We start from the raw sequence: 56328 nt of genomic DNA on the forward strand, positions 1-56328 counted from the left end.
CCCGCCGCCGCGACGCCGGCGACGGGGCGGCGCGTGGAGTGCAGGTACGGGGCCACCCCGAGCCCGTCCGCGACGGCGTGGCCGAGGCCCGTCGCCGTCTCCGCGTACCCGAGGACCACCGCGCGGCCGGCCTCCGTCTCGCCCAGCAGGTCCCGCACGCGCTCGCCGAGCTCGAAGCCCGCCCCGTACACGACGGACGGCCGCTGGGGCACGTGCTTGCCCAGGACGTTCGACACGAGCAGATGGGCCCGCTTCGGGTTGCGGCGCAGGGCGAGGCCCAGCAGCTCCCGGAGTTCCCCGTCGCCGACGAGCTCGACCCCGAGCCGCTCCGCGACCCAGTTACCCGACCACTCCACGTCCACTGCCTCTTCCCTCGATGCCGATACGTGCTCGTCAATGATCTCGCTCAGTCCGACAGCCCCGCGGCCAGGAGCTCCACGAAACCGATGTCCTCCCGCGCCACCCCGAAGACCTCGGCCCTCTGCAGGGTGCGCTCGGCCCAGGCGCGGTGCGGTTTCACTTCGTTCATCTTGTTCGTATACGCCGATCGCAGCACTCCGCCGCCGCCCCGCTCGGGCCGCAGGATGTCCTGTGCGTCGCTGTACTCCTCGTGGCTGACCACCGACAGCGCGTGCACGGGCTGCACGTGGGAGGGGTGGATGCACGTCTTGCCGAGCAGGCCGTTGGCGCGGTCGAGCTCGATCTCCCGCAGCAGTCCGTCGAGGTCGTGCTCGATGAGGGCGGTGCGCAGCTCCTCGGCCCGTCCCATGAAGGGGCTGCGGCGCAGCTGGGGCTTGAACATGCGCTCCTGGAGCCGGAAGTACTCCCACACGGGCCCGGTGATGGTGAACCCGGTGCCGTCCGCGCGGCCCAGCACATTGACGACGTCGCCGATGACGGCGCCGATGATCTGGACGTCGTACGCGGTCATGTCCGGGGCGCGCCGCAGACCGTACGCCGAGCAGAAGTCGGTGACGCCGAGGCGTAGCGCGAGTACCCGCCGGCGGTACTTGTCGACGGTGCGGGCGATTCCCTGGAGGGTTTCGGCCCTGCTCTCCAGATGGAGGAGTTCGGGAGATTCGAGGACGGGCATCGCGAACAGCCGGTGGCCGCTCTCCGCTTCGGCTGCGGTGAGGGCCTCCAGGAACAGCTCGCCCCGCTCCTCCGTGAATTTCGGAAGTACAAATCCAGACAACAACTGGACCGAGCTGCCGAGGCGCCTCACGAGGTCGCGGATCTGCTCGGGTTCGCGGACCCTGATGAAGAGCAGCGGCACCTCGGCGGCCCGCGCCCGAAGGTCCTGGAACTGCCGGACAAGATTCGCCTCGGCGCCGACCACCTCGGCGTCGCCGATCGAATCCTCCAGGCAGAACACCATGGAGACGACACCGCGCCCGGCCAGTTTGATCACGTCGTCGGCCAGCCGGGGCCGGGTCGCCGGGCTGTAGAGAGTGGCTCCCAGAGCCACCGACAGCATGCGGGCGGAGGAGCGCGCGTCGAATTCGCACGGCTCCTTGAAGAACAGTCCCTCACGGGCAACGGGTGAGATGTGCCCGAAATGACGCATGTGATTCCCCCGTACTGCCTGACAGGTGGGACAACGTATGGCCGGTAATAGTACGTACGGACAGGTGTCGGCGGTTCCCCGTCCGCATGAACTTCGGGTTACCCGGTCCTTTCTCACACCCGTCGCGGCGCGCCTGCGTGCCGCGTTCGAACAGCCCCTGGCCTACTGGTTCGGACCCCCGCGTTGTCCGGGCGGCCCCCCAGCAGGCAGGATGACCGGCATGACGCACGCGATGCTGAAGGGCTCGAACGTCCCTCTCGATGCCACGGCCGTACGGGCCGTGCTGCGCTGGACGCCGGGCGCCGGGGTCCCGGATGTGGACGCCTCCGCCCTGCTGCTCGGCGCCTCCGGCCGGGTGCGTTCCGACGAGGACTTCGTCTTCTACAACCAGCCCCGGCATCCCTCGGGCCTGGTGCGCCGACTGCCCAAGCGAAGCGTCGCCGACGGGCTCACGGACACGATCGAGGCGGACCTCTCCGCGCTCGACCCCTCCGTGGACCAGGTGGTCATCGCCGCGTCCTGCGACGAGGAGGCCTTCGAGCGGGTTCGTGACCTGCGCATATCGCTGTACGACGCGGCGTCCGCGGACGGCGATCCGCTCGCGGTCTTCGACGTGAGGGCGGAGACCGGCGAGGAGACCGCCATCATCTGCGGCGAGCTGTACCGGCGCGGCGACGGCTGGAAGTTCCGCGCGGTGGCCCAGGGCTACCCGACGGGCCTGATCGGGCTGGCCACCGCCTTCGGGATCTCGGTCGACGAGGCGGAGGCGGCCGCCGGGCCGGAATTCCCGGCCGCACCCGTCCCTCCCGCACCGGAGCCGCCCGCGCGGCCCGCTCCCTCCGCGCCCGCACCCGACTCCCAGGCGACGGTCCAGCACCAGCAGCCCGCGTACGGCTACCCGCAGCCCGCCGCGGCGCCCGGGCCCACGTACGGCTACCCACAGCCGTCCGCGGACCCGCAGCAGCCCGCCTACGGCTACCCGCAGCCCGCGGCGGCAGCCGGGCCCGCGTACGGCTATCCGCAGCCCGCGGCAGGGGCCGCGCACGCCGCCGACCCGAATTTCGTCCTTCCGCCGCAGGGCCCGCAGTTCCTCAGGTCCTGAGCCGGTCCGGGGTCCGGCGCCGACCCACCGGTTCCCCTCCACGGCGGGCACTCAGGCCCGCGTCTTGTAGCCGCGCCCCCACTGCATACCGAAGCCGTACATCCGGTCCAGTTCCGACTGGAAGCCGTACACGAACTTCACCTCGCGCCGCACGATCAGCTCGCCCTTGACGTTCTCCACCGTGAACACGGCGCAGGAGCGGGCCTGCGGGGCCCGTTCGTCGAGCTCGATCTCGATCCGCGGGCCGTTGCCCGGGTAGAGCGTCACCTTCGCGTGCGTGCGGTCGAAGGCCGGGGTCTGGTCGTAGATGTAGACGAAGAACAGCAGTCGCTTGATCTCGTCGCGCTTGTCGAGGTTCACATAGACCGTCTCGCCCGACGGTGCCCCGAAACGGTCGTCCCCGCTGAGCCTGATGTACGGCGCCGTGTTCAGATCGCCGATGAGATTGCCCAGCGGCTGCACCACGCCCTTGGTGCCGTCCGCGAGCTCGTACATGCAGCCCAGGTCCAGGTCGACGTTGACCATGCCCTGGGTGTGGGCCTGGACCACATCGGGCTTGAAGAGCTTCAGCGGGCGCAGCAGCCGGCCGCTCTCCCGCGACCTGCCCCCGATGTCCGACGTACGCATCCGCCAGGACAGGTTGACGCGCAGGTTGCCCGACAGCGCCCCCTGCTTGTTCAGCGAGACCGTCGCATTGCGTTTGGAGAGCACGATGGAGTTCGTCGCGGAGTTACCCGATTCGAACTGCGCCGCCCCCCGCAGGCCGTCCCAGAAGGCCATCCCAACCCCCACCTGTAGTCGCTGTCGCCCCGGCCCGCGCACCCGCCCCGTACGTCACTGCGGGGCGGCCGTCGGGTCGGGTCCGGGTGTTCCCGGAGAACCGCCGCCGTGGGCCGCCCCGCAGAGAGAGCGTTCCTCATTCCCTACCGGGTCACACCCCGGAGGAGACTTCCGACTTGGAATCGGAGCCGCCGCCGTCGGCGGCGAGCGCCTTGTTCCGGCGCAGCGAGGACCAGAAGGACCAGCCGATCAGCACGACTCCGACGAGACCGGTGATGAGCTCGTTGATCTCGAACCGGATGGTGATGAGGAGGATGACGGACAGTGCGCCGATCGCGTAGTGCGCGCCGTGCTCCAGGTAGACGTAGTCGTCCAGCGTGCCCTGGCGGACCAGGTAGACGGTGAGCGAACGGACGTACATGGCGCCGATGCCGAGGCCGAGGGCCATCAGCACGATCTCGTTGGTGATGGCGAAGGCGCCGATGACGCCGTCGAACGAGAAGGACGCGTCGAGGACTTCGAGGTAGAGGAACATGAAGAACGCGGCCTTGCCCGCGAGGACGACCCCGGAGACCGGCTTGCCGGCCTTCCTGGCCTCTTCCTCGGCCTCGTGTTCGCGCTCCTCCTCCTCCTCGAGCTTGTTCTCGAAGAATCCGGAGAGCCCGCCCACGACGAGGTAGGTGATCAGACCGGCGATGCCGGAGAGCATGACGGTCTCCGCCTTGTCCGCGTGACCGCCACCGTGCTGGTGTGCCTGGGGCGCGAACCACATGGCCGAGATCAGCAGGATGATCAGCGCGACACAGACCGACAGCATGTCGACCTTGCCGAGCTTGGCGAGCGGGCGCTCGAGCCAGCCGAGCCACTTGATGTCACGGTCCTCGAAGATGAAGTCGAGGAAGATCATCAACAGGAACATGCCACCGAAGGCGGCGATGGACGGATGCGCGTCCGTCACCAGTTCCTTGTAGCGGTCCGGGTCGTTGAACGAGAGGTCGATGGCCTCGATGGGACCGAGCTGGGCGCTGATGGCCACGATCACGACGGGGAAGACCAGTCGCATACCGAAGACGGCGATGAGCACACCGATGGTGAGGAAGATCTTCTGCCAGAACTCACTCATCTTCTTGAGGATTCCGGCGTTGATCACCGCGTTGTCGAAGGACAGCGAGATCTCCAGGATCGACAGGATCGCGACGATACCGAAGGCCTGCCACCCCCCGTAGAACACCGCTGCGACCAGGCCGGCCGCGGTGACCGCGAACGACCAGCCGAAGGTTTTCAGAATCACTGGCACCCCATCGTGTGTGTACGGACCTCCCCCGGTGAGTGAGGGGCTCCCCCGCGCCGTGCGCGGCTTTACGAAACGTTGACCCCGAAGTCTAGAGCGATGCCCCGCAGCCCCGACGCGTACCCCTGCCCGACTGCACGGAATTTCCACTCCCCGCCGTAGCGGTACAGCTCCCCGAAGATCATCGCCGTCTCCGTCGAAGCGTCCTCGCTCAGGTCGTAACGTGCCAACTCCTGGCCGTCCGCCTGGTTCACCACGCGAATGAAGGCATTGCTGACCTGCCCGAAAGTCTGCCCACGGTTGTCGGCTTCATGGATCGAGACCGGGAAAAGGATCTTGTCGCAGTGTGCCGGCACCTCCGCGAGATTCACGATGACCGACTCGTCGTCGCCATCGCCCTCACCCGTGAGGTTGTCACCGGTGTGCTCGACGGAGCCGTCGGGGCTGGTGAGGTTGTTGTAGAACACGAACCATTCGTCACCGAGCACCCGGCCCGACTGGCACAGCAGTGCGCTGGCGTCGAGGTCGAAGTCGGCTCCCGTCGTGGATCGTGCGTCCCAGCCGAGCCCGATCAGCACCTGGGTCAGATCGGGTGCGGCCTTGGAGAGGGAGACATTGCCTCCCTTGGCGAGCGTGACGCCCATGGTGTGTCCTCCCCGAGTCGATGGACGGTCATGCGAGCGCACGGCGCCTGCGGGGCGCGGGACGCTCTGTCGAGCGCGTCCGGCGCCGCACAACGTGCGGCGCCGGACGTGGTGGAGCTGAGACGGCTCAGACGTTGACGCCGAAGTCCTGCGCGATGCCGCGCAGACCCGATGCATACCCCTGGCCGATGGCGCGGAACTTCCACTCCGCGCCGTTGCGGTAGAGCTCACCGAAGACCATGGCGGTCTCGGTCGAGGCGTCCTCGCTGAGGTCGTAGCGTGCGAGCTCGGTGTTGTCCGCCTGGTTCACCACGCGGATGTACGCGTTGCGCACCTGGCCGAAGCTCTGCTGACGGCTCTCGGCCTCGTAGATCGAGACCGGGAAGACGATCTTGTCCACGTCGGCCGGGACGCCGGCGAGGTTGACCTTGATGACCTCGTCGTCGCCCTCGCCCTCGCCGGTGAGGTTGTCGCCGGTGTGCTCGACCGAGCCGTCGGGGCTCTTGAGGTTGTTGAAGAAGACGAAATTCCCGTCGCCGCCGACCTTGCCCTCGGTGTTCGTCAGCAGAGCGCTGGCGTCGAGGTCGAAGTCACCGCCGGTGGTCGTACGGGCATCCCAGCCCAGACCGACGATGACCGCGGTCAGGTTCGGCGCGGCCTTGGTCAGCGAGACGTTGCCGCCCTTGCTGAGGCTGACTCCCACGAGTCCTCCAAATGTTTTGAGAGGGCCGGCAGACACCAGCGCCCCCGTCGTGCGTTGGCATCGGATCAACGATTGGATCCTAGTGACCGGTTCCCGGCCAAAACAGACTTCTGACCGGGTGCCGCCAGGAGATCCCGGAATCAGATCGAGTCGAGGGCCTTGATGTAGTCGTTCAGGTCACGCGCGTCCGGCAGGGCGTTGACGACGGTCCAGCGGACCACGCCCGCCTTGTCGATGACGAAGGTGCCGCGCACCGCGCAGCCCTTGTCCTCGTCGAAGACGCCGTACGCCCGCGACGTCTCGCCGTGCGGCCAGAAGTCCGAGAGCAGCGGGTACTCGAGGCCTTCCTGCTCGGCGAAGACGCGCAGGGTGTGGATCGAGTCGTTGGAGACGGCGAGAAGCTGGGTGTCGTCGTTCTCGAACTTGGGCAGCTCGTCACGGAGCGCGCAGAGCTCGCCCGTGCAGACACCGGTGAAGGCGAACGGGTAGAAGAGCAGCACCACGTTCTTCTCACCGCGGAAGTCGGACAGCTTCACCGTCCGCCCGTGGTTGTCCTTCAGTTCGAAATCCGGAGCCGGCGTGTCGACCTCGATCGCCATGAAACGTGTCCCTTCGCAGCGTTCACCACTTCCCCGGGCTGGTCCGTCCGGGTGACTCCCACCCTACGCAGAGCTCTCCGCCGGTACGTACGAAGGCCCCCGGCGGCGCGGTGCCGTCGGGGGCCTCTGTGATGAAAGGGGTTCAGCGCTTGGCCGGGGCCCCCTTGGGGGTGACCAGACGGCTGCCCGTCCAGTCCTTGCCCGCGCTGATGCTCTTGGTCTGGGCGAGACCAGCTGTCTGGGCAGCCTCGTTGATGTCGCTCGGTTCGACGTATCCGTCGCGGCCGGTCTTGGGCGTCAGCAGCCAGACCGCCCCACCGTCCTCGAGCAGACCAATGGCATCCACCAGCGCGTCCGTAAGGTCGCCGTCCTCGTCGCGGAACCAGAGCAGGACGACGTCAGCGACGTCGTCGTACTCCTCGTCGACGAGTTCCTGGCCGATTGTGGCCTCAATGCCCTCACGGAGCTCCAGCTCGACGTCGTCGTCGTAGCCGATCTCCTGGACCACTTGTCCGGGCTCGAACCCCAGGCGTGCTGCCGGGTTGGTCCGCTCCTCCGCGTGGTCCGCGGTCGCGCTCACGGGTTGCCTCCTGATCATGTTTCGGAAAATGCTTCGGCCACGCGCGTACGCGGGGCGTTGGCCGTAGTCCACACGGGCTCGGCGAATCGCGCAAGTACCCGGCGTCCGAGACCGCCTAAACGGTGACGTTCCCTGCCACGTCACCACAACTTCGGGCATGTCTCCTGCGGGGCCCGGCACGCTGTCCCGAACCCTTTACGTCCTTCTTCAGCTTATGCCGTTTCGGTCCGCCATTCGGAGTCGAACAACCTTTGGGAACGCATGGCCGGGTTGGGCGTATGGTTGCGGTTTGGGACGGAGCACCCTTGTTACGCCGGTATCCGCGCCCGGACCCGGTGCTCGGGAACCTTTGTGTTACCCCACAGTAGAGAATGACGTTCCGGCCCTCGCGGTACACGATGGAGTCGGCGTACAGCAGCCGCCCCGGGGGTACGTTCTCCCGCAACCAGGCCCCGAAGAGCATCACCGAACAGCGAAGGAACAGCGTGGCTTCCGGATCCGATCGCAACCCGATCATCATTGGCGGCCTTCCGAGCCAGGTCCCTGACTTCGACCCGGAAGAGACCCAGGAATGGCTCGACTCCCTCGACGCCGCCGTCGACGAGCGAGGCCGTGAGCGGGCTCGCTACCTGATGCTCCGCCTCATCGAGCGCGCGCGAGAGAAGCGTGTCGCCGTGCCGGAGATGCGCAGCACGGACTACGTGAACACGATCGCCACGAAGGACGAGCCGTTCTTCCCCGGCGACGAGGAGATCGAGCGCAAGGTCCTCAACGCGACCCGGTGGAACGCCGCGGTGATGGTCTCCCGCGCGCAGCGCCCCGGGATCGGGGTCGGCGGCCACATCGCCACCTTCGCGTCCTCCGCCTCGCTGTACGACGTGGGCTTCAACCACTTCTTCCGCGGCAAGGACCAGGGCGACGGCGGCGACCAGATCTTCTTCCAGGGGCACGCGTCCCCCGGGATCTACGCCCGTGCCTTCCTGCTCGACCGGCTGAGCGAGGCGCAGCTCGACGCCTTCCGCCAGGAGAAGTCGAAGGCGCCGAACGGCCTGTCCAGCTACCCGCACCCGCGGCTGATGCCGGACTTCTGGGAGTTCCCGACCGTCTCGATGGGCCTCGGTCCGCTCGGGGCGATCTACCAGGCGCGGATGAACCGCTACATGGAGGCGCGCGGCATCGCCGACACCTCCAAGTCGCACGTCTGGGCCTACCTGGGCGACGGCGAGATGGACGAGCCGGAGTCGCTCGGCCAGCTCTCCATCGCCGCCCGTGAGGGTCTGGACAACCTCACCTTCGTGGTCAACTGCAACCTGCAGCGCCTTGACGGCCCGGTCCGCGGCAACGGGAAGATCATCCAGGAGCTGGAGTCGCAGTTCCGCGGCGCCGGCTGGAACGTCATCAAGCTGGTCTGGGACCGCACCTGGGACCCGCTGCTCGCGCAGGACCGCACGGGCATCCTGGTCAACAAGCTGAACACCACCCCGGACGGCCAGTTCCAGACGTACGCCACCGAGACGGGCGCTTACATCCGGGACCACTTCTTCGGTGACGACCCGCGGCTGCGCGACATGGTCAAGGACATGTCCGACCACCAGATCCTGCACCTGGGGCGCGGCGGACACGACCACCGGAAGGTCTACGCGGCGTACTCGGCGGCCAAGGCGCACAAGGGCCAGCCGACGGTGATCCTGGCGCAGACGGTCAAGGGCTGGACCCTCGGACCGAACTTCGAGGGCCGCAACGCGACCCACCAGATGAAGAAGCTCACGGTCGAGGACCTCAAGCGCTTCCGCGACCGGCTGCACATCCCGATCACGGACAAGCAACTGGACGAGGGCTACCCGCCGTACTACCACCCGGGCCGCGACTCGGAGGAGATCCAGTACATGCACGACCGCCGGCAGGGTCTGGGCGGTTACGTCCCGACGCGGGTGGTGCGTGCCGAGCCGCTGCGGCTACCGGACGACAAGGCCTACGCGACTGCGAAGAAGGGTTCAGGTCAGCAGTCGATCGCCACCACCATGGCGTTCGTCCGCGTCCTAAAGGATCTCATGCGGGACAAGGAGATCGGCAAGCGTTTCGTGCTGATCGCCCCCGACGAGTACCGCACCTTCGGCATGGACGCGTTCTTCCCGAGTGCGAAGATCTATAACCCGCTGGGTCAGCAGTACGAGGCGGTGGACCGCGATCTCCTGCTCGCGTACAAGGAGTCGCCGACCGGCCAGATGCTGCACGACGGCATCTCCGAGGCCGGCTGCACGGCCTCGCTGATCGCCGCGGGCTCGGCGTACGCCACGCACGGCGAGCCGCTGATCCCGGTGTACGTCTTCTACTCGATGTTCGGTTTCCAGCGCACCGGTGACCAGTTCTGGCAGATGGCCGACCAGCTCGCGCGCGGCTTCGTGCTGGGTGCGACCGCCGGACGTACGACGCTGACCGGTGAAGGACTCCAGCACGCGGACGGCCACTCGCAGCTGCTGGCGTCGACGAACCCGGGCTGCGTCGCGTACGACCCGGCGTTCGGGTACGAGATCGCGCACATCGTCAAGGACGGTCTGCGCAGGATGTACGGCGGGACGCCCGAGGAGAACGAGGACGTCTTCTACTACCTCACCGTCTACAACGAGCCGATCCAGCACCCGGCCGAGCCCGCCGATGTCGATGTCGACGGCATCCTCAAGGGCGTGTACCGCTACAGCGGCGGCGAGAAGGGCCGGATCCCGGCCCAGATCATGGCCTCCGGTGTGGCGGTGCCGTGGGCGGTGGAGGCGCAGCGGATCCTCGCCGACGAGTGGGACGTGAAGGCGGACGTCTGGTCGGCGACGTCCTGGAACGAGCTGCGCCGTGAGGCCGTGGACGTGGAGCGGTACAACCTGCTCCACCCGGAGGAGGAGCAGCGCGTCCCGTACGTGACGCGGAAGCTCTCCGGCTCCGAGGGACCGTTCGTGGCCGTCTCGGACTGGATGCGTTCGGTGCCGGACCAGATCGCGCGCTGGGTGCCCGGTGCGTACCAGTCGCTGGGTGCGGACGGCTTCGGCTTCGCCGACACGCGCGGGGCGGCCCGTCGCTTCTTCCACATCGACGCGCAGTCGATCGTGCTCGCCGTGCTCACGGAGCTGGCGAAGGAGGGCCGCGTCGACCGTTCGGCGCTGAAGACGGCGGTGGACCGCTACGACCTCCTGGACGTGGCGGCGGCCGACCCGGGTCCGGCCGGCGGCGACGCGTAACGGCACCGACGGCACGGACCGCAGGGCGGGGACGCGGCACATCGGTCGCGTGCGGTGCCCGGGTACGCAGGGCGGCGGGACCTCCGGGTTCCGCCGCCCTGCGGCGTTCCGCCGTCGGTCAGCCGTCCTCGGCCCGCGGGGTCCTCACGGTCAGTTCTCCCAGATCTTGAAGGCCCTCACGGTGTACGGCGACCGGGGCACCCAGGTGCCGCCGCCCGGGTACGTCTCGAACTCCCCGGTCTCCCCGCACTCGGCCGACTGGTAGGTGGTGACGGGGCGCCCGGTGCGGTTGACGAGGGACTGTGCCCGGCCGTCGGCGGGCAGCGGGACGCAGCTCTCGATGTCGACGTCGGACAGCTCGTGGGTCCGCCCTGCCCCCTCGAAGTCGGGTTTCGTCCAGAGGCAGAGCTGGCCCGCCCCGCAGGGCGCGAGCCCCGCGGGGGCGCTGTGCGTGCGCCCCTGTCCGGCGGGCGTGTGGTGCGCGGCGGGCGTGGTGCCGGCCAGTGCCGTGGCCGGGACGAGCGCGGTGGCCGCCAGGGTGGCGGCGAGAACGGTCATACGCATGGTGGATCAACCCCCGTGGTCGAGTGAATCGATGTCCGCACTCTGACCTGCGCGGGAGCACATCGGGAAGGGGCCGGGCGACGGACCACCCTGATAGGCGACAGCCCCGCCGGAACCGTCCGGCGGGGCTGTCGTATGCGCTGTGTTGACGTCTCGGCGTCAGGGGTCCGGGGGGATCAGATGTGGGCCGCGCCCGCTCCCGCCTCAGCGTTCGCACCGCGTTTGGTGAGTGTGGCGACGAGCGCCGCGACCACGGCGACGATGCCCGCGACCATGAACGCGGAGCTCATACCCGACACGAACGTGTCATGGGCGACGCCCGTGATCTTCGCCGCGATCTCCGGCGGGGTGCCGGGGGCGACGGGGGGCATCCCGACCTTGATGGCCGAGGACGCCTGCTCCAGCTCGGTGGCGCTCACCGGCGGGAGGCCGGCGTCCTTCCAGTTGCCCCCGAGCTTCGCGTCGACCTGGGCTGCCATGACGGCGCCGAGGACGGCCGTACCGAGGCTGCCGCCGACCTGCATCGCGGCCTGCTGGAGCCCGCCCGCGACACCGGAGAGCTCCATCGGGGCGTTGCCGACGATGACCTCGGTCGCGCCGACCATCACCGGGGCGAGGCCGAGACCGAGCAGACCGAACCAGATGGACATGGTCAGCGTGCCCGTGCCGATGCTCAGCTGCGACATGCCGAACATGGCGACCGCGGTGAACACCATGCCACCGACCAGCGGGACGCGCGGGCCCAGCTTGGTGATGGCGAAGCCCGCGAGCGGCGATCCGACGATCATCATCCCGGTCAGCGGCAGCAGGTGCAGACCGCTGTCGACCGGGCTCATGCCGTGCACGTTCTGCAGGTAGAAGGTCACGAAGAACAGCCCGCCCATGAAGGCGAAGGCCATCATCACCATCAGCACCACACCCGCCGAGAGGGGTACGGAGCGGAACATGGCCAGCGGGATCAGCGGTTCCCTGACCTTCGTCTGGGTGAACGCGAACGCGGCGAACAGGACGACGGCGCCGACGAGGAAGGCGATCGTCCACGGGTCGCCCCAGCCCCACTCGGAGCCCTTGATCAGCGACCAGATCAGGCAGAACATCGCGAGCGACAGCAGCACGATGCCGCCGATGTCGAAGGACTTCGGCGCGTTCTCGGCGCGGTGGTCCTTGAGGACCACCAGGCCGAAGGCGAGCGCGAGCACACCGACCGGCACGTTGATGAAGAAGACGGACTGCCAGCTGACGTGCTCCACGAGCACACCGCCGAGGATGGGGCCGCCCGCGGTCGAGGCGCCGATCACCATGCCCCAGATGCCGATCGCCATGTTCAGCTTCTCGGCGGGGAAGGTGGCGCGGAGCAGGCCGAGCGCCGCCGGCATCAGCAGGGCGCCGAAGAGGCCCTGGAGGACCCGGAAGACGATCACCAGGGTCACACCCTGGGAGAAGCCGATCGCCGCCGAGGCGACGGCGAACCCCGCGATGCCTATCAGGAAGGTCTGGCGGTGGCCGAAGCGGTCACCGAGCTTGCCCGCGGTGATCAGGGAGACCGCGAGCGCGAGCATGTAGCCGTTGGTGATCCACTGGACGTCGGCGAGCGAGGCGCCGAGGTCCTGCTGGATGGCGGGGTTGGCTATCGCGACGATCGTGCCGTCGAGGGCCACCATCATCACGCCGATGGCGACGCCGAACAGCGTCAGCCAGGGATGGCCGCGCAGCCCTTTCACCGGTGCGGGAACGTGGGTGTCTTCAGGCTCCCGCGGCGCCTTCTCGACAGTGGTCTGACTAGTCATGCGCTGGAGATTAGTGTCAGCGTCTGACAGTTGACAAACCAATTCACAAGACAGTAACTGTCACGTAGCTCACAGGTAGGCTGAGACGCCCAAAGCAGCAGAAAGAGGTCCGGAAAGTGACGCGCACGCAGACATCCGGGGCGCCCACGGTGGGAGCTCCGGCCGGATTGCGTGAGCGCAAGAAGCAGCGCACCCGCGAGGCCCTGCTGCACACGGCCCTGGAGCTCTTCACCACCCAGGGGTACGACACGACCACCGTCGACGAGATCGCCGACGCCGTCGAGGTGTCCCAGCGCACCTTCTTCCGCTACTTCGCGAACAAGGAGGCGGCGGCCTTCGCCATCCAGGAGAAGGTCGAGCTGAGTTTCCTCTCGGAGCTGCGCCGGCGCCCCACCGGGGAGCCCCCCTTCGAGGCCATGCGCCGGGCCGTGCTGCAGGCCTGGGTCGGTATCGCCGACGCCCCCGGGGGGAACATCACGGTGGCGCTCCAGATGCGCACATACCGGATGATCGAGTCGACGCCCTCGCTGATCGCCGCGCACATGCGGCGCAGCGTCGATCTGGAGCGCCAGATCACCCTGCTGGTTGCGGAGCGTGAGGGGCTCGACCCGTGCGCGGATCCCCGGCCGCGGGTGGCCGTCGCCGCGTTCTCCGGAGTGATGCGGCTGACCGGACAGCTGTGGGGGCAGCGCCAGGACGCGAGTGTGGAGGCACTGCGCCGTCTGACCGAGCTCCACCTGGACCACCTCGGACCTGCGCTCTCCGAAGGATGGCGCGCCGCTTAGGCGGACCTGCGGCTGTGCCGCACCTCTCGTCGCCGGACCATGGCCGAACTCACAGCACCTCGGCCTCGCCGTTAGTTTCGCGTGCCGGACGGGCTCTCGGTGCGTCGGAGTGTGGGCGCGACGCACACGGAGCGTGAGGTCCCGGGCTTGATTCCCCGCGCTCGGGTGATCTGCCTCATCCCTGCGACGTCGGTCCGGGCACGTCTCCTAGGGTGGGGCCCAGTGACTTCCTTCGACTCCCCTCCCACGCTCACCGCATGGCGCGCGCTGCTCGCCGTAGCGGTCGTGTTCGTGATGCTCGCGACCACCGGGTGGACCGCCGTGCGTCACCAGCACTCCGCCGCACCGCGCGAGATCGCGCTGGCCGCCTGGGCGAGGGACCGGACAGCCGGTCACTCCCTCCCCGGCACCGACGCGCCGGCGTACCTGCTGGCCCACTTCTTCGCGACGCTCACCGCGGGCCAGCAGGTCGCGCTCGCCGACAAGTACCCGCTCGTGGTCGGCAATCTGAACGGCGCCCCGGTCACCCTGCGGTACCGGGCCAACCGCCACGCCCTGGTGCGGGCACGGGACGAGGAGCAGTTGCGGACGCGGGACGCCGGGCTTTCGTCCGACGGCCGCCATCAGGCCGCGCTCCGGCTCGAACGCTTCAGATCGCTGCTCGCCGGTGACCGGCAGATCCTCGCCTTCGACCCGTCGGGCAGGGGCCGCGCAGCCGAGGTCTTCGGTGACCTCGACCGGGCACGGCGGGTCTCGGTCGTCGTCCCCGGGGTCGACACCGATCTGCTGACGCTGGAGCGCACCGGGCACCGGAAGAACGCGGCGCCCGTCGGCATGGCGCAGTCGCTGTACGCCGCCGAGCGCGCCGCCGTCCCCGGCTCCCGCACCGCGGTGATCGCCTGGGCCGACTACACGGCGCCCGCCGGGATCGGCATGGACGCCGCGCTGGGCAAGCTCGCGGCGGTGGGCGCGGTGCGGCTGAACGCGCTGGTGGGCGCCCTGCCCGGCACCTCGTCCGTCTCGCTGTTCTGCCACAGCTACGGCTCCGTGCTGTGCGGGGTCGCGGCCCGCGAGCTGCCTTCGCGGGTGTCCGACATCGCGGTCGCGGGCAGTCCGGGCATGCGGGCGGACAGTGCGGCCGGTCTGCACACCCGGGCGAGGGTGTGGGCGATGCGGGACGGCGACGACTGGATCGAGGACGTGCCGAACATGGCGGTCGGCGGGCTCGGCCACGGGGCCGATCCGGTCGAGCCGGGCTTCGGCGCGCGGATCGTGTCGGCGAGCGGCGCGATCGGGCACAGTGGCTATTTCGAGCCGGGCACGACGAGCCTCAGCAACTTCGCCGCGATCGGCGTGGGCGCCTACGGCTCGGTCAGCTGCTCGGCCGCCGACGACGCCTGCCACCGCGGCACTCCCGGCGGGCCCGGTGCCTGACGCGCGTAGAGAACCACGGACGGCCTTGCCGGTTTCCGACCGTACCGAGGGGGGACGCACGGACCTGTGCCGCATACGATGAGGCACATGGGTGATGTGCTGGCGGGAATTCAGGCCACCTGGGAGTTCGACACCGACTCCGTGCTCATCCGCTTCGAACGGGGGATCCGCACGCCGAGGCTCTTTCTGAGTCTGCGTGAACGCCGCATTCCGTACGCGGCGTTGTCATCGGTGGCGCTGACCCCGGGCAAGCGGGGCACGGTGGTCCTGCACGCGGTGCCGAGACCGGGTGCCGATCCGCTGCTGGAGGCCGCGGCCGGGCAGCTGAAGGAGGGCTGCGACCCGTACCGCCTGGTGCTGCCGGCGGAGCGCGAGACGCTCGCGGAGTACTACGCGGACGAACTGCGGGCCCTGCTCGGCCCCGACGCCTCGCTGCCCGCCGAACGCTTCCTGGTCCCGGCCCCCGAGGCCCCCATGCGGTTCAAGGCGTACGACGGGCGGGCCGGCTTCGACGGGTCGCGGGTGTCCTTCCGATGGTCCTGGACGGGTGCGTCCAGCGCCAAGTGGAAGGCCGGCGACCAGGCGTTCCCGGTGGCGGACCTGAGCGGTGTGGAGTGGCGTTCACCCGAGGCGCTGGAGGGCTATCTGCGGCTCGTGCCACGCGGTGCCTGTGCCGCGGACCCCGACACGGGTGTTCCGTCCGGCCCGGCACCGGACTCGCCGCATCCGGCGGTCCGGCGGCTCCGGGCCGACCAGGACCCGGCGGCTGTCGTCTTCGGTCTGGGCTACGGGCCGGTGCACGAGTCCCTGCCGTTCGCCGCGGCGGTCCTGGAGTCCGTCCGCCGGACCCAGTCGGTGCCCGTCGCCACGGCTCCCGCCGGTACGGGCGGCGGTCGGCGCGACCCGGCGGACATCGCCGAGCGGATCCGGCACCTCGGGGACCTGCACGAGGCCGGCCTGGTGACGGACGAGGAGTTCGGCGCGAAGAAGGCGGAGCTGCTCGCCGAGCTGTAGCCGGCGGGAACATCGTCGGCGAGCTGCCGGCGGGCGTACGTGAGCCGCCGTGACCTGGTTCGTGCCCGGGCCTGGGATCCGGTCCGGGATCCGGGCGACCCCCTACCCCGGTACGGGTCCGCCCGCCCCCGTTGACGGCACTCCGGTATGACGCCGCCGCGCAGCCCGCTGCCCAGCTGGTGCTGCTCGCTCGCGGGCCCTCGGGGGCGCTACTCGCGAGCCGTCGCGGTGCTGCTCATGTCCGGGTAGCGGTCCCCCGCGACCTGCCCCGCGATCGGCTCCAGCAGCGCGAGCTCCTGCTCCGTCAGGACCAGCCGGGTCGCCGCGACGTTCTCCAGCAGCCGGCCGCGCCGACGGGTCCCCGGGATCGGCACCACGGTCAGACCGTGCACCCCGGCGCGCTGCTGCACCCAGGCGAGGGCCACCTGCGCGGCCGTCGCACCGTGCGCCGCCGCGATCTTGTGGACGGGTTCGAGCAGCGCCGCGTTCGTCCTGGCGTTCTCCCCCGTGAAGCGCGGCTGGCGCGCACGGAAGTCGTCCGCCGTCAGGTCCTTGGACGCGTCGGCGAAGGACCCGGTCAGGAAGCCGCGGCCGAGAGGCGAGTAAGGCACGAAGGTCACCCCGAGCTCGACGGCCGCGGGTACGGCGCTGCGCTCCACGTCCCGGCTGAACAGCGACCACTCGGACTGCAGGGCCGCGATCGGGTGCACCGCGTGCGCCTCGCGGAGCTCCGCCCCGGTCACCTCGCTCAGACCGAGCTGCTTGACCTTGCCCTCCCGCACCAGCTCGGCCATCGCCCCGACCGACTCCGCTAGCGGGACGAGCGGGTCGCGCCGGTGCATGTAGTACAGGTCGATGACCTCGGTGCCCAGCCGGCGCAGGCTGTCCTCGACGGCCTGCCGGATGTACGCGGGGTCGTTGCGCACCCCGCGGTACAGCGGGTCGTCGGTCCGCTCTATGCCGAACTTCGTGGCCAGCGTGATCTCTTCGCGGTGCGCGCCCACGAACGGCGCGAGGAACGTCTCGTTGGCTCCGCGACCGTAGACGTCGGCGGTGTCGAAGAGGGTGACGCCGGCCTCCAGTGCCGCCTCCAGGGTGTCCCGGGCCGCCGCCTCGTCGGTGTCACCGTAGAACTCGCTGATCCCCATGCAGCCGAGCCCCTGCACGCCGACCGGGGGGCCGTCGCTCCCGAGCCGTACGGTCGCCGTCTTTCCGGTGCTGTCGCTCATGCCGTCAGACCCTTTCCGACGCCGCGCGGGCGCCCGCATAGAAGTCGATCTTGAAGTCGAGTACGGCGAGGGTGTCCTGGAGTTCCACGATCCGCGCCTTCACGTCGCGGCGGGTCGCCTCCAGCAGTTCCTGCCGCTCCTCGAAGGTGTGCTCGCCCTCGCGCAGCAGTTCCGCGTACCTGACCATGTCGGCGACCGGCATCCCGGTCAGCCTGAGCTTGCCGACGAACGCCAGCCAGTCCAGGTCACGGTTGCTGAAACGGCGCTGGCCGGTGTGCGACCGGTCGACGTGCGGCATCAGCCCGATCCGCTCGTACCAGCGCAGGGTGTGCGCGGTGAGCCCCGTGAGGGCGACGACCTCGCTGATGGTGTAGCGGTCCTGGCCCTCGGGGCGTGGGTGGGCCGGGGGGGCCGAGGCGCAGGTGCCGGTCCGTGCGGAAGTACTTTCCATCACCGTCATGTCCTCCACGCTAGAACCTTCGAGTGCACTCCAGGCAAGCGCATTCGGGTGGCGTCCCGTTCCGGGCTTCGGTCTAGGCTCGTTCCATGCAGAGCCTGGCGATGATCGAGAACTGGCCCGTGCCCACCGCGGCGGCGGCCGTCGTACGAGCGGACGGCACCGTCGTCGGTACGCACGGCCCGACCGCACACCGCTTCCCCCTGGCCTCCGTAACCAAACCGCTGGCGGCCTACGCGGCCCTGGTGGCGTACGAGGAGGGCGCGGTCGAGCTGGACGAACCGGCCGGGCCCGAGGGCTCCACCGTCCGGCACCTGCTCGCGCACACCAGCGGCCTCGCCTTCGACGAGCACCGGGTCACCGCCGCTCCCGGCACCCGCCGGCTGTATTCCAACGCCGGTTTCGAGGTCCTCGGCGACCACCTCGCGAAGGCCACCGAGATCCCGTTCCCGGAGTACGTGCGCCAGGCGGTCCTGGAGCCGCTGGGCATGACGGCGACGACGCTGGAGGGCTCCCCCGCCAAGGACGGAGTGTCGACGGTGGACGACCTGGCGCGTTTCGTCGCGGAGGTGCAGGCGCCCCGGCTCCTCGACCCCCGCACGGTCCTGGGGGCCCAGACGGTCGTGCACCCGGGCCTCAAGGGCGTACTCCCGGGTTACGGCCACCAGAACCCCAACGACTGGGGCCTCGGCTTCGAGATCCGCGACTCCAAGTCCCCGCACTGGACGGGCCTCACCTCCTCCCCCGCGACCTTCGGCCACTTCGGCCAGTCCGGCACGTTCCTGTGGATCGACCCGACGGCGGGCGCGGCCTGCGTAGCCCTCACGGACCGCGCCTTCGGCCCCTGGGCCACCGAGGCCTGGCCTCCCTTCACAGACGCCGTCCTGACCGAACTCACCACCCGCTGAAGGCCGTTGCGAGACAGCGGACGGCTCAGGCCCTTCCAGGGGCCCTTTTCCGTCCGCCGGGTCCCGACGACCTGTCCAGGGGTCCACCGGGTGGGGGACGGAGGTGTCGGTCGGGTGGGCGTGGTGGGAGAGGGGCCTCGCCGACCAGGGTTCGGGTATGAGACAAATCCATGTACGGGTGGCTCGATGGAGCGCCCGGCACGCGGGGCGTGCGATCGCCGGCTGGTTCGCGTTCGTCGTCCTCTGCCTCGCGGCAGGCATCACCGTGGGCACCGACGAGGCCACCACCAAGGACTTCTGGGTCGGCGAGGCGGGGCGCGCCGAGGCGATGGCCACCGAGGGCGGTCTGGAGCGCTCACCCACCGAGCGGATCCTGATCCGGGCCGAATCAGGGCCGCTGGACCCGGCCGCCGCACGATCGGCGGCCAGGGACGTGACCGAGCGGATGCGGGGCCTGCCCGAGGTGGAGCGCGTGGCGGCGCCCGTCCGCTCGGACGACGGCCAGGTCCTGCTGGTCTCGGTGGTGCTGAACGGCCCGGAGCTGGAGGGCAGGAAGAACGTCGTGCCGCTCCTGGAGCAGACGGCGGCGGTGGGCGCGGACCATCCGGGCCTGGTGGTGGAGGAGACGGGGTCCCCCGCCATCAGCAAGGGCGTCAACGACCAGCGCGGGAAGGATCTCGCGCTCTCCGAACGCATCAGCCTGCCCGTCACCGTCATCACCCTGCTGATCGTGTTCGGCTCGGTGGTCATGGCGGGTGTGCCGTTGCTTCTCGCGCTGTCCTCGATAGCCGCCGCGATCGGACTGTCCATGGTCGCTTCGCACGCCATGCCCGACGCCGGGGTCGGGATGAACCTCATCCTGCTCATCGGCCTGGCGGTCGGCGTCGACTACACACTCTTCTATCTGAAGCGTGAGCGTGAGGAACGGGCCCGCTCGGGCGGCCGGCTCAGCTCCGAGGCCCTGGTCGAGCTGGCGGCGGCGACCGCGGGCCGGGCCATCGTGGTCTCGGGTCTCGCCGTGATCGTCTCCACGGCCACCCTGTATCTGGCCGCGGACGTGATCTTCTCCTCGCTGGCGACCGGCACGATCCTCGTCGTGGCAGTCGCCGTGGCCAGCTCACTCACCGTGCTCCCGGCGCTGCTGGTCAAGATCGGCCACCGGACCGAACGCCTCGCACCCCGCAAGGCCGCCCGGCGGGCGAGGCGCGGCAGGCCCGTCCGGGCTGCGAAGCCGCAGACCGGGCGGGTGTTCGCAGCCCTCCTGAAGCCCGCCAGGACCCGTCCCGCCCTCACCCTGGGCCTCTCGGTCCTCGTCATGCTCGGCCTGGCCGCGCCCGCGCTCGGCCTGAAGCTCGTCGACCCGGGCAAGGACACCTTCTCCCGCGACATCCCGGCCATGCAGGTGTACGACCGGCTGACCAGGAGCTTCCCCGAACTCCTCGTCACGCACGAGGTCGTGGCCCGCTCCACCCCGGAGCGGGCCGCGCAGGTCGCGCGGGCGCTTGAGGACCTGGGGCGGCGCGCACAGGCGGATCCGCTCTTCGCCGGGGAAGCCGGAGGCACCGGAGACACCCGGGGCACAGGCGATACGCCAGGCACCCGAGACACCGCGCCGACGGTGCGTACGTCGGCCGACGGCCGGATCAGCGTGCTGGAGCTCGCCGTCCCGCACCCCGCGCCCTCCGCCGAGGCGATCGAGTCACTCGTCCACCTGAGGCAGGACCACATCCCCGCGACCGTGGGCCTGCTGTCCGGCGTGGAGACCGGGGTGAGCGGCGACGTGGCCCGGGGCCAGGACTACGTGGCCCACGAGAGCGACAAGCTGCCGCTGGTCATCGGCTTCCTGCTGCTGATGACCTTCCTGATGACCGTGTGGGCGTTCCGGTCCGTGGTCATCGGCCTCGTCGGCGTCGTACTCAATCTGCTGTCCGCCGTCGCCTCGCTCGGCATGCTCGTCCTGTTCTTCCAGGGGACGTGGGCGGAGGGGCTGCTGGCCTTCGACTCCCTCGGCGCGATCGCGTCGCGGGTACCGCTGTTCCTCGTGGTGATCCTCTTCGGGCTGTCGATGGACTACCAGGTGTTCGTGGTCAGCCGGATCCAGGAGGCCAGGCGGAACGGCATGTCCGCCCGGGAAGCCGTTCTGGAGGGCATCAACCGGTCGGCGAAGGTGGTGACCAGCGCGGCGATCGTGATGGTGACCGTGTTCGGCGCCTTCGTGGCCCTGCACCTCACCGAGATGAAGCAGATGGGCTTCTGCCTGGCCGTGGCCGTCCTGCTGGACGCCGTCGTCATCCGCCTGATGGTCCTGCCGTCGGTCCTGCTGCTCCTCGGCGAGCGCGCGTGGTGGCCGGCCCGCCCGGTGCGAAGGCGTGCCGCGGAGCCCGCCGCCGGGCCTCCGGCGGAAGTAGGCTGACGCGGTGAAGCAACGGCCGCAGCTCGAAGCCGAGTTGACCGTACCCTCGCGGCACCGGTGGAACGCCGTCCTCTGGGTGCTGCTGGGCGTGGTCCCGCCGGCCCTCGCGGTCGCGGACGCCCCCGGCTCGACGAGGCTCCCCGTGCTGGCGCTGCTGGCCGTGCTCGCCGTGTCCTACGGCGCGGTGGGGCTGTTCCCCGGCAGCCCGGTCCTGCGCCACCGCCCCTACCTGTACGTGCTCGTGGTGGGCCTCGGCACGATGTCGTACCTGCTCGACGGCGGCGCGGCGCTGTTCGTGGTGACGTTGCCGCACTTCTGGATCTACACCGCGAGCGCCCGTGCCGCGATCGCCCTCAGCGGCCTCGCCGCGGCGGGGGTGGTCGCCGGCAACGTCGTACGGCAGGGCTGGGACGGGGAGTTCTTCACCGGCAACGTGATCTTCACGCTCCTCGGCTACGCGGCGGGGGTGGGGATCGGGCTGGGGGTGCGCCGCATCTCCGAGGACGGTGACGAGCGGGCCCGGCGGCTGAGGGCCGAGCTGGAGGAGGCCCGGCTCCGGCTGGTCGAGGCGCACCAGCGCCAGGGGGCGGCGGACGAACGCGAACGGCTCGCGCGGGAGATCCACGACACGCTCGCCCAGGGCTTCGCGTCCATCGTCGTCCTCGCGGAGGCGGCCCGGTCCGCCCTGGAGACCGACCCCGCGAGGAGCGCCAGGCAGCTGCTCGCGATCGAGAACACCGCACGCGAGAACCTCGCGGAGGCACGCGTCCTGGTCGGTGCGGCCCCGCTGAGCGGCGTCGCCGCCGGCTCGGTGGCGGACACGCTGCGCCGGACCCTGGACCGGTTCACCGAGGACACCGGTATCGGCGTCGCCTCGGAACTGCCGGACGTCACCTGCGACCAGCAGACCCGCATCGCGCTCCTGCGCTGCACCCAGGAGTCCCTCGCCAACATCCGCAAGCACGCATGCGCCTCCACGGTGGAGGTCGTCCTCATGGCGCGGCCGTACGGCGTGGAACTGGAGATCACCGACGACGGGCGTGGCTTCGTGGCCGCGGACTCCCACGGCTTCGGACTGCACGGCATGCGCGAACGCCTCGCCGAGCTCGGCGGCGACCTCACCGTCACCAGCTCGGTCGGCGACGGCACCCGTATCCTCGCCATGATTCCCACCGACGGACAGGGCTGACATGACGAACGGCGCGGCGCCGGCGGGCAGGGTGCGGATCGTCGTGGCGGACGACCACACGGTGATGCGGGCCGGCGTCATCGCCCTGCTCGCCGACGAACCCGGCATCGAGATCGTCGGCGAGGCCGAGGACGGCCGGGCGGCCGTCGGGCTCGTCGAGCGGCTGGAGCCCGACGTGGTGCTGATGGACCTGCGGATGCCCGTCCTCGACGGGACGGGTGCCACCGAGCAGATCGTCGCCGCCCGCACCCGGACCCGGGTGCTGATCCTCACCACGTACGACACGGACGCGGAGATCGAGCGAGCCGTCGAGGCCGGTGCCGTCGGCTACCTGCTCAAGGACGCCACCCGCGAGCAGCTGGTGGACGCCGTCCACTCCGCGTCCCGCGGCGAGACCGTCCTGGCTCCGCGCGTCGCGGCACGTCTGGTGGCCCGGATGCGGCAGCCGGCGCCGGTGACGCTGACCAGGAGGGAGGTGGAGGTGCTGGGCGCGGTGGCCGACGGGCTGTCCAACGTGGAGACCGGCCGCCGGCTGGTCATCACGGAGGCCACGGTGAAGACACACCTGCTGCGGATCTTCGCGAAGCTCGACGTCGGCGACCGTACGCACGCGGTGGTCAGGGCACTCGAACTCGGGCTGCTGAAGCGACACGCGTGAGGCCGCGCCGGTGGTCCGGAGCTTCCGGTCGGCGCACACCAGCACGCTCACATCGTCCCGAGCTCCCACATCAGCACCTCGGCGGCTGTCAGCGCCTCCAGTTCCAGCCCCTTCGACTCCGTGATCCGCGCCGAGTCGCCCGCCGCCAGCTCCTCACCGCCGACCCGCACCCCGCCCCGGACGACGTGGACGTACACGCCCGCCGCGTCCGGAACCGCGCTGCGCTCCCCCTCGGCCTGCCTGCGCACGTGGAGCATCGCGTGCGACTCCGGGAGGGCGTACGGCGTGGAGTCGGCGATCCCGGCGACCTGCGTGTACGCGGGTTCCCCACCGGGCGCCAGCGGGGCCAGCCACATCTGAATGAACGTCAGCGGATGCTCGCCGTCGTTCCGTTCGACGTGCCGGACCCCGGCGGCCGAGCTGAGGTGCTGGACGTCCCCCGCGCGTACGACGGTTGCGTGGCCCGCCGAGTCCCGGTGGGTGAGCTCGCCCTCCACCACCCAGGTGACGATCTCGGTGTGGCTGTGCGGATGCTCGTCGAAACCGGCACCCGGGGCGAGACGCTCCTCGTTACAGGCCAGGACCGGCCCGAAGCGCAGGTTGTCGGGGTCGTAGAAGCGCCCGAAGGAGAATGCGTGCAGCGTCTCGATGCCCGCGGAGACACCCGGGGCCGGGTCACCACCGCGGAAGCGGTCGCCGGAGCGGCGTACGTCCATCACACGTCCACGGTAGCCCCGCACGGCAACCCGCCCGCCCCTCCCCTCCGCGCACCTGCCCCGATAAGGCAGTCTTGTGTCCGTGCCCCGACCCGATCCTGAGCAACCCGCCTCGAACGCCGCCCACCTCCATGCCGCGACGCTGAAGCGGCTGGAGCAGTCCTCCGGCCGTCTGGCCGCCAACGCCATCGCCCGCATGGACGAGACGCTGTCGTGGTACCGGGCGATGCCACCGGAGAACCGGTCCTGGATCGGCCTGGTGGCCCAGGCCGGTATCGCCGCGTTCACCGAGTGGTTCCGGCATCCGGAGACCCCGCAGGCCATCTCCACCGACGTGTTCGGCACGGCTCCGCGCGAGCTGACCCGGGCCATCACCCTGCGGCAGACCGTCGAGATGGTGCGGACGACGATCGAGGTCATGGAAACCGCGATCGAGGAGGTGGCGGCCCCCGGCGACGAGTCGGTGCTGCGTGAGGCGCTGCTCGTCTACGCCCGCGAGATCGCCTTCGCGACCGCCCAGGTGTACGCCCAGGCCGCCGAGGCCCGCGGGGCGTGGGACGCCCGGCTGGAGTCCCTGGTCGTCAACGCGGTGCTGTCCGGTGAGGCGGACGAGGGCGCCGTGTCCCGGGCCGCGGCACTCGGCTGGAACTCCCCCGAGCACGTCTGTGTCGTCCTCGGCACCGCCCCGGACGGCGACAGCGAGCTCACCGTCGAGGCGATCCGCCGGGCTGCCAGGCACGCCAAGCTCCAGGTGCTGACCGGGGTGCTCGGTCACCGGCTCGTCGTCATCGCCGGCGGCAGCGACAATCCGCTGAACGTGGCGAAGTCCCTGATCGGCCCGTACGCCGCCGGGCCCGTCGTCGCCGGGCCCGTGATGCCCGACCTGCTGGCCGCGACCCGGTCCGCGCAGGCCGCCGCCGCCGGGCTCAAGGCGTGCTCGGCGTGGCAGGACGCCCCGCGCCCCGTACTGTCGGACGATCTCCTTCCGGAGCGCGCGATGGCCGGAGACCCCGCCGCGCGCGATCAACTGGTGGAGGAGATCTACAGACCGCTCGAAGAAGCCGGTTCGGCTCTGCTGGAGACGCTGAGTGTCTATCTGGAACAGGCGAGCAGCCTGGAGGGCGCGGCCCGGATGCTGTTCGTGCACCCCAATACCGTGCGCTACCGGCTGCGACGTGTGACCGACGTCACCGGCTGGTCACCCTCCGATGTCCGCTCCGCGTTCACCCTGCGGATCGCCCTCATCCTGGGGCGCTTGGCCGCCGGGGACACTCAGTCCTAGACTTTTGTCGGACTTCAACAATTCCCCTGACGGTTCTTCGTCCCTGTCCCCACGGGCGTAGCGAGCCGTCCACAAGAGAGAGTGTGAGGGTGCTCGTACTCGTCGCTCCCGGCCAAGGCGCTCAGACGCCCGGCTTCCTGACTCCCTGGCTCGAACTCCCCGGCGCCGCCGACCGCATCGCGGGCTGGTCCGACGTCATCGGGCTCGACCTTGCCCACTACGGCACGAAGGCCGACGCGGACGAGATCCGCGACACGGCGGTGGCCCAGCCGCTGCTGGTCGCCGCGGGTCTCCTGTCGGCCGCCGCCCTGGACGCCTCGCCCGGCGTCGTCGCGGGCCACAGCGTCGGTGAGATCACCGCCGCCGCGCTCGCCGGCGTCATCGACGACGAGGCCGCACTCCGTTTCGTACGCACCCGGGGGCTCGGCATGGCCGAGGCCGCCGCGGTCACCGAGACGGGTATGGCCGCGCTCCTCGGCGGCGACCCGGACGTCACGGTCGCCCACCTGGAGAAGCTGGGGCTCACCCCGGCGAACGTCAACGGCGGCGGTCAGATCGTCGCCGCCGGCACCGCGGCGCAGATCGCCGCGCTGACCGAGGACATGCCCGAGGGCGTGCGCCGGGTCGTGACACTGAAGGTGGCGGGTGCGTTCCACACGCACCACATGGCTCCGGCCGTGGAGAAGCTGCGTACGGCGGCCGCCGGTCTGACCGTCGCCGACCCGGCCGTGACGTACGTGTCGAACGCCGACGGGAAGACGGTCGCCACCGGCGCCGAGGTCATCTCCCGGCTCGTCGGCCAGGTCGCCAACCCGGTCCGCTGGGACCTGTGCATGGAGACCTTCAAGGAACTCGGGGTCACGGCGTTCATCGAGGCCGCCCCCGGCGGCACCCTGGTGGGGCTCGCCAAGCGTGCCCTGCCCGGTGTGAAGACCCTCGCGCTCAAGACCCCCGACGACCTCGACGCCGCCCGCGCGCTCATCTCCGAGCACGCCGGCGCCTAAGGAGCCCGAGAGCATGTCGAAGATCAAGCCCAGCAAGGGCGCCCCGTACGCACGGATCATGGGTGTCGGCGGCTACCGCCCGACCCGTGTCGTGCCCAACGAGGTGATCCTCGAGACGATCGACTCGTCCGACGAGTGGATCCGCTCCCGCTCCGGCATCGCCACCCGCCACTGGGCCTCCGACGAGGAGACCGTGTCGGCGATGTCCGTGGAGGCCGCGGGCAAGGCGATCGCCGACGCCGGGGTCACCCCCGAGCAGATCGGCGGAGTGATCGTCTCCACCGTCTCGCACTTCCAGCAGACGCCCGCCATCGCGACGGACATCGCCCACAAGATCGGCGCGGGCAAGCCCGCGGCCTTCGACATCTCGGCCGGCTGCGCGGGCTTCGGCTACGGCCTCACGCTCGCCAAGGGCATGATCGTCGAGGGTTCCGCGGAGTACGTCCTCGTCATCGGCGTGGAGCGCCTGAGCGACCTCACCGACCTGTCGGACCGTGCGACGGCCTTCCTGTTCGGCGACGGCGCGGGCGCGGTCGTCGTCGGCCCCGCCAAGGAGCCGGCCATCGGCCCCACCGTGTGGGGATCCGAGGGCGACAAGTCCGGGACGATCAAGCAGACCGTGGCGTGGGACGTCTTCCACGCCGACCGGCCGGAGAAGTTCCCGGCCATCACGCAGGAGGGCCAGGCGGTCTTCCGTTGGGCCGTCTTCGAGATGGCCAAGGTCGCCCAGCAGGCACTGGAAGCGGCCGGGATCTCCCCGGAAGATCTGGATGTCTTCATTCCGCACCAGGCCAACATGCGGATCATCGACTCGATGGTGAAGACGCTCAAGCTGCCGGAGCACGTCACGGTCGCGCGTGACGTGGAAACCACCGGCAACACGTCGGCCGCCTCGATTCCGCTCGCAATGGAGCGGCTTCTGGCGACCGGTCAGGCCAAGAGCGGCGACACGGCGCTCATCATCGGCTTCGGGGCGGGTCTCGTCTACGCCGCGACGGTCGTTACCCTCCCCTAGGCACACCGGACCTTTCGGTCCGTACGCCCGAACCCCGCACAAACACATCGAAGGAGCGCCAACATGGCCGCCACCAAGGAAGAGATCGTCACCGGTCTCGCCGAGATCGTCAACGAGATCGCCGGTATCCCGGTCGAGGACGTCCAGCTGGACAAGTCCTTCACCGACGACCTGGACGTCGACTCGCTGTCCATGGTCGAGGTCGTCGTCGCCGCCGAGGAGCGCTTCGACGTCAAGATCCCCGACGAGGACGTCAAGAACCTCAAGACGGTCGGCGACGCCGCCGACTACATCCTGAAGCACCAGGGCTGATCCCAGCCCGACTCGTGTGTCGCCACCCGGCGGTGGCGCCGCTGATTCACGACCCTCTACACGTGGAGAAGATTTTCCAGTGAGCCCGACCAATCGCACCGTGGTCGTCACCGGTATCGGCGCAACCACTCCGCTGGGTGGCGACTCCGCATCGACCTGGGAAGGTCTGATGGCCGGCCGCTCCGGCGTCAAGCCCCTCGAGGGCGAACGTTTCGCCGAGCTGCCTGTCCGGATCGCCGCCCTCGCGGCCGTCGACCCGGGCGACGTACTGCCCCGCCCGCTCGCCCGCAAGCTGGACCGTTCGGCGCAGTTCGCGCTGATCGCGGCCCGCGAGGCGTGGACCGACGCGGGTTTCACCGGCAAGGCCGGTGAGGACGAGAAGATCCGGCCCGAGCGCCTGGGATCCGTCATCGCCTCCGGTATCGGCGGCGTGATCACCCTGCTCGACCAGTACGACGTGCTGAAGGAGAAGGGCGTACGCCGTGTCTCCCCGCACACCGTTCCCATGCTCATGCCCAACGGCCCGGCGGCCAACGTCGGCCTGGAGGTCAACGCCCAGGCCGGTGTCCACACCCCCGTCTCCGCCTGTGCGTCGGGTGCCGAGGCCATCGGGTACGCCGTCGAGATGATCCGCACCGGCCGTGCCGACGTGGTCCTCGCCGGTGGCACCGAGGCGGCCATCCACCCGCTGCCGATCGCCGCGTTCGCCAACATGATGGCGATGTCCAAGAGCAACGACGAGCCCGAGAAGGCCTCGCGTCCGTACGACACGGGCCGTGACGGCTTCGTCCTCGGCGAGGGCGCCGGTGTCGTCGTCCTCGAGTCCGCCGAGCACGCCGCCGCGCGTGGCGCCCGGGTCTACTGCGAGGTGCTGGGGCAGGGTCTGTCCGCGGACTCCCACCACATCGCGCAGCCCGAGCCCACCGGGCGCGGGATCGCCGCCGCGATGCGGAATCTGCTGGACTCCACGGATCTGAAGCCGTCGGAGGTCGTGCACCTGAACGCGCACGCCACGTCCACCCCCCAGGGTGACGTGGCCGAGCTCAAGGCGCTGCGCAAGGTCCTGGGCGACGACCTGGACCACGTCGCGATCTCCGCCACGAAGTCGATGACCGGTCACCTGCTGGGTGGCGCGGGCGGCATCGAGACCGTGGCGACGGTGCTGGCGCTGCACAACCGGCTGGCGCCGCCGACCATCAACATCGACAACCTCGACGAGGCGGTGGAGGCGAACATCGTGCGCGACAAGCCGCAGCCGCTGCCCGAGGGGCCGGTCGCCGCGATCAACAACTCGTTCGGTTTCGGCGGCCACAACGTGGTGCTGGCGTTCCGGTCGGTCTGACCCCGGCGCACCCGTGATACGCCCGTGAGGCCCGCTTCCCGTTCCGGGAGGCGGGCCTCACGCGTGGTGCGGGCCCGTGGGTGTGCGGGCAGGCAGGGCCTGTGGGTGTGCGGGCGGGTCACACGACCTGGTGGAGCCACCGGACGGGCGCGCCCTCGCCGGCGTGCCGGAAGGACTCCAGCTCGTCGTCCCAGGGCTTGCCCAGGAGCCCCGCGACCTCGGCCTCCAGGTCGGTCTCGCCGCGCACGGAGCGTGCCAGCGCGGCCCGCAGCCTGTCCTCGGGGATCAGGATGTCGCCGTGCATGCCGGTGACCGCGTGGAAGATGCCGAGGCCGGGCGTGGAGCTGTAGCGCTCGCCCTCCGCCGTCGGGCACGGCTCCGCGGTCACCTCGAAGCGCAGCAGGTCCCAGCCGCGGAGCGCGGAGGCGAGCTCCGACGCGGTGCCGACACGGCCCTTCCAGGAGAATTCGGACCGCCAGGTGTTGGGCGCGGCCGGCTGCCTGATCCAGTCCAGCTGGACCCGCACCCCGAGGACGTTCGCCACGGCCCACTCGATGTGCGGGCACAGCGCGCGCGGTGCGGAATGGACGTACAGGACTCCACGTGTCGTCACCGGGACCTCCAGTGTGGGACGAGGTTCGCCTTCCCCAGCGGCCTTGTGCCCGTACCGCCTCTTTCCGGCCGGCTCCCGAGGTTGTCATCAGTAAACAGCATCGGGAGTTAATCTCCTGAAAAGGGACAGTATGTGACGTGAGGTAATTTACCGGAGCCGCCCGTTCGGCGGGTGGGCGGACAACCGTCACTGGTTCGACGGGGAAAAGCTACCGTGCGCCGGGGCCGGGTGTGTGACGTACCGTCGGTCCCGGGGCCATGATTCGCTCAGCATTCACCCGCGAGGGCGCGCGGGCCCGCCACCTGGGGCTGTCGGGGTGTGCCAGGGGCACAATCACCTGTGTGACCGGAGGGGAACAGGGATGCCTGAGCGTTCGTCGCGCCGTCGTGTCCGCACTGCCGCCGCCACGGTGACGGCGGCCGTGTGCGCCGGCGCCGCCGTGCTGGCGGGCTGCACGGGCGGACCGGACGGGACCACGGGGAGCGCCGCCGCGCCACGGAGCCCCTCCCCGTCCCCGGCCCCCGTGTGGGACGCGAGCCCGGCCTCCGTGGCCGCCGTCGGGGACTCCATCACCCGGGGCTTCGACGCCTGCTCGGTGCTGGCGGACTGCCCGGAGGTGTCGTGGGCGACGGGCACCGACGTCGGTGTGCGCAGTCTCGCGGTGCGGCTCCTCGGGGCGTCGAAGGTGGCTGCGCACAGCTGGAACCACGCCGTGTCGGGCGCCCGGATCGCGCAGCTGCCCGAGCAGATGGCGCTGGCCGGCAAGGAGAAGCCGGAGCTGGTCACGGTGATGATCGGTGCGAACGACGCCTGCCGTGACTCGGTGGACCTCATGACCCCGGTGGCGGACTTCGAGGCGGCCTTCGAGGCGTCGATGCGGCAGCTGCGCCGCACGGCGCCCGAGGCCCAGGTGTACGTGTCGAGCGTGCCGGACCTGAAGCGGCTCTGGTCGACCGGGCGCGAGAACCCGCTGGGCAGGCAGATCTGGAAGCTGGGGATCTGCGGGTCGATGCTGGGGGACGCGGACGACATGGGCGCGGCGGCCGTGGAGCGGCGGAACACGGTACGGGAGCGGGTCGTGGCGTACAACGGGGTCCTGCGTGACGTGTGCGCCCGGGACCTGCGCTGCCGTTACGACGGCGGGGCGGTGTTCGACTACCGGTTCACCGGTGAGCAGCTCAGTCCGTGGGACTGGTTCCACCCGGGGCTGGACGGCCAGGCGCGGCTGGCGGAAATCGCTTACCGCGCTGTCACCGCGGCCGGACCGCCCGCGTAAAGTTCTTGATCATGACGACGGGTACAGCGGTACACAGCGAAGACTTCACCCCGCTCGCGGACGGCACCGCCGTGCGGCGCTGGACCCTGGAGCGCGACGGGACGCGGGTGCGCGTGCTGACGTACGGCGCCGTGGTGCAGTCGGTCGAGGTGCCCGGCCGGGACGGCAGCCGGACCGGTGTGGCCCTCGGGCTGCCGGACACCGCGGGGTACGAGAAATTCGCGGGACCGTATTTCGGTGCCCTGGTCGGGCGGTACGCGAACCGGATCGGCGGGAGTTCGTTCGTCCTCGACGGGCGGACGCACCGGGTCACGCCCAATGAGGGCCGCAACCATGTGCACGGCGGGACGCGGGGCTTCGACAAGCGGGTGTGGGACGCCGAGGAGGTGCCGGACGGGGTGCGGCTCTCGCTGGTGGCCGAGGACGGCGAGGAGGGGTTCCCGGGGCGGCTTGAGGTCTCGGTGTCGTACACCCTGGACGCGGGCGGGGCGCTGCGGATCGGCTACCGGGCGACGACGGACGCGCCGACGGTGCTGAATCTGACGAACCACACCTACTGGAACCTGGCGGGCGCGGACAGCGGGAGCGCGCTCGGGCACGAACTGCGGCTCGCGGCGGGGCGGATCACGCCGTCGGACGAGGAGGCCATTCCGACGGGTGAGTTCGCGCCGGTGGACGGGACCCGGTTCGACTTCCGGGATCCGAAGCCCGTGGGCCCCGGATACGACACCAACTACGTGCTCGACGGGAGCGGTGACGGTCCCGTGGCGGAGCTGTACGACGCGGCGTCCGGGCGGTCGCTGACGGTCACGACGACGGAGCCGGGGCTGCAGCTGTACACGGCCGACCACTTCGACGGGCGGCCGTTCGTACCGTGCGGCGGGATCGCGCTGGAGACGCAGCACTTCCCCGACTCGCCGAACCGCCCGGAGTTCCCGAGCACGGTGCTGCGGCCCGGCGAGGAGTTCGTGTCCACGACGGTGTACGGGTTCTCGGTGCGCTGACTCCCAACTCCCGCCGCACCGGCCGGTGTCAACACAAACCGACCAAGATCACCGGCGGGTGAAACGTGCCCTGCGGGGCGCGTCCGTGCGGGCATCGGGCGGTGCGGCACCGCAAGGTGATCGTCATGACCTCACCAGCTGATGAACCGTCTTCCTCCCTGCCCTCCCGCCGGTCCCTGATCGCGGGCGCCACGGCGGGTGCCGCGGCCCTCGCCGTGGCCGCCGCCCCGTCCGCGGGCGCGGTGCCCCCGGCCGCCGCCGCGGCGCCCGGAGCGGCCCCGGCCGCCGCGCCGGGTTCCGACTGGGAGGCCTGCCTCACCGTCGCCCGCGCCATCCTCGTACGCGACGCGAACGACCGGGACCTGGTGCCCGGTTACCGCGAGGTCCTGCTGGGCAAGGGGCTGCCCAGGACCCGTGCCGCGCGCAAGAAGGTGCTGGTCGTGGGTGCGGGGCCGGCCGGGCTCGCCGCGGCGCGGCTGCTCCACGAGGCCGGGCACACCGTCACCGTGATCGAGGCCAACGGCAACCGGGTCGGCGGCCGCATCAAGACCTTCCGGGCCGGGGGCCACGAGAAGTCGGACCCGCCCTTCGCGGACCCGAAGCAGTACGCCGAGGCCGGCGCGATGCGCATCCCGGACAGCCATCCGCTGGTCACCGGGCTGATGGACGGCTACGAGCTGAAGCGCCGCCGCTTCCACCTGGTCGACGTGGACGGCGAGGGGCGCCCCGCCAACCGCACCTGGATCCATGTCAACGGCATCCGGGTCCGCCGCGCGGACTACGCGGCGAAGCCCCAGGCGGTCAACCGGTCCTTCGGCGTGCCCGCGGCCTACGAGGACACGCCCGCCTCGCAGATCGTCCGGGACGCGTTCGCCCCGGTGCGCAAGGAGATCGAGGGCAAGGAGGGGACCGCGCTGGTCGAGGGCTGGGCAACGGTGCTCCAGCGGTACGGGCACTGGTCGATGTACCGGTACATGACCGAGGCGGCCAAGCTCGACGAGCGGACCGTCGACCTCATCGGCACCGTCGAGAACATGACCTCGCGGCTCCACCTGGCCTTCCTGCACAGCTTCATCGGGGCCTCGCTGATCAGCCCGGCCACCTCCTTCTACGAGCTGCCCGACGGCACCGCGACGCTGGTCGACGCGATGTACGCGCAGGTCGAGGACCTGGTGCACCTGGACCGCCGGGTCACCCGGATCAGCCGCACCGAGGACGGGGTCACCGTCGAGACGGTCTCCGAGGGCCGGGGCGGTCCCGTCGTCCGGGAGACGTTCACCGGTGACCGGGCCATCATCACCGTCCCGTTCTCCGGGCTGCGGCACATCCCGGTCACACCCGCGCTCTCGTACGGCAAGCGCCGTGCGATCACCGAGATCCACTACGACACGGCGACCAAGGTGCTGCTCGAATTCAGCCGCCGCTGGTGGGAGTTCGACGAGGCGGACTGGAAGCGGGAGCTGGAGGCGGTGCGCCCCGGCCTGTACGAGGCCTACCGGGTGGGCAAGGCCCCGGCCGACGGTTCGCTGCTGGGCGCGCACCCCTCGGTGCCGCGCGGCCACATCCCGCCGAACCAGCGGGTGCACTACGCGGCCTGCCGGGCCACCGCCCGTGACCAGCCCGAGGCGGCGCACGTCATCGGCGGCGGCTCGGTGACCGACAACGCCAACCGGTTCATCTACCAGCCCTCGCACCCGGTCGAGGGCAGCGAGGGCGGGGTCCTCCTCGCCTCGTATAGCTGGGCCGACGACGCCCTGAAGTGGGACTCGCTGGAGGAGGACGAGCGCTACCCGCGCACCCTGGGCGGGGTCCAGGACGTGTACGGGCAGCGGATCGAGGTGTTCTACACGGGGGTGGGCCGCACCCAGTCCTGGATGCGCGACCCGTACGCGTACGGCGAGGCGTCCGTCCTCCTGCCGGGCCAGCACACCGAGCTGTTCCCCGACGTCCGCACCCCGGAGGGGACGCTGCACTTCGCCGGCTGCCACACGTCGATCAAGCCTGCCTGGATCGAGGGCGCGCTGGAGTCCGCCGTCCGGACCGCGCTGGAGGTGCACGGGGGCTGACGGGCCCGGCGGCGGGCGGGGCTCAGCGGGCGAGGCCCAGGGTGACGCCGAGACCCACCAGGACCGAGCCGATGGCCCGGTTGAGGACCTTCTGCCTGCGCAGCATCGCGGTGCGCAGGTGGGAGTGGGAGAAGAAGAGCGCCACCAGGCCGAACCAGCCGAAGTGGGCCAGGGACATGAACAGTCCGTAACCCGCCTGCTGCCAGAGGGCCGTGTCCGGCCCGACGACCTGGGTGAAGGTGGACACGACGAAGAGGGTGGTCTTGGGGTTCAGCGCGTTGGTCAGGAAGCCGGTGCGCAGGGCCCCGAGCCTGCTCAGCCCGGGCGCGGAGCCGAGGTCGACGTCGAGGTCGGCGCGGGCGAGGAACGTGCGTACGCCGATGTAGACGAGGTAGCACGCGCCGGCCAGCTTGATCGCGGTGAACAGCGCGGTGGACGAGGCGATCAGCAGACCGACGCCGAGCATGGTGTACGTGACGTGGACGAGGACGCCCGCCGCGACACCGGCGGCCGCGACGAGTCCGGTCGTACGGCCGTAGAGGTAGCTGTTGCGGACGATCATCGCGAAGTCGGCGCCCGGGCTGACGACCGCGAGCACGGTGATGAGCGCGACGGCGAGGAGTTCGGTCACGGCGGGCTCCTCGTCAGCCCTTGTTCAGGGTGTACGGCGAGGCGGCCGGATCCGCGGCCGGGGGCCCCGTGAGGTCGCGGACCAGCAGGGTGGCGCCGGCGACGGCTCCCGGCATCAGGAACACGGCGACGAAGGGCACGAGGAAGGAGAGGACGAGCGGGACGCCGAAGCCGAGGACCATCATGCGGCGGCCGCGCAGCAGGACGAGCCGGTCCTTGAGGGCCATGCCCCGGCGCTGGAGGGCGACAGCGGTGAGCTCCTCGGCGAGGAAGTAGCCGGAGACGCAGAAGCCGATCGCGGGGACGGCCGTCTGCCCGAGGACGGGGACGAATCCGAGGGCGAAGAGCAGCACCCCGTACAGCGCGACGCGCAGCAGGATGCGGAGGGAGTCGCGGGCGGAGATCCACAGCTCCTGCCAGAGGGGCAGGCCCGACTCGGGGACCTCGCCGCCCTCGGCGCGGTCGACCTCCTCGGAGAGCGACTCGTAGAACGGCTGGCCGACCAGCAGGGTGACCGCGGTGAAGGTGATCACCGAGAGGAACAGCCCGAGGACGAAGACGAGGACGACCAGGGTGTTGCGCAGGAGGCCCACCCAGGGCGAGGACCAGTCGTCGGCGAACGGGGTGGCCCAGGCGACGAAGTCGTCGGCTCCGTAACCGAGTCCGACGAGCGCGCCCGCGTATACGACCAGGGTGATCAGTCCGGGCAGCAGGCCGAAGCCGAACCACCGGCCGTGCCCGAAGGCCCAGCGCTGTCCCTTGACCAAGTAACCGAAACCCGCCCCGAGATCGCTCATGGCGTCAGCGTACTTGCGCGAACCATTGACACTGCCCCTGGCCCGTCATTACCGTCACGCCAGAATTTCGAACGAGTGACGAAATACCGAACACGTCGAGAGGCAACACCCGTGCGCATCACCGGAATCAGCACGCATGTCGTCGGAACGCCGTGGCGCAACCTCACCTATGTACAGGTTCATACCGATGAGGGTCTCACCGGGGTCGGCGAGACCCGGATGCTCGGCCGGACGGACGCGCTGGTCGGCTATCTGCGGGAGGCCGCCGCCAACCACGTCACGGGCTCCGACCCGTTCGCGGTGGAGGACCTCGTCCGGCGCATGAAGTACGGCGACTACGGGCGGGCCGGGGAGATCGTGATGTCCGGCATCGCGGTCGTCGAGATGGCCTGCTGGGACATCAAGGGCAAGGCACTCGGCGTGCCGGTCTGGCAGTTGCTCGGCGGGAAGGTGACCGACCGGGTCAAGGCGTACGCCAACGGCTGGTACACCACCGAGCGCACCCCGGAGGCCTACCACAAGGCGGCGCAGGGCGTCGTCGAGCGCGGCTACCGGGCGCTGAAGATCGACCCCTTCGGTACGGGGCACTTCGAGCTGGGCCAGGAGGAGACCCGTTACGCGGTGTCCCTCATCGAGGCCGTACGGGACGCCATCGGGCCCGACACCGAGCTGATGCTGGAGATGCACGGGCGGTTCAGCCCGTCGACGGCGGTGCGGATCGCCCGCGAGATGGCGCCCTTCAGGCCCGCGTGGCTGGAGGAGCCGGTGCCGCCGGAGAACCTCAAGGCGCTGAGCAAGGTCGCGGAGAAGGTGGACCTACCGATCGCGACGGGTGAACGCATCCACGACCGGATCGAGTTCCGTGAGCTCTTCGAGTCGCAGGCCGCCGACATCATCCAGCCGGACGTCGGTCACATCGGCGGCATCCTGGAGGCCCGCAAGCTCGCCGCGACCGCGGAGACCCACTACACGCTGATCGCCCCGCACAACGTGGGCGGTTCCGTCCTGACGGCGGCCAGCCTCCAGCTCGCGGGCTGCACCCCCAACTTCAAGATCCTCGAACACTTCAACGACTTCGCGGACGCCGACATCAAGAAGGTCGTCAAGGGCGCACCGCAGGTCGATCCCGCCACCGGCTGCTTCGAGCTCTCCGACGCCCCCGGTCTCGGCGTGGAGCTGGACGTGGACGCCGCGGCGGAGTTCCCGCAGCAGCAGGCGCGGTTCGACCTGTGGGCGGACGGCTGGGAGAAGAGGCAGCCCAAGTGAGCCTCTTCTCCCGCTCGTTGACCGTCGAGCGGCCGGGCAGCCACCGGCTGACCGAGGGCCCGACCCCCGAGCCGGGCCCCGGTGAGGTCCGGGTGCGGGTCGCCGCGGCCGGGATCTGCATGAGCGACCGCGAGGTGTACGACGGCCACCGCGATGCGGCCTATGTGCGCTATCCGGTGGTGCCCGGCCATGAGTGGTCGGGGACCGTCGACGCCGTGGGCGAGGGGGTCGGCCCCGAACTGGTCGGCCGGCGCACGGTAGCCGAGGGCTTCCGGGCCTGCGGGCGCTGCGAACGGTGCCGGTACGGGGAGACCTCCCTGTGCACGGCGGGGTACGACGAGACGGGCTTCACCCGGCCCGGAGCCTTCGCCGACCATGTGGTGGTGCCGGCCCGGTTGCTGCACCTGCTGCCCGACGACGCCGATCTGCGGGCCGCGGCCCTGCTGGAGCCCGCCGCGGTGATCGCGGCGGCGGTGCGGGCCGGGGCGCCGGAGCCCGGCGAGCGGATCGCGGTGCTGGGAGCGGGGACGCTGGGGCTGCTCGCGGTCCAGCTGCTGGCGGCGGTGTCGCCCGCGGAGCTGACGGTGATCGACCCCCGGGCGGAACGGGCTTCTCTGGCCCTGGACTTCGGTGCGGGCGAGGCCCGCAGTCCGAAGGAGGCCGAGGAGGTGCGCGGCCGGTACGACCTGGTCGTGGAGACCGCCGGAGCACCGTCCACCGCGGCCGACGCCTGCCTGCTGGCGCGGCGCGGCGGGCGGGTGGTGCTCACCGGGATGTTCACCCCCGGTGCCCTGGGGATCGATCCGGTGCATCTGTCGCTGAGCCAGCTGACCGTGCGCAGTGTCTTCGGGGCTCCGTCGTCCGCGTGGTCGTACGCGGTGCGGGCGTTCTCGGCGGGGCTGCTCGATCCGGCGCCGCTGATCACCCACGAGTTCCCGCTGGAGCGGTTCGCGGAGGCGGTGGCGCTGGTCGGCGCCGGGGGGCCGGAGACCGGGAAGGTGCTGCTGCGCCCGTGAAGGGTCCGCCCTGAGAACGCCCGCGGCGGCGTGCGTGTCCGCCCGCACCCCATGATCCGAACTTCGTCCGAAATACCGAACATGAAGGACCAGCCGTGAAAGACACCCCCGTCCACGCCCCCGGTGCCGTCGGTCCCCGTCGCCCCGGCGACGCCGCGCTCACCGCGCTCGGCCTCGGCCCGGCGCCCCTCTCCCCCGCCGACGCCTCCCCGCACTCCTTCCCGGACGGGGGCAGCTGGCGCACCGAGGTGCCGTCCGTGGAGGGTCCGGAGGCCCTCGGTGTCGTCCTGAAGGAGTCGGCCAGGCTCGACGTGCCCGTGCACCGTGTCAGTCAGGGCAGCGGTGTCTGGATGCTGGGCGACGCGGAGATCACCGAGATGGTGGAGGGCTGCGCCGAACGCGACATCGAGCTGTGCCTGTTCACGGGACCGCGCGGCACCTGGGACACCGGCGCCTCGGTCCGGACGGACTCGGGCGGTGCCGGGCTGCGCTCCCGGGGCCACGACGCCCTGGCCGGCTGCGTCGAGGACGCGCTGCGCGCCACCGGGCTGGGGGTGAAGTGCCTGCTCGTGGCGGACGAGGGGGTGCTGTGGACCCTGCACCGGCTGCGTGAACGGGGCGTCCTGCCCGCGGACACCACCTTCAAGGTGTCCGCGCTGATCGGGCCGGTGAACCCGGCCTCCTACGCGGTGTTCGAGCAGCTCGGCGCCGACTCCATCAACATCCCGTCCGACCTGACGCTCGCCCAGTTCACCGAGATCCGCCGGGTCTCCCGGGCCCCGATGGACCTCTACATCGAGGCGCCGGACGACCTCGGCGGCTATGTGCGGATGTACGAGGCGGCCGAGCTGGTGCGGCGCGGCGCACCGATCTATCTGAAGTTCGGCCTCTCCAGAGCCCCCGGCATCTACCCCTACGGCCATCAGCTGCGCGACGTCGCGCTGAACTCGGCCCGCGAGCGCGTCCGACGGGGCCGCCTCGCCCTCGATCTGCTGGCCCGGCACGGCGCCGACGGTGACATGTCGCCGCTCGGCTCCCGCCTCCCCGGCCGGCTCAACCGGTTCCCTCTGACCCCAAAGGACTGACATGCGCACCACACGAGCCGCAGCAGCAACGACCGCCGTCGCACTCTCCCTGGTACTCGCAGCCTGCGGGCAGAGCGGCGAGGGCGGCAGCAAGGTGGACAAGAAGGGCGGCAAGGACTCCACGGTCGGCATCGCGATGCCGACCAAGTCCTCCGAGCGGTGGATAGCCGACGGAAGGAACATGGCCGCCGAGTTCAAGAAGCTCGGGTACAAGACCGACCTGCAGTACGGCGAGGACGACGTCGACCAGCAGGTCTCACAGATCGAGAACATGATCACCAAGGGTGTCGACGTCCTGGTGGTCGCGGCCATCGACGGCCGGGCCCTGGGTGACGTCCTGCGTCAGGCGGGCGAGCAGGGCGTCAAGGTGATCTCCTACGACCGGCTGATCCTGGGCACCGAGGACGTCGCGTACTACGCCTCCTTCGACAACGAGAAGGTCGGCGAGCTGCAGGCCGGCTACATCGTGGAGAAGCTCGGACTGGAGGGCGGCAGCGAGAAGGGTCCGTTCAACGTCGAGCTGTTCGCCGGGTCGCCGGACGACAACAACACCCGGTACTTCTTCCAGGGCGCGTGGAAGACCCTCAAGCCGTACATCGACAAGGGCCAGATCGTGGTCCGCTCCAAGCAGACCGCGCTGGACCAGGTCACCACGCTGCGCTGGGACGGCGGCACCGCCCAGAAGCGCATGGACGACCTGCTCACCAGCGCGTACTCCTCGGCCGGTGTGGACGCGGTGCTCTCCCCGTACGACGGCATCTCGATCGGCATCATCTCGGCGCTCAAGTCCGACGGCTACGGCACGAAGGCGAAGCCGTACCCGATCGTCACCGGGCAGGACGCCGAGGTCGCCTCGGTGAAGTCCATCATCGCGGGCCAGCAGACGCAGACCGTCTACAAGGACACCCGTGCGCTCGCCAGGCAGGCCGTGCAGATGGCGGACGCCGTCCTGAACGACAGGAAGCCCGAGACCAACGACACCACCACCTACGACAACGAGAAGAAGGTCGTCCCGGCCTTCCTGCTGGACCCGGTGAGCGTCGACCGGACCAACTACCAGGCCGAGCTGGTGGACTCGGGCTACATCAAGGAGAGCGACCTCAAGTGACCGGGGCACTCAAGGACACCGGCCCCGTGGACGGTGGCGGACCCGTTCTGGAGATGCGGTCCATCGTCAAGACCTTCCCCGGGGTCAAAGCGCTCTCCGACGTCTCGCTGACGGTCGCCGAGGGCGAGGTGCACGCCGTCTGCGGGGAGAACGGGGCCGGCAAGTCGACCCTGATGAAGGTCCTCAGCGGCGTGCACCCGCACGGCAGTTACGAGGGGGACATCCTCTTCCGCGGCGAGCCCTGCGCCTTCAAGGACATCCGGGCCAGCGAGGCGCGCGGCATCGTGATCATCCACCAGGAGCTCGCCCTGGTGCCCTATCTCTCGATCGCCGAGAACCTCTTCCTCGGCAACGAGCACGCCAGACGGGGTGTGATCGACTGGAACGAGACGCTGAAGCACGCCGCGGCGCTGCTGAAGCGCGTCGGCCTCGACGAGCACCCGCAGACACGGGTCGCCGACCTCGGGGTCGGCAAGCAGCAGCTCGTGGAGATCGCCAAGGCGCTGGCCAAGGAGGTGCGGCTGCTGATCCTGGACGAGCCGACCGCGGCGCTCAACGACGCGGACAGCGAACGGCTCATCCAGCTCATCAGGGAGCTGAAGGCGCAGGGCATCACCTCGATCATCATCTCGCACAAGCTGGGTGAGATCGCGGCGGTCGCCGACTCCGTCACCGTCATCCGGGACGGGCGCACGGTGGAGACCCTGGACGTGGCGGACGGGTCGACCACCGAGGACCGGATCATCCGGGGCATGGTCGGACGCGATCTCGACCACCGCTTCCCGCCCCGCTCCCCGTACGAGGGCGAGCCGGGCGCCCACCCGGCCCTGGAGATACGCGACTGGACCGTGCACCATCCCATCGACCAGCACCGCAAGGTCGTCGACGGGGTCTCCGTCGACGTCCGGCGGGGCGAGATCGTCGGGCTGGCCGGCCTGATGGGCGCGGGCCGCACCGAGCTCGCGATGAGCGTCTTCGGCCGCTCCTACGGCCGGGGCATCAGCGGCACCGTCCTCAGGGACGGCCGGGAGGTCCGCACCCGCACGGTCCCCGAGGCCATCGGGCACGGCATCGCGTACGTCACCGAGGACCGCAAGCAGTACGGCCTCAACCTCATCGACACCATCGGCCGCAACATCAGCCTCAGCGCCCTGGGCAAGGTGGGGCGGCGCGGCATCGTCGACGAGCACGAGGAGACCCGGGTCGCCGAGTCGTACCGGACCTCGATGAACATCAAGGCCCCGACCGTCTTCGAGCAGGTGGGCCGGCTCTCCGGCGGCAACCAGCAGAAGGTCGTCCTCAGCAAGTGGATCTTCGCGGATCCGGACGTGCTGATCCTGGACGAGCCGACCCGGGGCATCGACGTCGGCGCGAAGTTCGAGATCTACACCGTCATCGACAAGCTCGCCGCCGAGGGGCGGGCGGTCGTCCTCATCTCCTCCGAACTGCCGGAGCTGCTCGGCATGTGCGACCGCATCTACACGATGTCCGCCGGCCGGCTCACCGGGGAGGTCCCGCGCGCGGAGGCCACCCAGGAGGTTCTGATGCGCCACATGACCAGCGACAAGAGGTAATGGAACATGTCCACGGCCACCACCGAAACTCCGAAGGGCCCCACCCCGCGCGGGTCGTCCGTGTCGTCCACACGCACGCTGCTCCTGGACGCCGTCCGGCGCAACATGCGCCAGTACGGCATGCTCATCGCCCTCGGTCTGATCGTCGCGCTGTTCGGGATCTGGACCGACGGCGTCCTGCTCAGGCCGAACAACGTCACCAACCTGGTCCTCCAGAACAGCTACATCCTGGTCCTGGCCATCGGCATGATGATCGTCATCATCGCCGGCCACATCGACCTGTCGGTCGGCTCGCTGGCCGCGTTCGTCTCGGCGGCCTGCGCCGTGATGATGGTCGAGCACGACGTGCCCTGGGTGCTCGCGCTCGTGCTGGCCCTGCTCCTGGGGGCGGTCGCGGGCGCCTGGCAGGGCTTCTGGATCGCGTACGTCGGGATCCCGTCGTTCATCGTGACCCTGGCCGGGATGCTGCTCTTCCGGGGCGGCACCCAGATCCTGCTCGGCAGCCGCTCCATCGGGCCCTTCCCCGACGGCTTCCAGAAGATATCCACCGGCTACCTGCCGGAGCTCGGCCCGGACACCAACTACCACAACCTCACCCTGCTGCTCGGGTTCGTCGTGCTGGCCGTGGCCCTGCTCCAGGAGGTCCGCGACCGCAACCGGCAGAAGGAGTACGCCCTCGACGTCCTGCCCCGCAGCATCTTCCTGGCCAAGTGCGTGGCCATCGCCGCGGCCGTGCTGGCCTTCACCATGACACTGGCCAGCTACCGCGGTGTCCCGGTCGTCCTGCTGCTCCTGGCCGTGCTGCTCATCGGCTTCGGCTACCTCATGCGCAACGCGGTCATCGGCCGCCATGTGTACGCGCTGGGCGGCAACCAGGCGGCGGCGAAGCTGTCGGGCGTCAAGGACAAGCGGGTCACCTTCCTGGTCTTCGTGAACATGGGCGTCCTGGCCGCCCTGGCCGGGATCGTCTACGCGGCCCGGCTGAACGCGGGCGTCCCCCAGGCCGGTACCAACTTCGAACTGGAGGCCATCGCCGCGGCGTTCATCGGCGGGGCCTCCATGAGCGGCGGCGTCGGCACGGTCTTCGGCGCGGTCATCGGCGGCCTGGTCCTCGGCGTACTGAACAACGGCATGTCCCTGGTGGGCATCGGCACCGACTACCAGCAGGTGATCAAGGGCTTCGTCCTGCTGGCCGCTGTCGGCTTCGACGTCTGGAACAAGCGCAAGGTCGGTTCGTAACACCCCTCTTCCAGAAGGAGTCGTTCCATGATCCGTACCAGCAGACGCACCGTCCTGGCGGCCACGGCGGCCGCCGGGCTGGCCGTCGCGGCAGGCAGCCCCGTGCACGCCGCGACGGGCGGACGCACCCCGTCGAAGGAGCTGTTCGGCACACTCGCCGACGGGACGGAGGTGCACCGCTGGACGCTCGCCAACGGCGGGACCCGGCTCAAGGTCCTCTCGTACGGCGGGATCGTCCAGTCGCTGGAGACCCCCGACCGGCGCGGCCGGACGGCGAACGTCTCGCTGGGCTTCGCCGGCCTCCCGGACTACGTGGCGAGGTCCCCGTACTTCGGCGCGCTGATCGGGCGGTACGGGAACCGCATCGCGGAGGGCCGCTTCACCCTCGACGGGACCACGTACCGGCTGCCGGTCAACGACGGCCCCAACAGCCTGCACGGCGGCGACCGGGGCTTCGACAAGCGGGTCTGGGACGTCGAGCCGTTCACCGCGCGCGGTGAGGTCGGCCTGGTGCTGACCCGGACCTCCCCGGACGGCGAGGCGGGCTACCCGGGGGCGCTCGCCGTCCGTGTCGTCTACACGCTGACGGGGCGCGGCGAGTGGCGGATCGACTACACGGCCACCACCGACCGGGCCACCGTCCTCAACCTGACCAGCCACACCTACTTCAACCTGGCGGGCGAGGGCAGCGGCAGCGTCGACGGACACCTGCTGGAGCTGGCCGCCTCGCGCTACACCCCCGTCGGCGCGACGCTCATCCCGACCGGCGAGCTCGCGAAGGTGGCGCGCACACCGTTCGACTTCCGGCGGGCGAGGGCGATCGGTGAGGCCGTCCGCACCCCGCACGAGCAGATCGGCCACGGACAGGGCGTCGACCACAACTACGTCCTGGACAAGGGGATCACGGCCCGCCCCGGGTACGCGCTGACGGTCACGGACCCCGGGTCGGGCCGGGTGATGAAGATGTACACGACCGAGCCCGGGATGCAGGTCTACACGGGGAACTTCCTGGACGGCACGCTGACCGGGACCTCCGGCCGGGTGTACCGGCAGGGCGACGCGTTCTGCCTGGAGTCCCAGCACTTCCCGGACTCCCCCAACCAGCCGTCGTTCCCCTCGACGGTGCTGCGCCCCGGCGACACGTACCGGTCGACGACGGTGCACGCCTTCTCGGCGCGCTGAACACCGGACGGCTCCCCCTCCGCGCGTGGAGGGGGAGCCGTCCGGCGTGTCAGACCAGCCGGATCATGTTCCAGGACATCGGCTCCAGGACGGCCGTCAGCGTCCCGTCGGCCAGCACGGTCCCCTCCGCCGTGTGCGGCGCGACCCGCTCGGGGTCGGCGAGGGTGTTGCGCGCCTCGGGGTCGGCGTCGGCGATCACCTGGTGCTCGGCGACCGCGCTCAGGTCCAGCCCGTGGAGGGCGACCTCGAGCGGCAGCGCGGTGTCCTGCCCGCGGTTGACCGCGAAGACGGTGACGGCCCCGGTCTCCGGGTCGCGCACGGCGGTGGCGTGCAGCAGATCCGCCTCGCCGTACTTCGCCGTCCCGTACGTGGGCGAGTCCACCCGTACGTCCAGGACCTGGCCCCGCCCGTGGCGCGCGGCCTGCGCGAAGGGGAAGAAGGTCGTCTGGCGCCAGGCGGGACCGCCCGGCTCGGTCATGATCGGCGCGATCACGTTGACCAGCTGGGCGAGGCAGGCCACGGTGACCCGGTCGGCGTGGCGCAGCAGCGCGATGAGGAGGCTGCCGAAGACGACGGCGTCCGTGACGCTGTAGTTGTCCTCCAGCAGCCGCGGGGCCTGCGGCCAGTCCAGCGGGTTCTCCGCCGCGTCCTGCTGGAAGCGGGCCATGTACCAGACGTTCCACTCGTCGAAGGAGAGGTTGATCTTCTTCGTGGACTTGAGCCGGGCACCTATGTGGTCGCAGGTGGCGACGACGCTCTCGATGAAGGACTCCATGTCCACGGCCGAGGCCAGGAAGGAGTCGCGGTCGCCGTCGGTCTCCTCGTAGTAGGCGTGCAGGGAGACGTGGTCGACGAGGTCGTAGGTCTCGGCGAGGACCGTCGCCTCCCACGCGGCGAAGGTCGGCATGGCGCGGCTGGAGGAGCCGCAGGCGACGAGTTCGACGGACGGGTCGATCTGGCGCATCGCGCGGGCCGTCTCGGCGGCGAGGCGCCCGTACTCCTCGGCGGTCTTGTGGCCGGTCTGCCAGGGGCCGTCCATCTCGTTGCCCAGGCACCACAGCCTGATCCCGAAGGGGTCCTTGTCGCCGTGGGCGATGCGCCGGTCGGACAGCTCGGTGCCGGACGGGTGGTTGGCGTACTCCTGGAGCTGGATGGCCTCCTGGACGCCTCGGGTGCCGAGGTTGACGGCCAGCATCGGTTCGGCCTGCGGGCCGATCTTCCGCAGGAAGCCGATGTACTCGGAGAGGCCGAAGCGGTTCGTCTCGGTGGAGCGCCAGGCGAGGTCGAGCCGGCGGGGGCGCTCGTCGGCGGGGCCGACGCCGTCCTCCCAGCGGAAGCCGGAGACGAAGTTGCCGCCGGGGTAGCGGATCGCGGTGACGCCGAGTTCGCGGACGAGGTCCAGGACGTCGGTGCGCAGTCCCGCCTCGTCGGCGGACGGGTGTCCGGGTTCGAAGATGCCGTCGTAGACGCAGCGGCCGAGGTGTTCGACGAAGGATCCGAAGAGCCGGGGGTTCACCTCGCCGACGGTGAAGGCGGGGTCGAGGGTGAAGCGCGCGGTGCGGGTCATGACTTCCTCACTCGTTCGATATTTCGAAAGCTGCTCGTAACCTCGAACGGGACCGTAGAGTTCGACCTCGGCGGCCGTCAATGCCCCGGCTCGCGCTTTTCCCCGCCGGGCCGCCGCACACGCCTGAGGGCCGCACCCCCGCGACGGGATGCGGCCCTCGGTCGTACGCGGTCGGGCCGAGGTCAGGCGACCGACAGCTCCACCTGGATGTTGCCCCGGGTGGCGTTCGAGTACGGGCACACCTGGTGCGCCTTCTCGACGAGCGCCTGGGCGGTGGCCCTGTCGACGTCCGGGATGGAGACGCTGATCGCGGCCTCGAGGCCGAAGCCGCCCGCCCGGGTCCTGCCGATGGAGACCGAGGCGGTCACCGTCGGACCGGAGATGCCGGCCTTCTCCTGGCGGGCGACCACGCCCAGCGCCCCTTGGAAGCAGGCGCTGTAGCCGGCCGCGAAGAGCTGCTCCGGGTTGGTGCCCGCGCCGCTGCCGCCCATCGCCTTCGGCGGGTTGACGACGACGTCGAGCCGACCGTCGTCGGAGGAGACACGGCCGTCACGGCCGTTCTCGGCGGTGGCGACGGCGGTGTAGGCCACGTCCATGCGCTGGATGGTCATACGGTGTCCTCCTCCTGCTGACACGCCGCGACTCGCGCCCACGACCGCGACGTCCTGGGCGGAGCCCAGCGGGTGACGGTACGCGGGCGGCGCTCACGTCCGGCGCGGCCGGGATAGGCATGGACCATGCAGACATTCCTGCCGTACGCCGATTTCAGCCGAAGCGCCCTCGCCCTGGACCCACGACGGCTGGGCAAGCAACGGGTCGAGACGATCCAGGTACTGCGCGGGCTCACCGTCCCCGGCTACGGCTGGCGCCATCACCCCGCGGTCCGCATGTGGACCGGCTACGAGGAGGCGCTCGTGCGCTACGGACTCGACATGTGCGAGGCGTGGACCGCCGGGGGAAGGGCGGACACCTGCGCGGCGACCCTGCGCCGGGACCTCGCCGCATCGCTCCGGCGCACCACCGTCCGGTCGGCCGCGGAACTCATGGCTGCGGGCGAACTGCCCCCGTGGCTGGGCGACGAGCCGCTGCACGAGAGCCACCGCTCCGCGCTCGTGCGCAAGGACCCGGCGTACTACCGCCCGCTGTTCCCGGACGTGCCGCCCGACCTGCCGTACGTGTGGCCCCCCTCGGACCGCGCGGGGCGGTGAGGAGCGGCCGCACGGACGGCTCACGGCCGGCCCCGACACCGGCCGGGACGACCGGTCAGGCGTCGAGCGAGACGATCATCTTGCCGGTGTTCTCGCCGCGCAGCAGGCCGACGAAGGCGTCGAAGCCGTTCTCGATGCCCTCGACCTTCGTCTCGTCGTACTTGAGCTCACCGGAGGCCAGCCAACCGGCCACCTCCTGGACGAACTGCGGCTGGAGCGCCGCGTGGTCGCCCACGAGGATGCCCTGCAGGCGCAGCCGCTTGCCGATGACGAGGGCGAGGTTGCGCGGGCCCGGGGTGGGCTCCGTGGCGTTGTACTGCGCGATCATGCCGCAGATGGTGGCGCGGCCGTGGACGTTGAGCGAGGAGATCGCGGCCTCCAGGTGCTCACCGCCGACGTTGTCGAAGTAGACGTCGATGCCGTCGGGCGCCGCCTTCGCGAGCTGCTCCCTGACGGGGCCGTTCTTGTAGTTGAAGGCCACGTCGAAGCCGTACTCCTCGACGAGGAGCTTGACCTTCTCGTCGGAGCCGGCCGAGCCGATGACCCGGGAGGCGCCCTTGAGCTTCGCCATCTGGCCGACCTGGCTGCCGACCGCACCGGCCGCGCCGGACACGAAGACGGCGTCGCCCTCCTTGAAGGAGGCCACTTCGAACAGGCCCGCGTAGGCGGTGAGGCCGGTCATGCCGAGCACGCCGAGGTAGGCGGAGAGCGGGGCGAGCGAGGCGTCGACCTTCACCGCGTGCTTGGCGGGGACGTCGGCGTACTCACGCCAGCCGAGCCCGTGCAGGACGTGGTCGCCGACGGCGAAGCCCTCGGCGTTCGACGCGATGATCTCGCCGACCGCGCCACCCTCCATGGGGTGGTCGAGCTTGAAGGGCGGGGTGTACGACTTCACGTCGTTCATCCGGCCCCGCATGTAGGGGTCGACCGAGAAGTGCAGGTTGCGCACGAGGACGCGGCCCTCGCCGGGAGCGGTCACCGGCGCCTCACGCAGCGCGAAGTCGGTGGCCTCGGGCCAGCCGTGCGGACGGGCGACGAGGTGCCATTCACGGCTGGACGTGGGAAGTGCTGCAGACATGGGCTCGGGTTCTCCTCGGCTCACGGGGGAAGCGGAAAATGCTTCATGATGTGAAACAACCATGCTCCCGAATATTTCACCTTGTCAAGTAATTGGGTAAGCTGAGTGTCATGGCCACCTCGCGCTCGGACCCCCTGACCCTCGACGTCATCGAGCTCATCGGCGGCGTCGTGGCGCGCTACCACGAGGAGTACGACCGGGCGGCGGCCGCGCACGCTCTGACCGGCGCCCAGGCACGGGTGCTCGGACTGCTCTCCCTCGAACCCATGCCGATGCGCAAGGTCGCCCGGAAGCTCAAGTGCGAGCCGTCGAACATCACGGGCATAGTCGACCGTCTGGAGCTACGCGGGCTGGTGGAGCGCCGCCCCGACCCGGCCGACCGTCGGGTGAAGCTGGCCGCCCCGACCGAGGAGGGGGTCCGGACGGCCCGGCAGCTGCGGGACGCGCTGGACTTCGCCCGGGAGCCGCTCGCCGAGCTGTCCGAGGCGGAGCGGACGGTACTGCGCGACCTGCTGCGCCGGATGCTCGGCACGGAGGCGGAGGCGGAGGACAGGCCCTAGCCTCGCCGTCCACCCGCTACGAGGACCTCCCTGCGGCACCGCGGGCCCCGAGGGCGCACCATGACCGGCACCGCGTACTCCCGCACGCCCTCCCAGGCGCGCCCCCGGCCGCGCTCCCCGGTGCCTCCTCAGGTGCAGAACCAGAGCCAGCGGGTGCAGGTCTCGGTCGGCGACGGGGTGGGTTCGGGGTCCTCCTCCGGAGGCTCCGGAGGCTCCGGAGGCTCCGGAGGCTCCGGCCGCGTCGGGCCGTCGGTCGGCTCCGGGTCCGACGACTCGACGGGCGGCTCGGTGCCGTCCGGATCCGTGGGCGTGGACCCGGCGGGCGGGTCCTCGTCGGGAGCGGCGGGAGAGGCCGACGTGGAGGGCGCGGGCGCACCCGGCTCCGGGGAGCCGGACGGGTCCCCGCCCGGCTCCGCGGTCCCGGAGCCGGGGCCCGGATCGGACACGGGGGCCGCGGTGGGCGCGTCCACCGATCCCGGGGCGTCGTCGGGCACGGTGCTCACCGAGGGGTCCGGGGCGGCTTCGGGGGCGGAGGCCGTGGACTCGCTCACGTAGTCCGCGGCGCCGTCGTCGCCCCCCGGCTCGATGGCCAGCTCGGCCAGGCTCAGCGCCCCGACGGCCAGCAGCACCCCGAGCGCCGCCAGCAGCACCCCGCGCCCGCGGCGCCGGTGCGCCGGGCGGCCACGCCCCTGGGCGGCGGCCCGGGCACGACGGCGGTGCCCTCCGGCCCCGGCGGGCTCAAGGGTTTCGCGCGACGCCTCCGGCTCGTGACCGGAGTACGCCGGGCCGGCGTAGGGGACCAGCGCGTCGGCGGGGGTCCCACAACCGGCACAGGCCAGGGCGCCGTTGAGGTGCCTTCGGCACGGGTGGCAGTAATCCATGGCGCCCGCAGACTAGACGGGCGGAGAAGGACGGAGGAAGCCGCACAGGTGAGGATCCTGTGTGGAATCCCGGATTCCGAAGCACGCCGTCCGATACGCGTGAGACGCGGCAGGATGGGCGCCATGACCGCTCCCGCCCCGTTCGGGCCGCTCCAGTTCCAGCTCGTCCTGCTGCGCCGGATGGCCGACCACCAACCGGACCTGGTGGAGGACGCCCGGCGCGAACTGAGCGCCTCGCTCGCCGAGATGCGGGAGGCGAACCGCCGCTGGCAGGCCATGCTGCGCGCCCCGCGCGGCCGGGGCGCACTGCGCCGTTACCGCTCGGTGCTCGGCGAGCCGGAGAGTTCCGTACGCCGCAGGGTCGGCGATCTGGAGTGCGACGCGCTGCTGTGGCCGCTGCCGCTCTGGCCCGGTCTGCGGTTCGAGGTGATGGCCGGCCCCGGCGGTGCCGTGTGGAACGAATGGCTGGTCCGCGCCCCGGGGGCGGCCGGCCCCGGGCTGCGCACCGTCGGTGACCTGCGCCCGTGGTCCTGCACCGTGGACGAGGTGGCCCGGGCCTTCGCGCCGGTCCGCCCGATGGAGGGCAGCGCCCCGACCCGTCGGGCGCTCGCCCTCACCGATCCGGCCGACCACCGGCCGTACGTCGCCGAGTTCACCTGGGGCCTGTTCCAGCGGCTGCTTCCCGGCGGCTCCTGACATCTGGCGCCCCGTCAGCCGGGTTCCCCCCGACGGCTCACCCAGCGCGCGGCGCCCCCGTCGCGGCGGGACGATGCCAGGAGAGCCGGCTGCCGCCGGTGCCCCCCGTCAGCGCTCTCGGGAGAACCTGCCGTGACCGTCAGTCTCGATCAGTTGCGCCGTTGCCATGTCGCCGTCGACCTCGGGGCCGCGAGGACCCGTGTGTACATCAAGGGAGTGGGGCTCGTCGTCGACGAGCCCAGTGTCGCCGCCGTGAACACCCGTACCGGCTCGCTCATCGCCGTCGGGGCCCTCGCCGAGCAGATGACCGGCCGTACACCCGCGTACATCCGGGTGGTCCGTCCGGTCTCCGGGGGGACCGTCGTCGACATCGACATGGCCCAGCGCATGCTGCGCCACCTGCTGGGCGAGAAGCTCCGCCGCCAGCTGCGCCGCAAGCCCCGGCTGCGCGCCGCCGCCTGTACCCCGCACGACGCCGATCCGCTGGCCCAGCGGGCGACCGTCGAGACCCTCGTGGGGCTCGGCGCGCGCCGGGTGGAGCTGGTCGACACCCTGATCGCGGCGGCCGTCGGCTGCGGGCTGCCCGTCGAGCAGCCGACCGCCACCATGATCATGGTGTGCGGGGCCGCCACCACGCAGATCGCCGTACTCTCGCTCGGCTCGATCGTGACGGCCGTACGCATCCCGATCGGCGGCGAGGCCATCGACCAGGCGGTCATCCAGCATCTGCGCCAGCACCACGAACTGATGCTGCCCAGCCAGTCCGTACGCCCCCTGCAGCTCGCGCTCCGGGGCAACGGCCTGACGCTCAGCGGCCCCGCGGTGACGGAGATCCACGGCCGCGACGTGGCCACCGGCCTGGCCCGTTCGGTACAGGTCGACACCGCCGCCGTACGACAGGCGATCCACACCCCGCTCACCGCGGTGCTGGACGGCCTGGGCAAGGTGCTGCGCGACTGCCCGCCCGACCTGGTGGCCGACATCGCGGACTCCGGGATCATGATGGTCGGCGGGAGCGCCCTGCTGCCGGGGCTCGACCAGATGCTGCGGGACGCGACGGGCGTGCCGGTGCACATCGCCGAGCGGCCCGACGTGTGCTCCGTGCTCGGGCTCGGCGCCATGCTGGACGGCAAGGTCCAGCCGCTGGTCCTCAATCCGCTCGTCGGCTGAGAGCCACCGGGACCCCCCGTGGGCGAGACCGGTCTCGAACTGCGGACCACCCTCCAGCACCTCGTGGACACCACCACGGCGCTGACCGGCGCGCGCTACGGCGCCCTGGCCGTCCTCGACCGGGACAGCCACCGCGTCGTCGACCTGTTCACCACCGGGCTGACCGACGCCGAACGCCGGCGCGTCGGCCGTCTCCCGGACGGCCGCAGGGGGGTGCTCGGGGTCCTCGTCGACGACCCGGAGCCGCTGCGCCTGGACGACCTGACCACCGATCCGCGCTCCTGCGGCACGCCTCCCGGGCACCCCCCGACGCGATCCTTCCTCGGCTCCTCGATCCGGGTGCACACCGAGGTGCTCGGCAGTCTGTGCGTCACCGGGAAGGTCTCGGGGCACTTCACCGACACGGACACGGCGCTGCTGCGGCTGCTCGCCTCCCAGGCGGGCGCGGCCATCGGCGGCGCCCATCTGTACGAGGTGGCGCGCCAGCGCGAGCAGTGGATCGAGGGGGCCGCCGCCGTCACCAGGGCGCTGCTGACCGGCAGCGGGACGACGGACGCCCTGATGACCGTCGCCGAGCGGGCCAGGGTGCTGGCCGGCGCGTCGGCCGGGGTGATCCTCCAGCCGACCGGGGACGGCGGGATGGAGATCGTCGCCGCCTCCACCCACGACGACCCGGCGGGCCTCGTCGGCGCCGTCATCGAGCCGGGCTCACCCGTCCTCGTCCAGCTGCTGGGCGGCGAGGAGGTGTTCATCGAGGATTCGGCGACCGATCCGCGGATGACGACGCACGTGCGGTCGCGGTTCGGCCCCAGCATGATGCTGCCGCTGAAGAGCGGCGGCCGGCTCATCGGCACCCTGGCCCTGCCCAGGCGGCGCGGCGGCCCCCCGTACACGGCGGTGGACCGGCTGCTGGCCTCGCAGTTCGCCTCCCAGGCCGCGCTGGCCCTGGTGATGGCGGACGCCCAGCACTACCGGGAGCAGCTCGCGGTCTACGAGGACCGCGACCGGATCGCCCGCGATCTGCACGACCTCGTCGTCCAGAGGCTCTTCGCGACGGAGATGATGCTGGAGTCGACGCGTCGCAAGGACCTGGCGGGCGACACCGAAACCGCCGAGCTGCTCGCTACGGCCGTCGACGAGCTGGACTCCACGATCCAGGAGGTCCGGACCGCGATCTTCGCGCTGCAGCAGCCTCCCGCCGACGCGCCCACGACCCTCCGCGGCAAGGTGCTGCGCGAGACGGGCGGCGCGGCGGCGGTGCTGGGCTTCCAGCCGTCCGTGCACTTCACGGGGGCGGTGGACGCGCTGGTGCCGGAGCCGGTGGAAGGGCAGCTGCTCGGTGTGCTGCGCGGGGCGCTCGCCGCCGCGCACCGCCGCACGGGGGTGTCGGCCGTCGAGGTGGAGGTGGACGCGACGGCGCGGCTGCCCGGCGGGGCCGCGGCGGTGCGGCTGGTGGTCGCGGACGACGGGCGCACCGAGAGCGGCACCCGGTCGCCGACCGTCACCTGGCAGGCGCCGCTCTGAGCGCGACGCGCGTGTTGGAGTGGGCGACACCGGCGTCGCGTTTCAGCCGGCGCAGCAGGGCGTCCAGGGAGCCGGGGTCGGCGGCCGTGGCCCGTACGAGGTAGTCGTGGCCGCCCGTCACGTGCACCACCTCGGTGATGCCGGGCAGGGTGAGCACCGCGCGTTCGAACTCCTCGTTCGTGGTGTCGAGGCGCAGCGACACGTCGATGAAGACGACGAGTCCCGACCGGGTGTCGGCGGCCGGGTCGACGATGACCGTGAAGCCGCGGATCACCCCGTCGCGGCGCATGCGGCGTACACGGTCGCCCGCCGCGTTGGCGCTGAGCCCCACGCGCAGGCCCAGATCGCGGTACGAGATCCGGGCGTCCTCCTGGAGGATGCCGAGGATCTCTCTGTCCAGCCGGTCCATACCTGCGATTGTCGCAGCCCGGGCCCGGAAACGGCGGGTGAGCGGCGGCCGCCCGGGCCCCGGCGCGGCCGTCGCCCTAGGCGCGTCTGCCGGAGGGCTCCTCCCCGGATGGCGCAATCCGACGGGCCGCCGGGGGGCCGCGCCCGTTGACTTGGCCCGTGGACACAGCTGCCGAGCAGGCCCCCGCCCCGGACCGTGGACAGTCCTCCGCCGCCTACCGGAACCTCGTCGTGGCCACGGTCGGCTTCACCCTCACCTTCTGGGCGTGGAACCTGATCGCGCCGATGTCCGGCGACTACAGGGAGCGGCTCGGTCTCGACTCGTTCCAGCAGTCGTTCCTCGTCGCGGTGCCGGTGCTCGTCGGCTCGCTGGGCCGCATCCCGGTGGGCGCGCTGACCGACAGGTTCGGTGCGCGGCTGATGTTCCCCGCGGTGTCGGCGCTGACGATCGTCCCCGTCCTGCTGCTGATCCCGGCGAGGGACTCCTACGGGGCGATGATCGCCGTCGGCTTCCTGCTCGGTCTGGGCGGTACGACGTTCGCGATCGGCATCCCGCTCGTCAACTCGTGGTTCCCGCCCGCGAAGCGGGGACTCGCCCTCGGTGTGTTCGGGATGGGCATGGGCGGTGTCGCGCTGTCCGGCTACTTCACACCCCGTATCGCGAAGCACGGCGACAACCTGCCGTTCCTGGTCGTCGCCGGGGCGCTGGTGGTCTATTCGCTGCTGGCCGCCGTCCTGATCACGGACCGCCCGGACCGGCAGGTGCCGACGGACTCGCTCGGGCACCGGCTGGGGCAGGCGGGCCGGCTGCGGGTCACCTGGGAGCTGTCCGCGCTGTACGCGATCGGCTTCGGCGGCATCGTCGCGTTCGGGGTGTACCTGCCGACGTATCTGAAGACCTGGTACGACATGTCACCGACCGAGGCGGGCACGAAGGCGGCCGGATTCGCCCTGGTCACGGTGATCTTCCGGCCGATCGGCGGCTGGCTCTCGGACCGCGCCCACCCGGCCCTGGTCACGGCGGCGGCACTGCTGGTCGCGGCGCTCATGGCGATCCTCCAGGCGTTCGAACCCGGTCTGGATCCGGTCGGCACGATCGCGCTGCTCTGCATGGCGGCGGGGCTCGGCACCGCGAGCGGCAGCGTCTTCGCCCTCGTCTCGCAGGTGACCCCGCAGGCCGAGGTGGGCAGTGTGACGGGCATCGTCGGCGCGATGGGCGGTCTCGGCGGCTTCGTACCGCCCCTGGTGATGGGCGCGATCTACAGCGCCAAGGACTCGTACTCGATCGGCTTCATGCTGCTGTCCGACCTGGCGCTGGCCGGCTGCGTGTACGCGTACGGCCGGATGCGGATCCTGCGGCCGGCGGACTGAGCGCACGAGGACGGTGGCGTCTCCAGCGGCATTCCCCCGGTGCCGGAGCCGGTTGGGCCTAGGCTCGGGGCGTGATTCCTCTTCTGCCTGCGCTGCACGAGACGTCCGGCCCCACGGCTTCGCGGGAGGCCGTCCGGTTCGACGGACACGCCCTGACGTACGCACAACTGGCCGGCGCGTCCGGCTCCCTCGCGGACCGGATCGCGGGCGCGGGGCGGGTCGCCGTCTGGGCCACGTCCACCCCGGAGACGGTGGTCGCGGTGGTGGCGGCCCTGCGGGCGGGCGTGCCCGCCGTACCGCTCAACCCGAGGACGGGCGGGCAGGAGCTGGCGCACATCCTCGCCGACAGCACACCCTCGGTGGTGCTGGCCGGGGCCGGTGACGAACTGCCCGCCGCGCTGGACGGCCTGACGCGGATCGACGTCGACACGGCGGCGGTGTCCCCGTCCGCTCCCCCGCCCGAGCCGTCCCCCGAGTCCCCCGCCCTGATCGTGTACACCTCCGGGACGACGGGGCCGCCGAAGGGCGCCGTGCTCCCCCGCCGGGCGATCGCCGCGTCGCTGGACGCGCTGGAGGACGCCTGGGGGTGGACCGGCGACGACGTCCTCGTGCACGCCCTGCCGCTGTTCCACGTGCACGGACTGATCCTGGGCGTGCTCGGCCCGCTGCGCCGGGGCGGCTCGGTGCGCCATCTCGGCCGGTTCACCACCGAGGGGGTGGCCCGGGAGCTGCTCACCGGCGGCACGATGCTGTTCGGCGTGCCCACGATGTACCACCGGCTGGCCGGGGCGCTGGCCGGTCCGGCCGCCGCCGGGAGCCTCACGAAGGCTCTGGCGGGTGCCCGGCTGCTGGTCTCCGGCTCGGCGGCGCTGCCGGTCCACGACCACGAGCGGATCGCGGCGGCCACCGGCCGCCGGGTCATCGAGCGGTACGGGATGACGGAGACGCTGATGAACACGGGCGTACGCGCCGACGGCGCTCCGCGCGCGGGGACGGTCGGCCCGCCGCTGTCCGGCGTGGAGCTGCGGCTCGTCGAGGAGGACGGCACCGTGCTCGACGACACCGCGTCCATCGGCGAGATCCAGGTGCGCGGCCCGAACCTCTTCACCGGTTATCTGAACCGCCCCGACGCGACGGCCGCCGCCTTCACCGCGGACGGCTGGTTCCGTACGGGCGACATGGCCACGGTCGATCCCGGCGGCTACGTACGGATCGTCGGGCGCAAGGCCACCGACCTGATCAAGAGCGGCGGTTACAAGATCGGCGCGGGCGAGATCGAGAACGCGCTGCTGGACCATCCGGGGGTCCGCGAGGCCGCCGTCACGGGCGAGCCGGACGCCGATCTCGGGGAGCGGATCGTCGCCTGGGTGGTGCCGGCCGACCCGGGTTCGCCGCCCGGCGAGCGGGAGCTGGCGGACCATGTGGCGGACCTGCTGGCCCCGCACAAGCGGCCGCGCGTCGTCCGTTACCTCGACGTCCTGCCCCGCAACGAGCTGGGCAAGATCATGAAGAGGTCGCTCGGTGTCTGACTCGCAGGGTGGCGGCCGCGTGTCGGCGCGGGAGGCCGTCGCCGCTCTCACCGGGAGCTTCACCGAGCACCGTCCGCCCGAGCGCCCCGGCCCGGCGGACGGCCCGCTCGGCTGGAGCGGCTACGCCGACTCCCGGGCCCGTGCCGCCGCCAGGACCGGCGAGGAGGAGTCCGTCCTCTACGGGGTCGCCACCGTCGAGGGCCTTCCCTGTGTCCTGGTCTCCTTCGAATTCGGCTTCCTGGGCGGCTCGTTGGGCGGGAGTACCGGGGACCGGCTGGAGGCCGCGTACGCGCTCGCCGGGGAGCGCCGCCTCCCCCTCGTCTCGCTCGTCGCGACCGGGGGCAGCCGCATGCAGGAGGGCATGGTCGCGCTGATACAGCTCCAGCGGGTGGCCCGCGCATCGGCACGGCTGCGCGCGGCGGGGCTGCCGCAGATCGCGGTGCTGCGGGATCCGACGACCGGCGGCGGCTGGGCGACCGTGGGGGCGGGTGCCGATGTGGTGCTGGCGCTGCCGGGTGCCCAGATCGGCTTCGCCGGGTCCCGGGTGCGGCCCGCCGACGCGGACCCGTTCGCGTACTCGGCCGAGGGGCAGCTGGCGGCGGGCCAGGTCGACGCGGTCGTGCCGGCCGGGGAGCTGTCCGGGACGCTGGGCCGCTGGCTGGCCGTGCTCACGTCCGCCGGACCGGCGGCGGCGCCGGTTCCGGCCGCGCTGTCGGACACGGCACTGCCGGCGACCGGCTGGGACGCGGTTCGCCACGCCCGCGCCGCGTCGCGGCCACGGGCCGGGGCGTACCTGGACGCCTACTTCGACTTCCGGCTGCCCCTGAACGGCGACCGGTGCGGCGGCAGCGATCCGGGGCTGCTCTGCGGGGCGGGGC

53 protein-coding genes (2 of these 53 only partly in view) are annotated in these 56328 nt (G+C 71.1%); 32 read left to right on the forward strand and 21 right to left on the reverse strand.

What is annotated here, in order from left to right; genetic code table 11:
• Window positions 1-362, reverse strand: partial view of a phosphoribosyltransferase gene (locus ACFWVP_RS00760; RefSeq protein WP_384492771.1) — the 5' end (the start) only. The gene continues 2071 nt to the left of window position 1, outside the view; only the first 362 of its 2433 coding nucleotides appear in the window; the start codon lies at window positions 360-362; its stop codon lies off the left edge, out of view.
• Between the two features lie 44 nt (window positions 363-406).
• Window positions 407-1567, reverse strand: coding sequence for an HpcH/HpaI aldolase/citrate lyase family protein (locus ACFWVP_RS00765; protein WP_384492772.1), 1161 nt, complete (start codon window positions 1565-1567; stop codon window positions 407-409).
• 220 nt (window positions 1568-1787) lie between these two features.
• Here ACFWVP_RS00765 and ACFWVP_RS00770 point away from each other — a divergent pair, with 220 nt between their 5' ends.
• Window positions 1788-2669 (forward strand): TerD family protein, encoded by an 882-nt coding sequence (locus ACFWVP_RS00770; RefSeq protein WP_384492773.1) that lies wholly within the window; start codon window positions 1788-1790, stop codon window positions 2667-2669.
• A 51-nt stretch (window positions 2670-2720) separates the two neighbouring features.
• On the opposite strand, the gene ACFWVP_RS00775 is transcribed toward ACFWVP_RS00770, so the two are convergent.
• The 6 genes from ACFWVP_RS00775 to ACFWVP_RS00800 all read right to left on the reverse strand — a co-directional run bounded on the left by ACFWVP_RS00775 (window position 2721) and on the right by ACFWVP_RS00800 (window position 7266).
• Entirely contained in the window at window positions 2721-3449 is a 729-nt protein-coding gene (locus tag ACFWVP_RS00775; RefSeq protein ID WP_384492774.1) for a Tellurium resistance, read from the reverse strand.
• Between the two features lie 151 nt (window positions 3450-3600).
• On the reverse strand, window positions 3601-4740 hold the full coding sequence (locus ACFWVP_RS00780; RefSeq protein ID WP_384492775.1) for a DUF475 domain-containing protein: 1140 nt from the start codon (window positions 4738-4740) through the stop codon (window positions 3601-3603).
• Window positions 4741-4808: 68 nt separating this feature from the next.
• A complete protein-coding gene (locus ACFWVP_RS00785) occupies window positions 4809-5384 on the reverse strand; it encodes a TerD family protein (protein WP_384492776.1) in 576 nt (191 codons plus the stop codon).
• A 127-nt stretch (window positions 5385-5511) separates the two neighbouring features.
• Window positions 5512-6087, reverse strand: coding sequence for a TerD family protein (locus tag ACFWVP_RS00790; RefSeq protein WP_384492777.1), 576 nt, complete (start codon window positions 6085-6087; stop codon window positions 5512-5514).
• A 140-nt stretch (window positions 6088-6227) separates the two neighbouring features.
• Entirely contained in the window at window positions 6228-6686 is a 459-nt protein-coding gene (locus ACFWVP_RS00795) for a peroxiredoxin (RefSeq protein WP_384492778.1), read from the reverse strand.
• A gap of 142 nt (window positions 6687-6828) precedes the next feature.
• Window positions 6829-7266: a DUF3052 domain-containing protein gene (locus tag ACFWVP_RS00800; RefSeq protein WP_384492779.1), complete on the reverse strand. Its 438-nt coding sequence runs from the start codon at window positions 7264-7266 to the stop codon at window positions 6829-6831.
• Between the two features lie 485 nt (window positions 7267-7751).
• On the opposite strand from ACFWVP_RS00800, the gene aceE reads away from it, so the two are divergent.
• Window positions 7752-10493 (forward strand): pyruvate dehydrogenase (acetyl-transferring), homodimeric type, encoded by a 2742-nt coding sequence (gene aceE, locus ACFWVP_RS00805; protein WP_384493006.1) that lies wholly within the window; start codon window positions 7752-7754, stop codon window positions 10491-10493.
• A 150-nt stretch (window positions 10494-10643) separates the two neighbouring features.
• On the opposite strand, the gene ACFWVP_RS00810 is transcribed toward aceE, so the two are convergent.
• Both ACFWVP_RS00810 and ACFWVP_RS00815 read right to left on the reverse strand, forming a co-directional pair.
• Window positions 10644-11057, reverse strand: coding sequence for a peptidase inhibitor family I36 protein (locus tag ACFWVP_RS00810; RefSeq protein ID WP_384492780.1), 414 nt, complete (start codon window positions 11055-11057; stop codon window positions 10644-10646).
• Between the two features lie 176 nt (window positions 11058-11233).
• Entirely contained in the window at window positions 11234-12844 is a 1611-nt protein-coding gene (locus ACFWVP_RS00815; RefSeq protein ID WP_384492781.1) for an MFS transporter, read from the reverse strand.
• A 116-nt stretch (window positions 12845-12960) separates the two neighbouring features.
• On the opposite strand from ACFWVP_RS00815, the gene ACFWVP_RS00820 reads away from it, so the two are divergent.
• The 3 genes from ACFWVP_RS00820 to ACFWVP_RS00830 all read left to right on the forward strand — a co-directional run bounded on the left by ACFWVP_RS00820 (window position 12961) and on the right by ACFWVP_RS00830 (window position 16077).
• The gene (locus tag ACFWVP_RS00820; RefSeq protein ID WP_384492782.1) at window positions 12961-13629 is read left to right on the forward strand and encodes a TetR family transcriptional regulator; all 669 of its coding nucleotides are present in this window, start codon (window positions 12961-12963) and stop codon (window positions 13627-13629) included.
• Between the two features lie 222 nt (window positions 13630-13851).
• A complete protein-coding gene (locus ACFWVP_RS00825; RefSeq protein WP_384492783.1) occupies window positions 13852-15063 on the forward strand; it encodes an alpha/beta hydrolase in 1212 nt (403 codons plus the stop codon).
• An 87-nt stretch (window positions 15064-15150) separates the two neighbouring features.
• Complete coding sequence (locus ACFWVP_RS00830) at window positions 15151-16077, forward strand: DUF4429 domain-containing protein (RefSeq protein ID WP_384492784.1); 927 nt, start codon at window positions 15151-15153, stop codon at window positions 16075-16077.
• A gap of 209 nt (window positions 16078-16286) precedes the next feature.
• Here ACFWVP_RS00830 and ACFWVP_RS00835 read toward each other — a convergent pair whose 3' ends face one another.
• Both ACFWVP_RS00835 and ACFWVP_RS00840 read right to left on the reverse strand, forming a co-directional pair.
• On the reverse strand, window positions 16287-17306 hold the full coding sequence (locus ACFWVP_RS00835; RefSeq protein WP_384492785.1) for an aldo/keto reductase: 1020 nt from the start codon (window positions 17304-17306) through the stop codon (window positions 16287-16289).
• A gap of 4 nt (window positions 17307-17310) precedes the next feature.
• Entirely contained in the window at window positions 17311-17766 is a 456-nt protein-coding gene (locus ACFWVP_RS00840; RefSeq protein WP_384492786.1) for a MerR family transcriptional regulator, read from the reverse strand.
• 86 nt (window positions 17767-17852) lie between these two features.
• On the opposite strand from ACFWVP_RS00840, the gene ACFWVP_RS00845 reads away from it, so the two are divergent.
• The 4 genes from ACFWVP_RS00845 to ACFWVP_RS00860 all read left to right on the forward strand — a co-directional run bounded on the left by ACFWVP_RS00845 (window position 17853) and on the right by ACFWVP_RS00860 (window position 22931).
• Window positions 17853-18671, forward strand: a complete 819-nt coding sequence (locus tag ACFWVP_RS00845; protein WP_384492787.1) for a serine hydrolase domain-containing protein — start codon at window positions 17853-17855, stop codon at window positions 18669-18671.
• A 157-nt stretch (window positions 18672-18828) separates the two neighbouring features.
• Window positions 18829-21084, forward strand: coding sequence for an MMPL family transporter (locus tag ACFWVP_RS00850; RefSeq protein WP_384492788.1), 2256 nt, complete (start codon window positions 18829-18831; stop codon window positions 21082-21084).
• 4 nt (window positions 21085-21088) lie between these two features.
• Window positions 21089-22273, forward strand: coding sequence for a sensor histidine kinase (locus tag ACFWVP_RS00855; protein WP_384492789.1), 1185 nt, complete (start codon window positions 21089-21091; stop codon window positions 22271-22273).
• Between the two features lies 1 nt (window position 22274).
• Complete coding sequence (locus ACFWVP_RS00860) at window positions 22275-22931, forward strand: response regulator (RefSeq protein WP_384492790.1); 657 nt, start codon at window positions 22275-22277, stop codon at window positions 22929-22931.
• Between the two features lie 47 nt (window positions 22932-22978).
• Here the strand turns inward: ACFWVP_RS00860 and ACFWVP_RS00865 are convergent, their stop codons facing one another.
• On the reverse strand, window positions 22979-23647 hold the full coding sequence (locus ACFWVP_RS00865) for a pirin family protein (protein ID WP_384493007.1): 669 nt from the start codon (window positions 23645-23647) through the stop codon (window positions 22979-22981).
• Between the two features lie 82 nt (window positions 23648-23729).
• Here ACFWVP_RS00865 and ACFWVP_RS00870 point away from each other — a divergent pair, with 82 nt between their 5' ends.
• The 5 genes from ACFWVP_RS00870 to fabF all read left to right on the forward strand — a co-directional run bounded on the left by ACFWVP_RS00870 (window position 23730) and on the right by fabF (window position 28602).
• Window positions 23730-24929, forward strand: coding sequence for a PucR family transcriptional regulator (locus ACFWVP_RS00870; protein WP_384492791.1), 1200 nt, complete (start codon window positions 23730-23732; stop codon window positions 24927-24929).
• Window positions 24930-25018: 89 nt separating this feature from the next.
• Window positions 25019-25933, forward strand: a complete 915-nt coding sequence (locus ACFWVP_RS00875; protein WP_384492792.1) for an ACP S-malonyltransferase — start codon at window positions 25019-25021, stop codon at window positions 25931-25933.
• Between the two features lie 13 nt (window positions 25934-25946).
• Window positions 25947-26948 (forward strand): ketoacyl-ACP synthase III, encoded by a 1002-nt coding sequence (locus tag ACFWVP_RS00880; RefSeq protein ID WP_384492793.1) that lies wholly within the window; start codon window positions 25947-25949, stop codon window positions 26946-26948.
• Between the two features lie 63 nt (window positions 26949-27011).
• Window positions 27012-27260: an acyl carrier protein gene (locus ACFWVP_RS00885; RefSeq protein ID WP_250287243.1), complete on the forward strand. Its 249-nt coding sequence runs from the start codon at window positions 27012-27014 to the stop codon at window positions 27258-27260.
• 79 nt (window positions 27261-27339) lie between these two features.
• Window positions 27340-28602 carry a beta-ketoacyl-ACP synthase II gene (gene fabF / locus ACFWVP_RS00890; RefSeq protein ID WP_384492794.1) on the forward strand — a complete coding sequence of 421 codons (1263 nt, stop codon included), beginning with the start codon at window positions 27340-27342 and terminating at the stop codon, window positions 28600-28602.
• A gap of 118 nt (window positions 28603-28720) precedes the next feature.
• Here the strand turns inward: fabF and ACFWVP_RS00895 are convergent, their stop codons facing one another.
• Complete coding sequence (locus tag ACFWVP_RS00895) at window positions 28721-29215, reverse strand: DUF3145 domain-containing protein (protein ID WP_384492795.1); 495 nt, start codon at window positions 29213-29215, stop codon at window positions 28721-28723.
• A gap of 361 nt (window positions 29216-29576) precedes the next feature.
• Here ACFWVP_RS00895 and ACFWVP_RS00900 point away from each other — a divergent pair, with 361 nt between their 5' ends.
• From ACFWVP_RS00900 to ACFWVP_RS00910, 3 genes are all read left to right on the forward strand, one after another.
• Window positions 29577-30491, forward strand: coding sequence for an SGNH/GDSL hydrolase family protein (locus ACFWVP_RS00900; protein ID WP_384492796.1), 915 nt, complete (start codon window positions 29577-29579; stop codon window positions 30489-30491).
• An 11-nt stretch (window positions 30492-30502) separates the two neighbouring features.
• A complete protein-coding gene (locus ACFWVP_RS00905; protein ID WP_384492797.1) occupies window positions 30503-31495 on the forward strand; it encodes an aldose epimerase family protein in 993 nt (330 codons plus the stop codon).
• Between the two features lie 125 nt (window positions 31496-31620).
• Window positions 31621-33561, forward strand: a complete 1941-nt coding sequence (locus ACFWVP_RS00910) for a flavin monoamine oxidase family protein (protein WP_384492798.1) — start codon at window positions 31621-31623, stop codon at window positions 33559-33561.
• 22 nt (window positions 33562-33583) lie between these two features.
• Here the strand turns inward: ACFWVP_RS00910 and ACFWVP_RS00915 are convergent, their stop codons facing one another.
• The gene (locus ACFWVP_RS00915; protein WP_384492799.1) at window positions 33584-34192 is read right to left on the reverse strand and encodes a LysE family translocator; all 609 of its coding nucleotides are present in this window, start codon (window positions 34190-34192) and stop codon (window positions 33584-33586) included.
• Window positions 34193-34205: 13 nt separating this feature from the next.
• Window positions 34206-34988, reverse strand: a complete 783-nt coding sequence (locus ACFWVP_RS00920; RefSeq protein WP_384492800.1) for an EI24 domain-containing protein — start codon at window positions 34986-34988, stop codon at window positions 34206-34208.
• A 111-nt stretch (window positions 34989-35099) separates the two neighbouring features.
• On the opposite strand from ACFWVP_RS00920, the gene ACFWVP_RS00925 reads away from it, so the two are divergent.
• The 7 genes from ACFWVP_RS00925 to ACFWVP_RS00955 all read left to right on the forward strand — a co-directional run bounded on the left by ACFWVP_RS00925 (window position 35100) and on the right by ACFWVP_RS00955 (window position 43458).
• The gene (locus tag ACFWVP_RS00925; protein WP_384492801.1) at window positions 35100-36254 is read left to right on the forward strand and encodes a mandelate racemase/muconate lactonizing enzyme family protein; all 1155 of its coding nucleotides are present in this window, start codon (window positions 35100-35102) and stop codon (window positions 36252-36254) included.
• Entirely contained in the window at window positions 36251-37270 is a 1020-nt protein-coding gene (locus ACFWVP_RS00930; RefSeq protein ID WP_384492802.1) for a zinc-binding dehydrogenase, read from the forward strand. Before ACFWVP_RS00925 ends, ACFWVP_RS00930 begins: the two co-directional genes overlap by 4 nt.
• Before the next feature lie 95 nt (window positions 37271-37365).
• Window positions 37366-38355 (forward strand): hypothetical protein, encoded by a 990-nt coding sequence (locus ACFWVP_RS00935; RefSeq protein WP_384492803.1) that lies wholly within the window; start codon window positions 37366-37368, stop codon window positions 38353-38355.
• 1 nt (window position 38356) lies between these two features.
• Complete coding sequence (gene chvE, locus ACFWVP_RS00940; protein WP_384492804.1) at window positions 38357-39463, forward strand: multiple monosaccharide ABC transporter substrate-binding protein; 1107 nt, start codon at window positions 38357-38359, stop codon at window positions 39461-39463.
• A 53-nt stretch (window positions 39464-39516) separates the two neighbouring features.
• Window positions 39517-41037, forward strand: coding sequence for a multiple monosaccharide ABC transporter ATP-binding protein (mmsA, locus tag ACFWVP_RS00945; RefSeq protein ID WP_384493008.1), 1521 nt, complete (start codon window positions 39517-39519; stop codon window positions 41035-41037).
• 6 nt (window positions 41038-41043) lie between these two features.
• Window positions 41044-42276 carry a multiple monosaccharide ABC transporter permease gene (gene mmsB / locus ACFWVP_RS00950; protein WP_384492805.1) on the forward strand — a complete coding sequence of 411 codons (1233 nt, stop codon included), beginning with the start codon at window positions 41044-41046 and terminating at the stop codon, window positions 42274-42276.
• A 27-nt stretch (window positions 42277-42303) separates the two neighbouring features.
• Window positions 42304-43458 (forward strand): aldose epimerase family protein, encoded by a 1155-nt coding sequence (locus ACFWVP_RS00955; RefSeq protein WP_384492806.1) that lies wholly within the window; start codon window positions 42304-42306, stop codon window positions 43456-43458.
• Window positions 43459-43507: 49 nt separating this feature from the next.
• Here ACFWVP_RS00955 and ACFWVP_RS00960 read toward each other — a convergent pair whose 3' ends face one another.
• Window positions 43508-45025 carry an alpha-N-arabinofuranosidase gene (locus ACFWVP_RS00960; RefSeq protein WP_384492807.1) on the reverse strand — a complete coding sequence of 506 codons (1518 nt, stop codon included), beginning with the start codon at window positions 45023-45025 and terminating at the stop codon, window positions 43508-43510.
• Window positions 45026-45207: 182 nt separating this feature from the next.
• On the reverse strand, window positions 45208-45636 hold the full coding sequence (locus tag ACFWVP_RS00965) for an organic hydroperoxide resistance protein (RefSeq protein ID WP_384492808.1): 429 nt from the start codon (window positions 45634-45636) through the stop codon (window positions 45208-45210).
• Window positions 45637-45762: 126 nt separating this feature from the next.
• On the opposite strand from ACFWVP_RS00965, the gene ACFWVP_RS00970 reads away from it, so the two are divergent.
• Complete coding sequence (locus ACFWVP_RS00970; protein WP_384492809.1) at window positions 45763-46233, forward strand: MSMEG_6728 family protein; 471 nt, start codon at window positions 45763-45765, stop codon at window positions 46231-46233.
• Window positions 46234-46288: 55 nt separating this feature from the next.
• Here the strand turns inward: ACFWVP_RS00970 and ACFWVP_RS00975 are convergent, their stop codons facing one another.
• A complete protein-coding gene (locus ACFWVP_RS00975; RefSeq protein ID WP_384492810.1) occupies window positions 46289-47311 on the reverse strand; it encodes an NADP-dependent oxidoreductase in 1023 nt (340 codons plus the stop codon).
• A 110-nt stretch (window positions 47312-47421) separates the two neighbouring features.
• Between ACFWVP_RS00975 and ACFWVP_RS00980 the strand changes: the two genes are divergently transcribed.
• Window positions 47422-47871: a MarR family winged helix-turn-helix transcriptional regulator gene (locus ACFWVP_RS00980; RefSeq protein ID WP_384492811.1), complete on the forward strand. Its 450-nt coding sequence runs from the start codon at window positions 47422-47424 to the stop codon at window positions 47869-47871.
• Window positions 47872-47999: 128 nt separating this feature from the next.
• On the opposite strand, the gene ACFWVP_RS00985 is transcribed toward ACFWVP_RS00980, so the two are convergent.
• A complete protein-coding gene (locus ACFWVP_RS00985; protein ID WP_384492812.1) occupies window positions 48000-48752 on the reverse strand; it encodes a hypothetical protein in 753 nt (250 codons plus the stop codon).
• A 123-nt stretch (window positions 48753-48875) separates the two neighbouring features.
• On the opposite strand from ACFWVP_RS00985, the gene ACFWVP_RS00990 reads away from it, so the two are divergent.
• The 3 genes from ACFWVP_RS00990 (at window position 48876) to ACFWVP_RS01000 (ending at window position 52142) form a co-directional block, all read left to right on the forward strand.
• A complete protein-coding gene (locus tag ACFWVP_RS00990) occupies window positions 48876-49448 on the forward strand; it encodes a hypothetical protein (RefSeq protein ID WP_384492813.1) in 573 nt (190 codons plus the stop codon).
• 132 nt (window positions 49449-49580) lie between these two features.
• Entirely contained in the window at window positions 49581-50618 is a 1038-nt protein-coding gene (locus ACFWVP_RS00995; RefSeq protein WP_384492814.1) for a rod shape-determining protein, read from the forward strand.
• 18 nt (window positions 50619-50636) lie between these two features.
• Window positions 50637-52142 carry a GAF domain-containing protein gene (locus tag ACFWVP_RS01000; protein ID WP_384492815.1) on the forward strand — a complete coding sequence of 502 codons (1506 nt, stop codon included), beginning with the start codon at window positions 50637-50639 and terminating at the stop codon, window positions 52140-52142.
• Here ACFWVP_RS01000 and ACFWVP_RS01005 read toward each other — a convergent pair.
• Window positions 52120-52551: an Lrp/AsnC family transcriptional regulator gene (locus ACFWVP_RS01005; protein ID WP_384492816.1), complete on the reverse strand. Its 432-nt coding sequence runs from the start codon at window positions 52549-52551 to the stop codon at window positions 52120-52122. The genes ACFWVP_RS01000 and ACFWVP_RS01005 overlap by 23 nt on opposite strands.
• 158 nt (window positions 52552-52709) lie before the next feature.
• On the opposite strand from ACFWVP_RS01005, the gene ACFWVP_RS01010 reads away from it, so the two are divergent.
• From ACFWVP_RS01010 to ACFWVP_RS01020, 3 genes are all read left to right on the forward strand, one after another.
• Complete coding sequence (locus tag ACFWVP_RS01010) at window positions 52710-53921, forward strand: MFS transporter (protein ID WP_384492817.1); 1212 nt, start codon at window positions 52710-52712, stop codon at window positions 53919-53921.
• Window positions 53922-53992: 71 nt separating this feature from the next.
• Window positions 53993-55450, forward strand: a complete 1458-nt coding sequence (locus ACFWVP_RS01015; protein WP_384492818.1) for an acyl-CoA synthetase — start codon at window positions 53993-53995, stop codon at window positions 55448-55450.
• A protein-coding gene (locus ACFWVP_RS01020; RefSeq protein ID WP_384492819.1) for a carboxyl transferase domain-containing protein crosses the window boundary here: on the forward strand, window positions 55443-56328 show its 5' portion. 470 nt of this gene lie beyond the right edge of the window; the window shows 886 of its 1356 coding nt (coding positions 1-886); its start codon is at window positions 55443-55445; its stop codon lies beyond the right edge, outside the window. The genes ACFWVP_RS01015 and ACFWVP_RS01020 overlap by 8 nt, the downstream gene beginning before the upstream one ends.

Source organism: Streptomyces sp. NPDC058637 (assembly GCF_042717325.1).
Taxonomy (GTDB): domain Bacteria; phylum Actinomycetota; class Actinomycetes; order Streptomycetales; family Streptomycetaceae; genus Streptomyces.

What these genes read in the sequence shown, in the direction of transcription:
- mmsA (WP_384493008.1), top strand. Translation starts at nt 39,517, where the DNA reads ATGCGGTCCATCGTCAAGACCTTCCCCGGGGTCAAAGCGCTCTCCGAC.
- ACFWVP_RS00810 (WP_384492780.1), bottom strand. Translation starts at nt 11,057, where the DNA reads ATGCGTATGACCGTTCTCGCCGCCACCCTGGCGGCCACCGCGCTCGTC.
- ACFWVP_RS00955 (WP_384492806.1), top strand. Translation starts at nt 42,304, where the DNA reads ATGATCCGTACCAGCAGACGCACCGTCCTGGCGGCCACGGCGGCCGCC.
- ACFWVP_RS00840 (WP_384492786.1), bottom strand. Translation starts at nt 17,766, where the DNA reads ATGACGGTGATGGAAAGTACTTCCGCACGGACCGGCACCTGCGCCTCG.
- ACFWVP_RS00985 (WP_384492812.1), bottom strand. Translation starts at nt 48,752, where the DNA reads ATGGATTACTGCCACCCGTGCCGAAGGCACCTCAACGGCGCCCTGGCC.
- ACFWVP_RS00900 (WP_384492796.1), top strand. Translation starts at nt 29,577, where the DNA reads ATGCCTGAGCGTTCGTCGCGCCGTCGTGTCCGCACTGCCGCCGCCACG.
- ACFWVP_RS00880 (WP_384492793.1), top strand. Translation starts at nt 25,947, where the DNA reads ATGTCGAAGATCAAGCCCAGCAAGGGCGCCCCGTACGCACGGATCATG.
- ACFWVP_RS00965 (WP_384492808.1), bottom strand. Translation starts at nt 45,636, where the DNA reads ATGACCATCCAGCGCATGGACGTGGCCTACACCGCCGTCGCCACCGCC.
- ACFWVP_RS00850 (WP_384492788.1), top strand. Translation starts at nt 18,829, where the DNA reads ATGAGACAAATCCATGTACGGGTGGCTCGATGGAGCGCCCGGCACGCG.
- ACFWVP_RS01005 (WP_384492816.1), bottom strand. Translation starts at nt 52,551, where the DNA reads ATGGACCGGCTGGACAGAGAGATCCTCGGCATCCTCCAGGAGGACGCC.
- ACFWVP_RS00980 (WP_384492811.1), top strand. Translation starts at nt 47,422, where the DNA reads ATGGCCACCTCGCGCTCGGACCCCCTGACCCTCGACGTCATCGAGCTC.
- ACFWVP_RS00770 (WP_384492773.1), top strand. Translation starts at nt 1,788, where the DNA reads ATGACGCACGCGATGCTGAAGGGCTCGAACGTCCCTCTCGATGCCACG.
- ACFWVP_RS00905 (WP_384492797.1), top strand. Translation starts at nt 30,503, where the DNA reads ATGACGACGGGTACAGCGGTACACAGCGAAGACTTCACCCCGCTCGCG.
- ACFWVP_RS00785 (WP_384492776.1), bottom strand. Translation starts at nt 5,384, where the DNA reads ATGGGCGTCACGCTCGCCAAGGGAGGCAATGTCTCCCTCTCCAAGGCC.
- ACFWVP_RS00775 (WP_384492774.1), bottom strand. Translation starts at nt 3,449, where the DNA reads ATGGCCTTCTGGGACGGCCTGCGGGGGGCGGCGCAGTTCGAATCGGGT.
- ACFWVP_RS00830 (WP_384492784.1), top strand. Translation starts at nt 15,151, where the DNA reads ATGGGTGATGTGCTGGCGGGAATTCAGGCCACCTGGGAGTTCGACACC.
- ACFWVP_RS00865 (WP_384493007.1), bottom strand. Translation starts at nt 23,647, where the DNA reads ATGGACGTACGCCGCTCCGGCGACCGCTTCCGCGGTGGTGACCCGGCC.
- ACFWVP_RS00970 (WP_384492809.1), top strand. Translation starts at nt 45,763, where the DNA reads ATGCAGACATTCCTGCCGTACGCCGATTTCAGCCGAAGCGCCCTCGCC.
- ACFWVP_RS00920 (WP_384492800.1), bottom strand. Translation starts at nt 34,988, where the DNA reads ATGAGCGATCTCGGGGCGGGTTTCGGTTACTTGGTCAAGGGACAGCGC.
- ACFWVP_RS00860 (WP_384492790.1), top strand. Translation starts at nt 22,275, where the DNA reads ATGACGAACGGCGCGGCGCCGGCGGGCAGGGTGCGGATCGTCGTGGCG.
- mmsB (WP_384492805.1), top strand. Translation starts at nt 41,044, where the DNA reads ATGTCCACGGCCACCACCGAAACTCCGAAGGGCCCCACCCCGCGCGGG.
- ACFWVP_RS00960 (WP_384492807.1), bottom strand. Translation starts at nt 45,025, where the DNA reads ATGACCCGCACCGCGCGCTTCACCCTCGACCCCGCCTTCACCGTCGGC.
- ACFWVP_RS00795 (WP_384492778.1), bottom strand. Translation starts at nt 6,686, where the DNA reads ATGGCGATCGAGGTCGACACGCCGGCTCCGGATTTCGAACTGAAGGAC.
- ACFWVP_RS00845 (WP_384492787.1), top strand. Translation starts at nt 17,853, where the DNA reads ATGCAGAGCCTGGCGATGATCGAGAACTGGCCCGTGCCCACCGCGGCG.
- ACFWVP_RS00975 (WP_384492810.1), bottom strand. Translation starts at nt 47,311, where the DNA reads ATGTCTGCAGCACTTCCCACGTCCAGCCGTGAATGGCACCTCGTCGCC.
- ACFWVP_RS00885 (WP_250287243.1), top strand. Translation starts at nt 27,012, where the DNA reads ATGGCCGCCACCAAGGAAGAGATCGTCACCGGTCTCGCCGAGATCGTC.
- chvE (WP_384492804.1), top strand. Translation starts at nt 38,357, where the DNA reads ATGCGCACCACACGAGCCGCAGCAGCAACGACCGCCGTCGCACTCTCC.
- ACFWVP_RS00815 (WP_384492781.1), bottom strand. Translation starts at nt 12,844, where the DNA reads ATGACTAGTCAGACCACTGTCGAGAAGGCGCCGCGGGAGCCTGAAGAC.
- ACFWVP_RS00765 (WP_384492772.1), bottom strand. Translation starts at nt 1,567, where the DNA reads ATGCGTCATTTCGGGCACATCTCACCCGTTGCCCGTGAGGGACTGTTC.
- ACFWVP_RS00910 (WP_384492798.1), top strand. Translation starts at nt 31,621, where the DNA reads ATGACCTCACCAGCTGATGAACCGTCTTCCTCCCTGCCCTCCCGCCGG.
- ACFWVP_RS00990 (WP_384492813.1), top strand. Translation starts at nt 48,876, where the DNA reads ATGACCGCTCCCGCCCCGTTCGGGCCGCTCCAGTTCCAGCTCGTCCTG.
- ACFWVP_RS00835 (WP_384492785.1), bottom strand. Translation starts at nt 17,306, where the DNA reads ATGAGCGACAGCACCGGAAAGACGGCGACCGTACGGCTCGGGAGCGAC.